The 57,671-nt window shown below is 48.5% G+C and carries 47 protein-coding genes and 5 tRNA genes (1 of these 52 running past the window's edge); 32 read left to right on the top strand and 20 right to left on the bottom strand.

Translation table 11 applies throughout. The annotated features are described in order from the left end of the window. The 3 genes in view from vexB to vexR are tightly spaced (at most 18 nt apart) and all read right to left on the bottom strand, a layout consistent with a single transcriptional unit that may run on beyond the window. On the bottom strand, positions 1 to 2,234 hold the 5' portion of the coding sequence (gene vexB, locus CEQ48_RS18465; protein ID WP_089072213.1) for a multidrug efflux RND transporter permease subunit VexB. Its footprint begins 877 nt before the window's first position; 2,234 of the gene's 3,111 nt are visible here — the first part of the coding sequence; it begins with the start codon at positions 2,232 to 2,234; its stop codon lies beyond the left edge, outside the window. 11 nt (positions 2,235 to 2,245) lie between these two features. Then, positions 2,246 to 3,352 (bottom strand): multidrug efflux RND transporter periplasmic adaptor subunit VexA, encoded by a 1,107-nt coding sequence (gene vexA, locus CEQ48_RS18460; RefSeq protein ID WP_089072212.1) that lies wholly within the window; start codon positions 3,350 to 3,352, stop codon positions 2,246 to 2,248. An 18-nt stretch (positions 3,353 to 3,370) separates the two neighbouring features. Next, positions 3,371 to 3,952: a TetR family transcriptional regulator VexR gene (gene vexR / locus CEQ48_RS18455; RefSeq protein ID WP_181712750.1), complete on the bottom strand. Its 582-nt coding sequence runs from the start codon at positions 3,950 to 3,952 to the stop codon at positions 3,371 to 3,373. Between the two features lie 160 nt (positions 3,953 to 4,112). On the opposite strand from vexR, the gene rep reads away from it, so the two are divergent. Beyond that, positions 4,113 to 6,128, top strand: a complete 2,016-nt coding sequence (gene rep / locus CEQ48_RS18450; RefSeq protein ID WP_000773967.1) for a DNA helicase Rep — start codon at positions 4,113 to 4,115, stop codon at positions 6,126 to 6,128. Positions 6,129 to 6,195: 67 nt separating this feature from the next. On the opposite strand, the gene CEQ48_RS18445 is transcribed toward rep, so the two are convergent. Together CEQ48_RS18445 and CEQ48_RS18440 are read right to left on the bottom strand one after the other, a co-directional pair. Next, positions 6,196 to 6,900: a DUF1566 domain-containing protein gene (locus tag CEQ48_RS18445; protein WP_089072210.1), complete on the bottom strand. Its 705-nt coding sequence runs from the start codon at positions 6,898 to 6,900 to the stop codon at positions 6,196 to 6,198. Positions 6,901 to 6,912: 12 nt separating this feature from the next. After that, on the bottom strand, positions 6,913 to 10,518 hold the full coding sequence (locus CEQ48_RS18440; protein ID WP_089072209.1) for an Lcl domain-containing protein: 3,606 nt from the start codon (positions 10,516 to 10,518) through the stop codon (positions 6,913 to 6,915). A gap of 208 nt (positions 10,519 to 10,726) precedes the next feature. Here CEQ48_RS18440 and CEQ48_RS18435 point away from each other — a divergent pair, with 208 nt between their 5' ends. From CEQ48_RS18435 to CEQ48_RS18370, 14 genes are read left to right on the top strand one after another with little or no spacing between them, the layout of a single operon-like run. After that, a complete protein-coding gene (locus CEQ48_RS18435; protein ID WP_089072395.1) occupies positions 10,727 to 10,927 on the top strand; it encodes a Flp family type IVb pilin in 201 nt (66 codons plus the stop codon). Positions 10,928 to 10,937: 10 nt separating this feature from the next. Next, positions 10,938 to 11,357 carry an A24 family peptidase gene (locus tag CEQ48_RS18430; RefSeq protein ID WP_232477870.1) on the top strand — a complete coding sequence of 140 codons (420 nt, stop codon included), beginning with the start codon at positions 10,938 to 10,940 and terminating at the stop codon, positions 11,355 to 11,357. A 12-nt stretch (positions 11,358 to 11,369) separates the two neighbouring features. Further along, positions 11,370 to 12,254 carry a Flp pilus assembly protein CpaB gene (gene cpaB / locus CEQ48_RS18425; protein ID WP_089072208.1) on the top strand — a complete coding sequence of 295 codons (885 nt, stop codon included), beginning with the start codon at positions 11,370 to 11,372 and terminating at the stop codon, positions 12,252 to 12,254. 2 nt (positions 12,255 to 12,256) lie between these two features. Further along, positions 12,257 to 13,669: a type II and III secretion system protein family protein gene (locus tag CEQ48_RS18420; RefSeq protein WP_089072207.1), complete on the top strand. Its 1,413-nt coding sequence runs from the start codon at positions 12,257 to 12,259 to the stop codon at positions 13,667 to 13,669. Positions 13,670 to 13,677: 8 nt separating this feature from the next. Beyond that, a complete protein-coding gene (locus CEQ48_RS18415; RefSeq protein ID WP_089072206.1) occupies positions 13,678 to 14,232 on the top strand; it encodes a pilus assembly protein FlpD in 555 nt (184 codons plus the stop codon). Then, entirely contained in the window at positions 14,233 to 15,372 is a 1,140-nt protein-coding gene (locus CEQ48_RS18410) for a CpaE/TadZ family protein (protein ID WP_089072205.1), read from the top strand. After that, positions 15,365 to 16,663 (top strand): TadA family conjugal transfer-associated ATPase, encoded by a 1,299-nt coding sequence (locus CEQ48_RS18405; RefSeq protein WP_089072204.1) that lies wholly within the window; start codon positions 15,365 to 15,367, stop codon positions 16,661 to 16,663. The genes CEQ48_RS18410 and CEQ48_RS18405 overlap by 8 nt, the downstream gene beginning before the upstream one ends. Next, complete coding sequence (locus CEQ48_RS18400) at positions 16,663 to 17,562, top strand: type II secretion system F family protein (protein ID WP_089072203.1); 900 nt, start codon at positions 16,663 to 16,665, stop codon at positions 17,560 to 17,562. Before CEQ48_RS18405 ends, CEQ48_RS18400 begins: the two co-directional genes overlap by 1 nt. A 3-nt stretch (positions 17,563 to 17,565) precedes the next feature. Next, the gene (locus tag CEQ48_RS18395) at positions 17,566 to 18,483 is read left to right on the top strand and encodes a type II secretion system F family protein (RefSeq protein ID WP_089072202.1); all 918 of its coding nucleotides are present in this window, start codon (positions 17,566 to 17,568) and stop codon (positions 18,481 to 18,483) included. Then, entirely contained in the window at positions 18,480 to 19,262 is a 783-nt protein-coding gene (locus CEQ48_RS18390; RefSeq protein WP_089072201.1) for a tetratricopeptide repeat protein, read from the top strand. Before CEQ48_RS18395 ends, CEQ48_RS18390 begins: the two co-directional genes overlap by 4 nt. Then, positions 19,259 to 19,732 (top strand): TadE/TadG family type IV pilus assembly protein, encoded by a 474-nt coding sequence (locus CEQ48_RS18385; protein ID WP_089072200.1) that lies wholly within the window; start codon positions 19,259 to 19,261, stop codon positions 19,730 to 19,732. The genes CEQ48_RS18390 and CEQ48_RS18385 overlap by 4 nt, the downstream gene beginning before the upstream one ends. Before the next feature lies 1 nt (position 19,733). Beyond that, complete coding sequence (locus tag CEQ48_RS18380) at positions 19,734 to 20,243, top strand: TadE/TadG family type IV pilus assembly protein (RefSeq protein WP_089072199.1); 510 nt, start codon at positions 19,734 to 19,736, stop codon at positions 20,241 to 20,243. 1 nt (position 20,244) lies between these two features. Next, on the top strand, positions 20,245 to 21,648 hold the full coding sequence (locus CEQ48_RS18375) for a vWA domain-containing protein (RefSeq protein ID WP_089072198.1): 1,404 nt from the start codon (positions 20,245 to 20,247) through the stop codon (positions 21,646 to 21,648). A 51-nt stretch (positions 21,649 to 21,699) separates the two neighbouring features. Next, positions 21,700 to 22,089, top strand: coding sequence for a YbaN family protein (locus tag CEQ48_RS18370; RefSeq protein ID WP_089072197.1), 390 nt, complete (start codon positions 21,700 to 21,702; stop codon positions 22,087 to 22,089). Positions 22,090 to 22,153: 64 nt separating this feature from the next. On the opposite strand, the gene CEQ48_RS18365 is transcribed toward CEQ48_RS18370, so the two are convergent. Beyond that, on the bottom strand, positions 22,154 to 22,561 hold the full coding sequence (locus CEQ48_RS18365) for a c-type cytochrome (protein ID WP_000367639.1): 408 nt from the start codon (positions 22,559 to 22,561) through the stop codon (positions 22,154 to 22,156). Between the two features lie 289 nt (positions 22,562 to 22,850). Between CEQ48_RS18365 and CEQ48_RS18360 the strand changes: the two genes are divergently transcribed. From CEQ48_RS18360 to CEQ48_RS18310, 10 genes are all read left to right on the top strand, one after another. Continuing rightward, a tRNA-Arg gene (locus CEQ48_RS18360) sits at positions 22,851 to 22,927 on the top strand. Positions 22,928 to 22,962: 35 nt separating this feature from the next. Further along, a tRNA-His gene (locus tag CEQ48_RS18355) sits at positions 22,963 to 23,038 on the top strand. Between the two features lie 61 nt (positions 23,039 to 23,099). Beyond that, positions 23,100 to 23,176, top strand: a tRNA-Pro gene (locus CEQ48_RS18350). 70 nt (positions 23,177 to 23,246) lie between these two features. After that, a tRNA-His gene (locus CEQ48_RS18345) sits at positions 23,247 to 23,322 on the top strand. A gap of 61 nt (positions 23,323 to 23,383) precedes the next feature. Further along, a tRNA-Pro gene (locus tag CEQ48_RS18340) sits at positions 23,384 to 23,460 on the top strand. Positions 23,461 to 24,229: 769 nt separating this feature from the next. Next, entirely contained in the window at positions 24,230 to 25,945 is a 1,716-nt protein-coding gene (locus CEQ48_RS18330) for a dipeptide ABC transporter ATP-binding protein (protein ID WP_089072195.1), read from the top strand. Positions 25,946 to 26,038: 93 nt separating this feature from the next. Next, entirely contained in the window at positions 26,039 to 27,595 is a 1,557-nt protein-coding gene (locus tag CEQ48_RS18325; RefSeq protein ID WP_089072194.1) for an ABC transporter substrate-binding protein, read from the top strand. Positions 27,596 to 27,749: 154 nt separating this feature from the next. Beyond that, a complete protein-coding gene (locus tag CEQ48_RS18320) occupies positions 27,750 to 28,727 on the top strand; it encodes an ABC transporter permease (protein ID WP_089072193.1) in 978 nt (325 codons plus the stop codon). A 2-nt stretch (positions 28,728 to 28,729) separates the two neighbouring features. Next, positions 28,730 to 29,668, top strand: coding sequence for an ABC transporter permease (locus tag CEQ48_RS18315; RefSeq protein WP_001277181.1), 939 nt, complete (start codon positions 28,730 to 28,732; stop codon positions 29,666 to 29,668). A gap of 174 nt (positions 29,669 to 29,842) precedes the next feature. After that, positions 29,843 to 30,790 (top strand): dynein light intermediate chain family protein, encoded by a 948-nt coding sequence (locus CEQ48_RS18310; protein WP_089072192.1) that lies wholly within the window; start codon positions 29,843 to 29,845, stop codon positions 30,788 to 30,790. 94 nt (positions 30,791 to 30,884) lie between these two features. Here CEQ48_RS18310 and gorA read toward each other — a convergent pair whose 3' ends face one another. Next, positions 30,885 to 32,240, bottom strand: a complete 1,356-nt coding sequence (gene gorA, locus CEQ48_RS18305; RefSeq protein ID WP_089072191.1) for a glutathione-disulfide reductase — start codon at positions 32,238 to 32,240, stop codon at positions 30,885 to 30,887. A 104-nt stretch (positions 32,241 to 32,344) separates the two neighbouring features. Then, positions 32,345 to 33,184 carry a 23S rRNA (adenine(2030)-N(6))-methyltransferase RlmJ gene (locus tag CEQ48_RS18300; protein WP_089072190.1) on the bottom strand — a complete coding sequence of 280 codons (840 nt, stop codon included), beginning with the start codon at positions 33,182 to 33,184 and terminating at the stop codon, positions 32,345 to 32,347. 278 nt (positions 33,185 to 33,462) lie between these two features. On the opposite strand from CEQ48_RS18300, the gene prlC reads away from it, so the two are divergent. Together prlC and uvrD are read left to right on the top strand one after the other, a co-directional pair. Then, complete coding sequence (gene prlC / locus CEQ48_RS18295) at positions 33,463 to 35,505, top strand: oligopeptidase A (RefSeq protein ID WP_089072189.1); 2,043 nt, start codon at positions 33,463 to 33,465, stop codon at positions 35,503 to 35,505. Positions 35,506 to 35,642: 137 nt separating this feature from the next. Then, the gene (uvrD, locus tag CEQ48_RS18290) at positions 35,643 to 37,814 is read left to right on the top strand and encodes a DNA helicase II (protein WP_089072188.1); all 2,172 of its coding nucleotides are present in this window, start codon (positions 35,643 to 35,645) and stop codon (positions 37,812 to 37,814) included. A gap of 704 nt (positions 37,815 to 38,518) precedes the next feature. Here uvrD and CEQ48_RS18285 read toward each other — a convergent pair. From CEQ48_RS18285 to rarD, 4 genes are all read right to left on the bottom strand, one after another. After that, positions 38,519 to 39,178 carry a LysE family translocator gene (locus CEQ48_RS18285; RefSeq protein WP_055030277.1) on the bottom strand — a complete coding sequence of 220 codons (660 nt, stop codon included), beginning with the start codon at positions 39,176 to 39,178 and terminating at the stop codon, positions 38,519 to 38,521. A gap of 74 nt (positions 39,179 to 39,252) precedes the next feature. Next, positions 39,253 to 40,056, bottom strand: a complete 804-nt coding sequence (locus CEQ48_RS18280; protein WP_198301205.1) for an AraC family transcriptional regulator — start codon at positions 40,054 to 40,056, stop codon at positions 39,253 to 39,255. Between the two features lie 156 nt (positions 40,057 to 40,212). Further along, on the bottom strand, positions 40,213 to 41,967 hold the full coding sequence (gene ggt, locus CEQ48_RS18275) for a gamma-glutamyltransferase (protein WP_198301204.1): 1,755 nt from the start codon (positions 41,965 to 41,967) through the stop codon (positions 40,213 to 40,215). A gap of 174 nt (positions 41,968 to 42,141) precedes the next feature. Then, positions 42,142 to 43,044, bottom strand: a complete 903-nt coding sequence (gene rarD, locus CEQ48_RS18270; protein WP_089072185.1) for an EamA family transporter RarD — start codon at positions 43,042 to 43,044, stop codon at positions 42,142 to 42,144. A 166-nt stretch (positions 43,045 to 43,210) separates the two neighbouring features. On the opposite strand from rarD, the gene recQ reads away from it, so the two are divergent. Both recQ and CEQ48_RS18260 read left to right on the top strand, forming a co-directional pair. Then, complete coding sequence (gene recQ, locus CEQ48_RS18265) at positions 43,211 to 45,046, top strand: ATP-dependent DNA helicase RecQ (RefSeq protein ID WP_089072394.1); 1,836 nt, start codon at positions 43,211 to 43,213, stop codon at positions 45,044 to 45,046. Continuing rightward, positions 45,039 to 45,350 (top strand): DUF3630 family protein, encoded by a 312-nt coding sequence (locus tag CEQ48_RS18260; RefSeq protein ID WP_089072184.1) that lies wholly within the window; start codon positions 45,039 to 45,041, stop codon positions 45,348 to 45,350. The genes recQ and CEQ48_RS18260 overlap by 8 nt, the downstream gene beginning before the upstream one ends. A gap of 141 nt (positions 45,351 to 45,491) precedes the next feature. On the opposite strand, the gene CEQ48_RS18255 is transcribed toward CEQ48_RS18260, so the two are convergent. After that, positions 45,492 to 46,340: a MurR/RpiR family transcriptional regulator gene (locus tag CEQ48_RS18255; protein ID WP_089072183.1), complete on the bottom strand. Its 849-nt coding sequence runs from the start codon at positions 46,338 to 46,340 to the stop codon at positions 45,492 to 45,494. A 230-nt stretch (positions 46,341 to 46,570) separates the two neighbouring features. On the opposite strand from CEQ48_RS18255, the gene murQ reads away from it, so the two are divergent. After that, positions 46,571 to 47,467: an N-acetylmuramic acid 6-phosphate etherase gene (gene murQ / locus CEQ48_RS18245; RefSeq protein ID WP_181710918.1), complete on the top strand. Its 897-nt coding sequence runs from the start codon at positions 46,571 to 46,573 to the stop codon at positions 47,465 to 47,467. A gap of 36 nt (positions 47,468 to 47,503) precedes the next feature. Then, positions 47,504 to 48,949: a PTS N-acetylmuramic acid transporter subunit IIBC gene (gene murP / locus CEQ48_RS18240; protein WP_089072180.1), complete on the top strand. Its 1,446-nt coding sequence runs from the start codon at positions 47,504 to 47,506 to the stop codon at positions 48,947 to 48,949. An 88-nt stretch (positions 48,950 to 49,037) separates the two neighbouring features. Here murP and CEQ48_RS18235 read toward each other — a convergent pair whose 3' ends face one another. From CEQ48_RS18235 to CEQ48_RS18205, 7 genes are all read right to left on the bottom strand, one after another. Continuing rightward, positions 49,038 to 49,526 carry a TIGR00645 family protein gene (locus CEQ48_RS18235; protein ID WP_069730420.1) on the bottom strand — a complete coding sequence of 163 codons (489 nt, stop codon included), beginning with the start codon at positions 49,524 to 49,526 and terminating at the stop codon, positions 49,038 to 49,040. A 540-nt stretch (positions 49,527 to 50,066) separates the two neighbouring features. After that, entirely contained in the window at positions 50,067 to 51,380 is a 1,314-nt protein-coding gene (locus tag CEQ48_RS18230; protein WP_089072179.1) for an ATP-binding protein, read from the bottom strand. A gap of 486 nt (positions 51,381 to 51,866) precedes the next feature. Continuing rightward, the gene (locus tag CEQ48_RS18225) at positions 51,867 to 52,442 is read right to left on the bottom strand and encodes a hypothetical protein (protein ID WP_089072178.1); all 576 of its coding nucleotides are present in this window, start codon (positions 52,440 to 52,442) and stop codon (positions 51,867 to 51,869) included. After that, positions 52,439 to 53,749 (bottom strand): restriction endonuclease subunit S domain-containing protein, encoded by a 1,311-nt coding sequence (locus tag CEQ48_RS18220; protein WP_157724705.1) that lies wholly within the window; start codon positions 53,747 to 53,749, stop codon positions 52,439 to 52,441. Before CEQ48_RS18220 ends, CEQ48_RS18225 begins: the two co-directional genes overlap by 4 nt. Before the next feature lie 122 nt (positions 53,750 to 53,871). Beyond that, positions 53,872 to 56,226, bottom strand: coding sequence for a type I restriction-modification system subunit M (locus CEQ48_RS18215; RefSeq protein WP_089072176.1), 2,355 nt, complete (start codon positions 56,224 to 56,226; stop codon positions 53,872 to 53,874). Next, positions 56,223 to 56,435 carry a helix-turn-helix domain-containing protein gene (locus CEQ48_RS18210; protein WP_089072175.1) on the bottom strand — a complete coding sequence of 71 codons (213 nt, stop codon included), beginning with the start codon at positions 56,433 to 56,435 and terminating at the stop codon, positions 56,223 to 56,225. The genes CEQ48_RS18215 and CEQ48_RS18210 overlap by 4 nt, the downstream gene beginning before the upstream one ends. Positions 56,436 to 56,507: 72 nt before the next feature. Further along, positions 56,508 to 57,047, bottom strand: a complete 540-nt coding sequence (locus CEQ48_RS18205) for a DEAD/DEAH box helicase (RefSeq protein WP_232477866.1) — start codon at positions 57,045 to 57,047, stop codon at positions 56,508 to 56,510. A gap of 57 nt (positions 57,048 to 57,104) precedes the next feature. On the opposite strand from CEQ48_RS18205, the gene CEQ48_RS20630 reads away from it, so the two are divergent. After that, entirely contained in the window at positions 57,105 to 57,227 is a 123-nt protein-coding gene (locus tag CEQ48_RS20630) for a hypothetical protein (protein WP_443289428.1), read from the top strand. Positions 57,228 to 57,671 lie beyond the last annotated feature (444 nt).

Raw genomic sequence — 57,671 nt, 5'->3', positions numbered from 1 at the left:
ACTTCGTAAGAGCGGCCGTTGAGGTCGATACGGTTGACATAACCATCGGCCATCATGGTGCTGAGCGTGATACCAATATCTTGCATGGTCACACCGTAGGCACCGGCTTTATCTTTATCGATATTGATCTTCATCGTTGCAGAATCGAAGTTGAGATCCAGATCCGAATAGACGAACATCGGATTGGTTTTGACTTCGGTCAGTACATCGGTGGCGATCGTAAACAGGCTTTCAAAGCTGTTTGGCGTGGTGATCACAAACTGGATTGGTAGACCTGAACCAGCACCAGGGAGTTCTGGCATTTGGAAGGCGGTTACCGCCATACCAGGGATCTCTTGTACCAAAGTGCCCACACGGTTAGTCACTTCCGCTTGGCTTGCTTCACGCTGACTCCATGGCACCATTGACGCAATACCAAACGCCTGATTTGAGCTAGGTACACCGGTAAACACCTGAGCGAACTGAACTTCTGGTTGATCTGATAGAATTTTATTCACATCATCCATCGTATTCGCCAGATAATCGAGGTTAGCATTCGATGGACCAGTACCCATCAACATGACGACCCCTTTATCTTCCGATGGTGCAAGCTCACTGGGAATGAACTTAAACAGCATCGGTAAACTTGCAAATACGATAAACGCAAAGGCAATAACCACAGGGCGATGAGCCATCACCGCGGTCAGCATGCGTTCATAGCGTGCCGTCATACGATCCAGTAAATGGTGCACTTTCAGTTCAAATTTGTTCGGCACTTCATTGGCTTTGAGCATCTTTGAACACATCATCGGTGACAGAGTCAATGCAACAATACCGGATACAAAAACGGAACCTGCCAGTGTGAGTGCAAACTCTTTAAACAGTGAGCCTGTAATACCACCCATCAAGGCAATCGGCGCATAGACTGCACCCAAAGTCAGAGTCATCGCAATAACAGGGATGGCAATCTCACGTGTACCAATGATCGCTGCGCGGAAAGGGGATTCCCCTTCTTTGATATGGCGGTCAACGTTCTCTAGAACCACGATCGCATCGTCAACCACAAGACCGATCGCCAGAACCATCGCCAGTAGTGTCATTAGGTTCCAAGAGAAGCCCATCATCTGCATCACCATCGCGACACCAATCAGTGAAAGCGGGATAGTGACAATTGGGATGAGTACGGCACGCAGTGAACCCAAGAACAGAGTGATGACCACGAGAACGATTAACGCCGCTTCGATGATGGTTTTGATAACCTCGTGAATAGATTCATTGATCGCAACCGTTGAGTCATACAACACGTTCATTTCAATGTTGCTTGGCATGTTTTTCTGCAGCTCAGGCAGCATCTCAAGCACATCTTTGGCTATGTTGATTGGGTTGGCACTTGGCGCCGCGTTGATGGCAGCAACCACAGCTTCACGGCCATTGGCGCTAGCACGATAGGTATCATGGCTCTTCGCCAAGGTGACTTTCGCGATATCACCAAGGCGAGTTACGTTTCCTTTCTCGGCTTTTACGACCAGATTTTCCAACTCTTCCACGGTGGAGACTTGGGTATCGGCACTGCCGTTGTAGAGAACGAATTCACCAATCGCTTGACCAGTAGCCGACTGATAGTTGTTGGCATTAAGAATGCTCATCACATCAGCCGCGGAGAGGTTAAGTGCCGCCATTTTGGCCGGATCGAGCCATACACGGAGCGCGTATTTCAAACCGCCGTACAGATCGATGCTCGAAACACCATTGACTGCGTAAAGCTGTGGATTGACCACGCGCTCTAGGTAATCGGTGATTTGGCTTGATGCCAATTCATTACTGGTGAAACCAATATACAGAACCGCAGTGGTTGAACCTGTCGACATGGTGACGGTGGGATCTTCCGCTTCTTTAGGCAATTGCGATCGAACCGAGTTGGTCTTAGCCAGAACGTCAGATAATGCGGCGTTCGGATCCGTGTTCAGCTTCATGGTCACTGTGATGGTCGAGCGACCCAACACGGACTGTGAAGTCATATAATCAATGTTATCTGCTTGTGCTACCGCTTGTTCCAAGGGTTGAGTGATAAAGCCTTGGATCAAATCGGCACTGGCACCGTAATAGCCGGTGCTCACCGTAATTACGGTGTTGGTCATTTCAGGGTATTCACGCACCTGCATTTTGAAAATGGCTTGTAGACCAAGCAACACAATCAAAAAGCTGATCGATACCGCTAAAACTGGACGTTTTATAAAAACATCAGTAAAGCGCATGATGCCTCCGCTTACAGCATTGGGGTTTCTGCTGGTGGTGTAGTTGCATCGCTTTCAACAATACGAACCTTAGCACCGTTACTCAGACGTACTTGACCTGTAGTGACGACCACATCGCCCGGTTTTACGCCTTCCAGAATGTGAGCAATAGATTCAGAGCGCTCACCGACTTTTACCACATGTTGCTGGACGCGCTTCTCACCATTTTCTTCGCTCACAATGTAAACATTGTCACCGTAGAGGGTATAAGTAATCGCGGTTTGTGGCAGAGTGACTTGATTTTCCAGCTTAGGCAGAATGATGTTGGCACGCGCGAACATGCCGCTACGCAGTTTGCCATCACTATTTGGAATATCCGCTTGCACTTGGATCAGGCCGCTTTGTACGCTCACTGCAGGTTCAATCGCAGAGATGGAGCCTTTGAATGAGGTCTGTGGATAAGCATCGACAAAAATATCGACTTCTTGGTCCAGTGAAATCCGCGAAATATCTCTTTGTGGCACAGTAAAACGCAGACGCATTACGCTGGTATCTTCCAAGCGCACAATGTCTGTACCCGGCTGCAAATATTGACCTAAGAACACATTACGAATACCGATCACACCAGCAAAAGGTGCTTTGATTTCACGGCGAGCAATGGTGGCTTTTAGGCTTTCAATATCAGCGGAGAGCGCATAGTAGCTCGCTTCTGCTTCATCATAAGACTCTTTAGAGATAGAACCTTTAGCGAACAGACCCTTGTAGCGTTCATATTTGGCTTTCGCTGCAGGCAGGCGCGCTTCAGTGCTTTTTAAATTGGCTCGTTCTACCGCTGAATCCAGTAGCACTAGAGGTTGGTCTTTTGCTACTTGCGTGCCCGATTCAAACGTAATTTGGTCAATCACCCCTGCCGTTTCGGTCGTTAGCGTCACACCTTGATTCGGTTCAATAAAACCGATCGCTTCAATCACGGGTACCCAATCAACCGGATTGGCGGTCACCACTGTGACCGGAAATTCTGGTTCTGGGCGACTGGCGAGATACTCGGCAATTTTTTGTTGTTTGAAAAGATTGAAACCTATCACGCTGCCAAACAGCAGGATCGCGATAAGCAACATAAAAAATGTCCACTTTTTCATTCTGGTGCGAACTCCAAATTAGTGTTGAGTAATTGCATCCCAACTGGCTTGAATCATTGTATCGAGAGTTGAATCATCCAGTTGATAAAAACCTAAAGCGTATTGACGAGCAAGAGTGACGGTTGTTTCAAAACTCAACGCAGAAAGAAGATGGTTATCGAGAGGTTTGAAAATTCCCTGCTGCTTTCCTTGATCGAACAACAGTTCGACTTTGGCAAACATTTTTTGCTCTAGTTCCCTTACATTGCAACAAGTTGTTGTTGGTAATGACTCATACTGCACTCGATTGCTGATAATGTCACGACAAGAGCCAGCCAACGTCCAAATATTCAGCCACATAGTACGGAAACGTTCTTGCAAAGACATGTCATCTCTCAGATTAGCTTGTACGGCTTCGGCGATTTTTTGACTAACGTGCAAACGCACTTCAATCAAGAGATGATCTTTATCGTGGAAGTAACGATAAATCGTTCCAGTCGCTATATTCGCTGCTTTTGCTACTTTATGCATCGAGAGTCCTTGGAAACCCTGTTCTGCAATCAGTTTTTCAGCCGCGATAAGGATTTGGAGCTGTTTATCGCCGTACACTATTTCAGACATCACATTTCTCTGCAAATGAACGGTTGTTCATTATAGCGGCTAATACCCCCTATTTTGCAATACACTTGTGCAGTAAATTTTTGTAAAGGCAGTTTCTTTGTTGGTAATCCTCGGTGAGCGGATTATTATTGGCGGCTAAATAAAGAGGATTGAGAGCGCTATGAAGCTGAACCCAAGACAAGATGAAGCGGTCAAGTACGTCTCCGGACCCTGTCTGGTATTGGCGGGGGCGGGTTCGGGCAAAACACGCGTCATCACCAATAAAATTGCCTATTTGGTTCAGCAATGTGGCTATAAAGCACGCAATATTGCTGCGGTTACGTTTACTAATAAAGCGGCGCGTGAGATGAAAGAGCGCGTAGCTCAAACACTCGGTAAAGGTGAGTCGCGCGGCTTAATGGTGTCGACCTTCCATACTCTTGGCTTAAACATCATTCGCCGTGAGTTTAAAGCTTTGGGCCTTAAAGCGGGTTTTTCACTGTTTGACGACCAAGATCAGCTCGCGCTACTTAAAGAACTGACCGAAAAGCAGCTCGACGGCGATAAAGATCTGCTGCGCTTGCTACTGAGCACCATTTCCAACTGGAAAAATGACATGCTGACTCCGCCGCAAGCCAAGGCAATGGCGAAAGGGGAACAGCAGCAGCTTTTTGCACACTGCTTTGAGCTTTACCAAAAACAGATGCAGTCTTACAACGCACTCGATTTCGATGATTTGATCTTACTGCCAGTGTTACTGCTACGCAGTAATGAAGAAGTACGTCAACGCTGGCAAAATCGGATTCGCTATCTGCTGGTGGACGAATATCAAGATACCAACACCAGCCAATATGAGTTGGTCAAACTCTTAGTGGGTGAGCGTGGGCGCTTGACTGTGGTTGGGGATGATGACCAATCCATTTATTCATGGCGCGGTGCAAAACCACAAAACTTGGTGTTACTTGGGGAAGATTTTCCGAGTTTAAAGCTGATTAAGCTCGAACAAAACTACCGCTCGACCAGTCGCATTTTGCGCGCGGCGAACATCTTAATTGCCAATAACCCTCACGTTTACCAAAAAGCGCTCTTTTCTGAGTTAGCGGAAGGGGAAAAGCTCAAGGTCATTCTGGCCAATAATGAAGACCATGAAGCAGAACGAGTGACCGCAGAAATTATCGCCCATAAGTTTCTGAATCGAACTGAGTACCGGGATTACGCGATTCTCTATCGCGGCAATCATCAGTCGCGACTGATTGAAAAATCGCTGACTCAAAACCGTGTGCCGTACAAACTTTCCGGCGGCACTTCGTTTTTTGCGCGCGCAGAGATCAAAGACATCATGGCTTACCTACGAGTGCTGGTGAACCCTGATGATGACAACGCATTTTTACGCATTGTGAATACGCCGAAGCGCGAAATCGGCCCAGCAACGCTCGAAAAGTTAGGCAGTTACGCCAATATGCGTGGTAAAAGCCTATTTACCGCCAGTTTTGAGCTCGGTTTAGAGCAGCATTTGAGCGGGCGAGGGCTTGATAACTTACGCCGCTTCACTGAGTGGTTGGTGGCGATTGCCGATAATGCTGAGCGTGGTAACACGGTGGAAGCGGTGCGCGCATTAGTGCGTGATATTCGTTACGAAGATTGGCTGTATGAGACTTCCGCCAGTCCGAAAGCGGCCGAAATGCGCATGAAAAACGTCTCCGATCTCTATTCATGGATCGTGGCCGATTTGGAAGGCGATAATCCCGATCAGCAAGAGAAAACTCTAAAAGAGGTGGTACAGCGTTTAACTCTGCGCGACATGATGGAGCGTGGCGAAGAGAACGATGACAGTGATGCGGTACAACTGATGACACTGCACGCTTCAAAAGGTTTAGAGTTTCCGTACGTGTATTTGATTGGCGCTGAAGAGGGTATTTTGCCGCATCAAACCAGCATTGATGAAGAGAATGTCGAGGAAGAGCGGCGCTTAATGTATGTCGGCATCACTCGCGCGCAGCGTGAACTGACCTTTATGGTGTGTAAAGAGCGCCGCCAGTTTGGAGAGCTGATTAAACCCACCCAAAGCCGTTTTCTTGATGAGCTACCGCAAGAGGATATTGAGTGGGAAGTGAAGAAAAAGCCCGTTACTCAGGAAGAGCGAATGGCCAAAGGCCAAGCGCATATCGCTAATTTAAGAGCGATGTTTAAAAAATAATTGTCCTGAATTGCTTAGGTTTCCCCCTAACCGTTGGGTTAGGGGGAAAAGCCTTTGTGCGTCGAGTTTAAGGTTCTGTGGGAATGGTTCTCACCAGACGTAACATGCCCGGATTTTTGTTACTATTCATTTTTATTGGCGAGCTAAGCTCTTTAAAAGGAACGGTATAGTAGTAATAGTCATACCCTTGCAGTACCGAGTCTGTAGTCAAATTCATCGTTTGGTAAGCACTGCCACGCTCAAGCTCAGCAGACAGAGCATTTATTTCGGCATCGGGTAGTTTCCAATCAACTTTGATGTTAGCCAATTGGCTGATCTCTTCCTCAGTAAGCCCAAAAGAGAAATGAAAGGCCGGATAGGTATTTGGATAACAGCGGTCGTTGTAAATACTCAATAACTCTTGGGTATTAGGTAAACGCCAACTGGCACCCTCTGAACCGAGTTTTTGCTTCTCGCTAAAGAGTGCATCAAGCACTTTTGCACGAATGTTGGGTTTATATTGTTCAACCGGCGTGACATCATAAGGCACGACTGGCTGACCATCACAGTTGATCTGATCGGCATTTAATGTTTGCCCGACCAAGCAATAGCTCCACTGTAATCCGGTAGCTTCATCATTCACCACCTTGTAGTCCCCCATATCCGTATTGAGGATGGCATGACTAAAACGCTGGTTGGGATTTAAATCCGTATTGGGTAAGCACACTTGTGGTTGTTGAGCGAGACAAGTGGGAGCGATGAGCAAAGCCATTAGTGTTAATGAGTAATTCATGGTGATTCCCCCTTATTGTTGCTCGGTTTTAAAGCCATCACTGACTAACATCAAGAGATGGGGTTCATGGATATCGCGTTGTTGGAGTTCACCCCAAATCGGGATGAATACACCATTTTTCTTTTGATCTAGGCTTTGGTTCGTGCTCCAAAAGCCATGAGTATAGCCTTGTCTTATTATGTTCCAGACCGTGCCAAGGGTTGAAGTTGTAGGTAGGCGTGTTAGCGGGAAATAACGGGTATCCATATACATGTGATGATTTTTGCCAAAGTCTAGCAAGGTGTAGAGTTCGTGCATGGTTGGGACTCGCCAGTTATTCAGTCCACACAATTTGGCTTGGTTGACCCATTTCACTTGGTTGGCCACATTGCATTGCGCGGGATCGGAAGAGGAGATGTTCAGTTCTGGCAAGACGCAAGAAGCGGTAAACTCACCAGCGGTTTCGGGAACGGCCATGGCGTACATGTTGTCATCATCATGAATCGAGTAGGGTTGATTCTCTTTACGTGCGCGTTTGGTTTCCCAAACTAAACCACTTTGAGCATCCAACACGCATTGGAATGATTGCTGCTTATAGGTTAAATCTTGCCTTCTGAGAGGTAAGCCTTTGGCGTCAAGTTTGATATAGCGAGCGCCGAGGAAGCCATCACTGTTACTGTTTTTAGCTTTACCGCTGAGAGGATCGCACGAAGGATCGCTATCTCGCCCACGAGTGCTATCATCCCCGACTATGCCCTGAGTGACCCGCGAGTCGGCGAGGAAAGTGCGATGAGGTCGATATTCTAAGGTTTCACTCACTTCTCCGACATCACTCTGAATACGAATATAGTAAGTACCCTTAGCCTCAAGAGCTGGCAAGGTAGCGTAAAGTTTTTGGGTGGTGATTTTATTTGCTGCACTGTTGATGTCACTGAATGGGGTGGTTTGCCAACCTATGATGTAATTAGTGGCCCCAATCTGCCTATCCCAACGCACGGTCATCCAATCGCCTTGAGAATCTTTTCCTTTACCAGCAATACCAATCCCAAACAGCTGATTTTCATTGTATTTAACCTGACAGATTGGGTCGAGTGAACTGACAGGGTAAACCGTCACCCAACTGCCTGGGCGTACATTTTTGAAGTAGTAGCTGTCTACCGTGGAGGTGCTGAGTAATGAAGTGATTTCTTGAATAATATGAGAAATATTCACATCTAGCTTACTGAGCAAAATTGCCCCAATCGATACTTTGGCGTTTAGGTTGTTTTGTATTGCCTCTAGGCTTGGCAAAAGGTTATTGGTTGATAGTCTCCCATGCTGACCGTAGATGTTCATACCCGCTAAAGCGAGTAAATCTTCGTAGAACGTGGCACGTTCAACCAAATTGATCTTATTGCCCAGTAGAGTGCCTTTGGCTTGCAGGGCGACGACAGCGGCTAATAGTTCAACTTGTTTGCGTGGCATATCACGATACATCGCAACCAACTGTTCATGTCGCCAAGGGTGCAAATAGTTGTTTGTGCCATATTTGCTCAGTGACATTTTCATTAACAGCACACTCTGCGCCGTACTGACATAGCCTACATTTAAGCGTTCTAATTCACTGATCTCAAGAATGTCATTCCCATTGCCGACTTTTTTATCCAACTGAGCCAGTTCGCAGAAAGATCCAAGTACTGATCGCAGCTCTGTCCCCGTTTTTTCATCCACAATATGTACGGTCAACTGATCTTGCATCTCATCAGCCGTGTATTCGTACTTGTATTGCCCTTCATAAGGTCTGCCGGGCCTGCAGAGTGTGAAGTGGTTATCAATGTCGCGCAGGGCGATTTTCACCACAAACCCATTTTGCCCTTTTAAGTCTAATGTGGTTTTTCTTTCGCCATCATTGGCCAATAGAGGTACCGGATTGTGGCGTTCCGGATAACGGCCATTATCATAATGCTCGCCTGGTTTTGGGGTCGGTCGGCTACCCAAAATAATCTGGAGAGAGGCGGATTGTAGCTCTGGCGGGAAACGGCCACTGAAACGCAGGTATTTTTCTGGTGCCAAACCGAGTATGGATGGCTTTAAAGGGTGTTTATGGTTGGCCATGACCAACTCATTCACTTTGTGTAAAAAGCGATATTCTTGCTGTAAGTCGGCATTAAAATCGTGCTCAAGCTCAGTATAGACCTTTACTGGTGTTGCCTCGGTGACAATGCTGTCTCGGTAGTGTCGCCATAATGCGCGTGAGGGATTAGCACTTAATTTTTGGAGTACATTTATCCCGATGCTGTGTAGGTTTTTGTCTGCCGTTGGCCACAAAATAGGGGAAAGTACGAAACGATAAAACCCCGTTTTTTTCTGCTGAATGTCTAATTGCGAGGTTTTATAAACATCACGCATGGTACTGGCATTGACCACTAAGCTTACATTTTTACCCGATGGGACATCATAGAGCCCCAGTTGATTTAAATGGGCGGCATTAAGCGGGACATTGTAAGTACCTTCAAAGTGAGTTGCCTCGCCATCACCTGGGTTGAGGGCTTTAATTTGATCGGTAACTTGTCTGCTTTCCCAATAGTCCAAGGTTAATTCAATCGGTGGTTGAACAGCCAGTAGATTGTACAAGGCTGACAATTCCAGAACCAATTGTTGGTTATAGACCAGCTCACCTTTAATTAGTGCGCTTTGTTGTACTGTTAAGCGAAACTGTTTGCCAGTCGCTTCTCGGTTGCTGTCGCCTTCATACAAAGTTTTCATTTGTGCGGTGTTAAGCCGAATAACCTGTTGTTCAATCGCGGTTTCCGCTTTACCGCCTAAGGCGGCCCATTGTTCAGTGGTTAGCGGCATCGTGTACTCGCCATGGAATTTATTTTTCGGTCCTAACTTCAGTCCATCAACGTGATCTTTAAACTTTTGCAGTTGTTCCTCAGTAGGGATCACTAAGGTGTTGAGGCTATTTTCCAATAGATAGTTACGTATGGCTTGGTGCTTCTCGTCGTAAGGCTTTTCGGCGTGATGCTTAAGCTGATTGGCGAGTAGATAACTGGCCACGGTTTGGTAAGCCATAGTGACTGAATCGAAAGAAAGCTTGGCGACTTCCTTCTCATTGAGCACGCCATCTTTGTTGCCATCCCATTTTTGTAAGTTAGCTAAGCTATCCAGCTCAGTTTTAAAGTAAGAGTTGGCTTTGTTATTGATTTCTGGGTTTGTGTTGGTGCGTGCTGATGCATCCAATTTATTCCCCTCAATGAGCACACTTTTATCCAGTGGCCATTGAGATAGCTCGAAGGTGTATTCGAATACGCCATTTTCTACGGTGCTTTGCCAGCGGTCACACACATTACCCGAGCAAATTTTAAACAGATAAGTATCGTTCTTTTGGCTGCCAACCACAGGCCCAGACAAAGTAAAGCTGCTCGGTCCAGTAGCGATAGGTGGAGTGAGGGGATCGGGTGTGGTTGGGGAGCCTCCCGCCGTGCCACCAGAGCCTGTAGTACCACCAGATGCAGTACCACTGCCTGTTGCGGGTGGCAAAGAAGGTGCGGTTGTATCTGCTGCTGGAGGCGAATTGCTCTCCTTCCCTGGTTGATCACTACATGCGATGAGCGGTAAAGCTACCGCCATGGAGATTAATATTCTGTTAAACAACATGAAGCATCCTTGATGTTCAAATTAAAAGCTTAAATTTTCATAAACAAAGAACTAAATCCTGATAATTCTCTATATTTCGATCTATGTGTCTGGTTTGTTTCTAATTGGTAGAAGTTATTACCTAATTGATATTGATTTTCACTTTGTAATTGATAATAATTATCAAACTTATCAAAATCAAATGGTTTAGTAGTTGGGGATTTTTATCGTGAATAGTTTTGTTCGGTTTGTTAAGGCTTACTTACGTGATGAGCAGGGTGCAACAGCGATTGAGTATGGCATTTTGGCCGCAGGTTTAGCCGCAGGAATTTTGGCAATATTTGGTTCTGATGGTTTATTTATCAATGCCTTAAAAGAGAAGTTTCAATCTATTATCGATGGGATGAACATGGGTGGTAGTGGCGAATAGTAATTATTTTTTGTTGCAAATTATCACCGTGCTATTGCTCAGTTGGATGGCGTTGAGTGACTTGCAACAGCGTAAAGTGCCCAATATTGCGGTCATTCTATTCGCAGTGGTTGTTGGAGCCGTCACCCCGTTTGGTCAGGGAAATTTGCTGATTTGTGGGGTCGTGTTAAGTCTTGGAATGTTGGCTTTTCATTTTCGGTTATTAGGTGCGGGCGACAGCAAGTTGCTTGCGGTATGTGCTTATGGTGCAGGTGACCAATGGGCATCATTGATTTTCATAACCGCTCTATTTGGTGGTGTGTTAAGTGTGATGTGTTGGATTCATAACTGGACCGTGCAAACAGGTTTCTCTAGCAAACGCCCAGTCAAGACTGTGCCTTATGCTGTGGCAATTTGTGGTGCTGCTTTCGCCACCCTTCATTATATGTAGTCTAAATTAAACATGAAAAAGTTAGTTTTAGTGTTATTAGGCGGTGGATTATTGATCGCCATCTTGGGTATTGCTTGGATGCAGAACTCGCGCCCTTCAACTTCACCTTTAGTCTCCAAACCAACAGCACCTCCCTCTGTGTCAGAGAAAGCTGCCACTCCGCGTGCGCTTGCGGCTAAGTATCCTGTTCAAGCGGGGGCTTTGTTGCGTGCGCAAGATTTTCATTGGGTAGAGTTGGGATCTGAACATGATGCATCCCTCAATGATCTCTTCCTAGAAAATTTCAGTCAGTTGGATGCGTTAGAAGGCAGTTTAATTACACGCCATCAACACGAAGCACAGTTGCTGAATGTTAACGACATTATCCGCCCAGAGCAGAGCCATTACGTCTCCGCAATGTTAGCCCCCGGAAAACGCGCTGTGACCCTTGAGTTGACGCAAGCAGGTGTGAGCCATGGCTTACTGCGTCCGGGTAACTGGGTTGATGTCGTGCTAACCAACGAAAGTTATGCGGAATCAGGCAGCACTCCTAAATATGCCGCAACCACCGTTCTTGAAGGGGTTCGCTTACTGGCGATTGGAGCAGTGGTCACTGAATTTATCGCGAAACAACCCGTAGAAAATGTCGGAAACCCAAACAGTTATGAACCTGTCCGAGTCACTTTCGAGGTTTCTCCTTCTGACGCTAAACATCTCTTATTGGCTCAGCGTTTAGGGGTGCTTTCGCTCATCTTACGTAGCCAATTTGAGGCTGATTTGGCAGAGATGGAAGAGGGGGCAGTACTGTGGGATGAGCAAGTGTCTGAAAGCTTTAATCCAGGAAGTATCCCCCGAAACACTGTGCGTATTTTCGATGGTGAAACCGAGCGCGATAGACAACCTAAAGCAGCGAATTAATTATGAAACTATTCAACAAATTCTCAGTATTGATGGTGTGCTTGCTACCTTGGTATGCCTTTGCTGCATCGCCATTGGTTTTGCATGTGAACCAAAATCAGATCATCACTGTCGATGGTGATATTCAAGATGTGTTTGTGAGTGATCCTAAGGTAGTAGTGGTGCATGCGCCATCCTCACGTCATGTGATGGTGTCTGGTAAAGATATTGGCAGCACTGATCTCTTGATAATGGGTGAAAATGCGCAAACCTTGGCTCATTACAAATTGAACGTGGATGCCGATCTCTCTGAATTGGAGCGAGCCGTGCAGCACGCGTTCCCAGAGGCAAAGATTCGTTTTGCCTACAGTAAAGGGGCGATTGTGGTCATGGGGGAAGTGGCCAATCCTCTCCAAGCTCATGAAGTATTGAGTATGGCTTCTGGTTTTGCTCGTGGTTTACAAAAGCCTGAACAGCAGACGTTAGATATGCCTGCGAATACAGCGAGCAGCGGAGGGCGGGATTCTGGAGCAGCGAAACCGGGTGGTGGTATCGGTGACTACAAATTTGTCGTGAACCAACTGAAGACTCAAGGTAGTGCGCAGGTAAATATTTCGATACGCATTGTCGAGATGGAACGCGCCACCAGTGAACAGCTTGGTTTACGTTGGAGTTCTATCGGTAACATGCGTTGGGGGACTTGGGACACGTTACAAACCGCATTAGGTGCCACTCCGGGTAATAAATTCCCGACCAATACCTTACCTTCCGGCAACGGTCAGCATGGTTTGAACGTCATTATTGATGCCTTGGTTGAAAATAGTCTGGTCAACGTATTAGCGGAGCCGAATTTAACGGCTAAGTCCGGCGAAGCGGCGACCTTTATGTCGGGGGGCGAATTCCCATTTCCAGTGGATAATGGTGATGATGGGGTAAGTATCGAATTTAAAAAATTTGGTATTGCGCTTGAAGTCACCCCAACCGTATTGAGCAATCGCCAGATCAGCCTCACGGTTGCACCGGAAGTCTCCACATTGAGTCGTGAAAATAGTGTGTCGATCGGTGGGGTTGAAGTGCCGGGTATCGAGACTCGCCGCGCCACAACGACGATTGAGCTTGCCGACGGGCAGAGTTTTGCTTTGGCGGGTTTAGTGCGTACCTATCAAGATCATAAAGTGGAAGCCTTACCCTTTTTGGGCGAGATCCCTATCTTAGCGCCTTTCTTTAGTACCAATAGCTTTAAAAATTCAGAGAGTGAATTGGTGATTATTGCCACCGCTCGCTTAGTGGAGCCGAGCAGTGACCCTGCAGAATTAACCACACCGCTTGACCGTTATCGTCCAGCCAGCCGTTTTGAGCGTTTGTTCCTGCACAAAATGGGAGAAACGCACGATGAAAGCACGCGTCTTTTTGGTCATTACGGCTACAACTACTAAGGATGAGTATGAAATTCTCTCAAAAGATTCTGCTTGGCTTGGCAGCAATCGGGATGAGCGGCTGCCAAACAGCCGATCAGCCGCATAGCACTTATCAACAAAGCTTGAGTTTTGAAACACACACCCAGCATTTGCAGAGCGACCTCAATCAATGGCTTGCTCCACTGAAAAAACGTGAAGAGCAGGGAACATTGCAACTGATTTTGCGTGGTGGACAGCTTAATCAACAACAGATCAAGGCACTGGAGCACCAACTGTTTGTGGATTTACTGCTGCCCGTCGAACTCGATTATCAGTCGGGCAATTCTGAGCATATCCGTGGTGATATGAAAGTGGTGTTGACCCCAGAAACGTGCCGGTTTAGTCCTCAAACTCAGTCTGTTTCAACCCAGCGTTGCCAACTGATGCGTAACCACTATTTTAGTACCGTGCAGCCCCAAACTTGGTTGCAAGGGGAGCAATATCAAGAAGAAAGCAGTGCACTGGCTACTGGTGCGGTGCAGCGCTTGTTTGATAATCAGCTCAAATCTGCAGAGAAACAGCCAGTGACTGGAGAGCAATAAATGATGACCGACAGTGGATTCAAGGTAGTCGCTTTTGTGCTTGATGAACACAGCCAGCAGGTTTTTAACCAGTTGAGTCGTGAATTGAACGGTCAAGATTGGCTCGTGAAAAAGGGTGATATTCGAGCCGCTACCCAATGGTGCCTTAAGCAAGGTGCGCCGGATGTATTAGTGGTGGATGGAGGCGATTGCCTCCATTTAGAATCGGCTTTAAACGGGTTGGTACAAAGTTGCTCTCCGCAAACAAAGTTGATTGTTCTTGGCCAAAAACAGGATGTGAGTTTGTATCGCCGCTTACTGTTTGCTGGCATTAACGATTATCACAGCACACCGTTGGATGCGAATGCCCTGCGTGTGAGCTTGCTCCATCTACAAGGCCATAAGGTCACCAAATCACTACGCCAAGGGCGGATTGTTTGTGTATTGGGGAGTGTCGGTGGTTGCGGGGTCAGTACTATCGCGGCCAATTTAGGCTACTGCCTAGCCGAGAGGCAGAAGCAACAAGTGGCGTTGGTGGATTTGGATCTGTTCCATAGCCAACACCCCATTTTGCTTGGTGCAGATTATGAACCTCATCTTGACAATATTCTGCATGACGCTAGACGAATTGATGCCACCTTGCTGGCGCACAGTAGCCACCAATTTAGCGAACGGTTACATCTTTTCTATAGCCAAGATAGCCAACTCTCACTGACGGAAATCAAGCAGCCAGCAGAAGCCATTCGAGTGTTGGCGGAGCACTATGGCACAGTGATTGTCGATGTACCTGACCTACATCACCCCGCTATGTTGGAAGTGCTGAATCATGCCGATAGTTGCATTTACGTTACCGACTACAGCCTAAGTAGCCTGCGCTATTTGGCCAAATTGAGAGTGCGCCAATCTGGGCATCATCAACGTACCCTATTGCTGGGCAATCAATGTCGCCATAGCAAAGGCCGTGTGCCTAAGCTTGAAATCAGCAAAGCCGCGGGATTAGACATTGGCTTTGAATTACCGTTTGATGCGAAAGCTTTTGAAAAAGCTGAGCGAACCGCCCAGCCTCTGCTCACTCAGCGTTCGAGATTGAGTAAAAAGCTTGAGCAGATCAGCCAATGGTTATCTTCAGCGCCGATCGAAAAGGGTTTAACGGATGTATAAGCCAGTCCCGCCTTTAAACAAAACGCGTAGCGCTGAGTTATTGGCCATGTCAGAGCAGGCCAAAAGCGCCTTTTATGAGTTGGTTGAGCCTTCTGTCGCGGCGACATTATCTCGTGAAGCGTTATTGCCACGGGTGCGAGAAGCGCTGGCGGTGATCGCTGGGCGCAAAATGTTGCCCTACAACAGCCAAGAGTTGGCCATGCTTAGCCAACAGATGGTAGACGAAATGGTCGGTATCGGACCGATCCAATCTCTGCTGGATGACCCAGAAGTCTCGGACATTTTGGTTAATGGCCCCGACACCGTATACATAGAGCGACGTGGCAAACTGGAAAAAACCGCAATACGCTTCCACGATGCGAAGCACGTGCTGAACGTCGCACAGCGGATTGTTAACGCGATAGGGCGACGGATTGATGAATCTAACCCTATGGTCGATGCACGTCTGGCAGATGGTAGCCGGGTAAACGTGATTGCTCCGCCGCTGGCCTTACATGGCACTTGTATTTCGATTCGTAAATTTCCAGCCAGTAAATTATGGCTCGATCATCTGGTGAACAATGGCAGTTTAACTCAGCCAATGGCCGATTTTCTGGCATTGGCCACCTACAGCCGCGCCAATATCCTGATCTCCGGAGGTACTGGCTCAGGTAAAACGACCCTGCTTAACGCCTTAAGCCGCCATATTAGTGAAGATGAACGCATTATCACGATTGAAGATGCTGCTGAACTCTCACTCATGCAGCCACATTGGGTACCGCTTGAAACTCGTAATGCCAGTACCGAAGGCAATGGCGAAGTAACCGTGCGTGATTTGGTTAAAAACGCGCTACGGATGCGGCCTGATCGAATTGTACTCGGTGAGGTTCGTGGTGCAGAGGCTTTTGATATGTTGCAGGCAATGAACACGGGGCACGATGGATCCCTGTGTACCCTACACGCCAATAACCCACAAGATGCCATCATGCGTTTAACTAACATGTTGCAAATGGGGGGAGAACGCTTATCCGATCATATTATTCGCAGCCAAATTGTTAGCGCGATTGATCTCGTGGTGCAACTGGAGCGGATGCGCGATGGTCAGCGCCGAATCACCGCCATCAGTGAGGTGATAGGATTTCAGGGAGAGCAGATTGAACTGAAACCTATTTTCCGATTTGAGCTAGCAGGAGCGCAAGATCAGAAAATTCAAGGTCATTATCGATCCTTCTCAGTTTCGCCAGCGTTGCTCGAAAAAGCGGCACACTTCGCCGTGGCAGAGAAGATGATTGCCAGTGTGGAGAACGCCTAATGGTATGGTTTGTTCTGATCATGCTCAGCTGGTTAATACTTTGTGGCCTAGTTTGGATAGTGCTAGAGCGCCAATCGGCTTGGCAGCGCCAATGCCAACGCTATTCACCCGTCTCATTGGCTGAAGATCAAGCGGATTCCCCTGCATTTTGGCAGCAATGGTCTTGGTATCAGCATATGCAAACGTTCATTAGCCCTCGTCAATTGCGTCAATGGGGTTTACTGTCGTTGGCCGCATTAGTGATTGTGCCGAGCGTGCTCTGCTTCAACGGCATGGATTTTTATATCGCTATTCCACTGACCCTTCTCACCTTAGTTTTGGTGGTGTGGTTTGCTTATCAACAGTTGCAACAAAAGCGCATGGAGCGCTTTCGTGATGAACTGCCGGATATCATTGATGGCCTGATCCGAGCATTACGCGTGGGTGCGCCTATGTTGGCCGTGTTTCAAGATATAGCGAACCAGCATCAAGGAGTCACCTCTCGCTTATTTCACCAAATTGTGGATGAGCTGCGAGTAGGGCGCACTATGGCGGATGTGATGAAGCTCGCCGCACAACGTATGCCGATTGCGGAATTTCGCTTCCTGACCATAGTTCTGAGTTTGCAACAAGAGACTGGGGGACGTTTAGCCAATGTACTGGAACGCCTTGGTAATACGTTGCGCTCACGAGCAGAGCTGAATGCTAGCATCCAAACCATCACTTCTGAATCTCGCAACTCTGCCAAGGTATTGGCTGCATTACCCGTACTCGTGATGTTAGTGCTGTTTAGTACGGGGCGCGAACATTTCAACTTCTTAATGGCCACCACAGGTGGGCAGATAGTAATGATCTACATCACTATCAGTATTCTGTTTGGTCTATTCCTTATTCGTCGTATGACGCATTTGAAAGGGTAGTCGATGATGTTACTTAACTTTGAATCTTGGCTTTTGATTTCAATCGTGTCTGTTGCGGGGCTTTTGCTGGTGGGTATGCTGCTCTGGCGTGATCAACAAATGCAAACGCAGTGGCTGGCACAGAGCCAGCGTTACCGTCAATTGCATCTGACGGACACAATGACAGAAAACACCACACGTCATTGGTTGGCGGTGCTGGGCGGATACTATCCCACCTCCGACACCGAAAAGAAGCGTTTGATTCAGATGCTTGAACAAGCTGGCATCTATAGCAAAGACGCATTGGATAAAGTGCGTGGGGCTAAGTTATTGCTCGGATTGCTCACGGCTATGCTGGCATTGGGCTGGCAGTGGTCAAAAGGCGAACTGTTAACGGCGATGACCTTAACGATGGCTCTCGTCGGGTATGTTTTAGGCTCTAATCTGCCCGAATACGGTTTACGTCGTCAATCTAAACAAGCCAAACAGCGCCAACAACAAATCGTCGCAGATGCGATGGATTTAATGGTGATCAGCATTGAAGCTGGGCTGTCGTTGGATCGCGCTCTCGAACGTGTTGGGCACTATTTATTGGATGTCGAGCCCATGCTCGCCAAACAATTCTTAAGAACTCACGCCGAAATCCAAGTGTTGGGTGATACGGCTTTGTGCATGAAAAAGCTGGCTTGGCGTACGGGTTTGCAAGAATTGGAACGCTGCGCTGCAACCTTAGCCATGGCGCAACGGTATGGTTCACCGCTGGCAGAAACCATGCGCAATATCAGCCAAGATGCACGTCAAATGCGCAAAATGGCGTTGCAAGAGCAAGCAGGAAAGTTGCCTGGTCGCATCACCTTGATTCAGATGGCTTTTATCATGTTGCCCCTATTGGTGCTGATCATTGCTCCCACCTTAAATGTGTTACTGGAGAGCTTACGATGAGCCAAAAATTCACCGCCATACTGCCTAAGCCATTATGGATGCTACTTTGCGCGAGCCTGCTTGTAGGCTGTTCCGGCACTGCCAATAAAGCAGCACAGCACACCGAGAGCAACGCCCGAGCATTGGCTGAAGCCTCATTTAATTACGGCCAGTATGCTCAAGCAGAAAACCAATATTTGAAGTTATTGGAATCCGCACCAAACAATCTTAACTACCAGTTGATGTTGGGGCGGAGCCAATATCACCAAGATAAAAAAGAGAGTGCGATGGCGAAGTTACGCCATGTTACTTTGGCCGAGGATCCGATTGCGGCTGAAGCCGCTGTCTATTTGGGTCGTTATTTATTGGCGGCGGGTAGAACGGCTGAATCGGTGGCGGTTTATCAACTTGGTTTACCCAAAGCGCAGCAAAACTCAGTAAAAGCGCAGCTACACAATGGTTTAGGCGTCGCGTTGCTGGAAACGAATTTGGAAAAAGCACGGCAAGAGCTGCAACAAGCCATCACACTCGCGCCAGATAGCCCCTATTTTCGCTCCAACCTCGCCTTGAGTTATCTGCATGATGGGCAGATCAAAACCGCCAGAGAAGTGTTTACGCCACTGCTGGCTTATCGCGAACTGCCTACACAAGTCGAACTGAACTTTGCTTTATTGCTGCTTGCCGAAAATCAGCAAGATCAAGCTCGCGCTTTGCTCTCTCGTCATATGCCTGCATCAGAGGTTGAGCGTGATCTCGCCACACTACGTGCTCGATTAAATGCGATTCAGGTGGCGCAATGAAACACCATCGCAAGGGGCAATCGGGTGTGGCCAGCATAGAAACCGCACTGATGTTACCTGTAGTACTGGCTGTCATGATGATGTTCTTCGACGTTTCACGCCTACACCTGCAGTATGCCTTGCTTGATCACAGCATGCGTCATTCTCTACGTACGCTGCTCGCGGAAGATTGGCGGGTTAAACCCCTCAATCGAGGGGTGATATTGCGCATGGTGGAAGCGCGAGGTTTTGGCTTTTTAGATGGTGTAGAGATAGAAGTCCGTGAATACCCATCACTCGAAGCCTTGATGCAAGTCCGGTTAGACGAGGAAGCGAAATTAGAAGAATTGGTGCGCCCAGCTGATCCGGTATTTCGCATTTCCGCTAAATTAACCACCCGGTTGGCATATAGCCCGCTGGCTTGGTTTCAACCTGAGCCACTGCGCTATCAAAGCACGCTAGTTTTATCTAAAGAGTTGCTGTTCAAATAACATGAGAAGTTATCGTTTAGTTACCGCCAGATCATCTCGCCATCAACAGCGTGGCTCGGTCAGTATCGAAGTGGCACTGATTGTGCCTATGCTGTTAGCCATGATTATTGCCAGTTCGGAGATTTTGACGATTTTTCGAGTCGAGCAGCGTTTGGTCAACCTAAATTACAACGTTTTAGAAATGGTTGGCAATCAACGTACGCTAACCCGAGACAACAACATTGCTCAACTGCCTTATTTTCGTGATTTCGCTGAACAACAGCTGACCCAGCTTGTACAAGGTCATGTCGGGTTGTCGATTGGCTTGCATAATGCGGCCACTCAAGAAACACAGATCCTATTGCGAGACAACCGCTGCCCACTCACGCAGAGTTGGCCGAAGCTTGAAGTCGGGAGTGTTGCCCAAGTCTCACTCTGTTTCGAGCCGAATAGCCAAGTGGCAGACAACGCCATTTGGAAGCTTTGGCCTAAGAAGCGTTTTAGCTCATCCATGTTCCGGGAGACCAACTAAAATGCCAGCACTACCTATAAAAGTGACCGCTCGCGTTCAACGCGGGGTAATTTCGGTAACCGCAGCATTAATGTTACTCGGCATGCTGACATTCTTTAGCTTCGTGCTATTAGTGATTGTACTGAGTACGACGGATAGCCGTTTGTCCATGTTGGCCGATGCCGTGTTGTACTCAACCACCAACAGTTACAACGCGAAAGCTGATGCACAGCAAATGTCTGAAGCGAATACTCCGCAACCCAACCTCGGATTGTCGGGTCTGCAAGTTGATGCCAGTAATAATGAAAATGCGGCGCAAGTACAAGTGTCAGGCAGGGTGGATCGCGGAAGCCTCGCGCTAACCGATACGTTAGGCACCAGCGATGTACTTGTTACCCATCAAGCTCAGTCTAAGATCCACCAAACCACACTAGAAATTGTCGTGATGCTCGATGTGTCAAATTCGATGAAAGGCGAACCGATGACACAATCAATCAAAGGGTTACGAGACTTTGCTGACATCTTGTATGCCGAGGAAAGGCGCGATTTTAGCAAAGTAATCAGCATAGTTCCTGCCACGGGATTTGTGAATATTGGTCATCGTCCAGAGTTCTTTTCGGCTAGTGCATTTGCGATTCCTCGTGACTGGCGATTGTTGGCCAAAGAGCGCGGATGGAAAGATCTTCTTCACCCTGAAGTGCCGGGACGTTGGCGTAAGGCCATGTGTACTGTATTGCCGGAAGTACAAGATGAGCTAACCAGTGTTAGTGCATTAACCCCGAGCTGGATCCGCCGCCTTGAGTTACCACCACCGGATCAGAACTTACGTTTGCATATGGAGTGGATGTCCAAGCCCGCGATAGAACATTATGAAAATGACATGCCATTGTTCGCTTACTACTATTCAGGTAACCCAAAAGGAAAGTATTCAGCTCATAAACACGAACAACGTGGGTTGTTTGATGCACCGGATTGTGGTGTCAGTCATATTCAACCGCTATTAAACAGCCATAGAACATTTTTGAAAGCGTTGGATACCCTTTATCCAGAAATGAATACTAACAATGCGGAAGGGGTAATGTGGGCTTGGCGCTTACTGTCACCACGTTGGAGAGGGTATTGGGATAAAGGTAAATCCGAACTACCACGCGATTATCAACACCCCAATAATAGGAAAGTTATGCTGCTGTTTACTGATGGTAACCACTTAGTTGATGTGGCGAAACGTGACCGCAAGCAAGTGGCATTGTGCCGAGAAATGAAAAAACAAGGGATTGAGATTATCTCAATTGATTTTAATAACCGCTCACAAGTCATGAAGTCATGCGCGAGCGCGGGTCAATACTATATAGCCGATAACCGTACGATTCGCACAGTGCTAAAGCAAGTGGCTACCACACTAAGCAAAATCGAGTTGACCCAATAAAAAAGAATCTGATTGTTGAAGTCTTGTTTGAGACGAAGAGATAACCACAAAATGACACCCCAGAAAATAAAGAAGTTTCTGCTATTTTGTATCGGAGCCAGCGCTACGGCGCTGGGCATTGTTGGGGTTTTTGTGCCGTTGTTGCCCACTGTGCCCTTTGCATTGCTCGCATTTTACTGTTTTGGTGCTAGTTCACCTCGATTTCAGGCATGGCTCGTCAATAACCGCTACATCGGCCCTACACTGCGCAGTATACGAGATAAACAAGGGCTAACCGTGAGTGAAAAGTGGCGAATATTACTTTTAGTTTGGTGCTCAATCTTACTGACCGTGCTGCTGTTATTAGAAGGTCGTAATATCACGCAAGGTATTTTGATTGCGATTGCCGCGTTAGAAACGGTGATTATTGTTCGTTATAAAACGCGTCTGGAATCTTGTTAACAGGGAAAAGCGCGACAAAAAAATAAAGCCACAAAAATGTGGCTTTATTTTTTAAGTATCCGAATTACAAACCGGCAATCATATGCTCAATCGCAGCAACGATTTCATCGTCCGAACAATCCATACAAGTACCTTTGGCTGGCATAGCATTGAAGCCATTAATCGCGTGGTTTTTCAGCACATCTTTACCTTGTGCGATGCGTGGTCCCCAATCGGCCGCATTGCCTGTTTTCGGTGCACCAGAAATCCCCGCTGAGTGACAGGCAGTACAAAAAGTACCGTAAACCGTTGCGCCATCACGAGGACCTGTAGGAGCGGCTTGTACTGGTTCGCTACCCGCCAGATACACATCACCTACTGGCTTAATGCGTTCAGCAATTGCATTTTTATCGGCTTCAGTTAGAGCAAACGCTGCAGTAGAAAATGTTAGAGCAGCGAACAGTACGCTTAAGAGTGATCGAGACATATCCATTAACTCACTTTACATTCCGAAGGTAAGTGCTGCTTACCTATTATTTTTAGAGTGTTTCAATTTAACGGGCGGTAATTGCTGTTAAATCAATGTAAATTTTGGGTGATTATATCCTGAGAAGTTGTTGCAATAAACAACAAGTTGCGATCTTCCGGCGGTGAGTCACATCCTTTATAAGGGAATAGTAGCAAGCATCTGATGAAAAAGGCGTCAAACAGTAAAAAAAGTAAAAAAAGTACTAGACGCCCTAATGTGATATACGTATTATTCCACTCCGCCGATAGGGCATGCGCCCGTAGCTCAGCTGGATAGAGCGTTGGCCTCCGGAGCCAAAGGTCGAAGGTTCAAATCCTTTCGGGCGCGCCATTTCGCCCGGGGAATATCGGTAAAGAATTTCAGTGGTGGCTATAGCTCAGTTGGTAGAGCCCCGGATTGTGATTCCGGTTGTCGTGGGTTCGAGCCCCATTAGCCACCCCATTTATTTCGGTGATATTCAGTTATCTCCAGTCTTAAGAGAGCATCTTAAGCAAAACTAAGTCGGTGAATAGCGCAGTTTGGTAGCGCATCTGGTTTGGGACCAGAGGGTCGGGGGTTCGAATCCCTCTTCACCGACCACTTATTGAAAGACTAGGCAGAAGCGTGGTCTGAAATAACGGCAGACAAGCGGTTATTACAACTTTCAGTGGTGGCTATAGCTCAGTTGGTAGAGCCCCGGATTGTGATTCCGGTTGTCGTGGGTTCGAGCCCCATTAGCCACCCCATCTATTTCGGTGATATTCAGTTATCTCCAGTCTTAAGAGAGTATCTTAAGCAAAACTAAGTCGGTGAATAGCGCAGTTTGGTAGCGCATCTGGTTTGGGACCAGAGGGTCGGGGGTTCGAATCCCTCTTCACCGACCACTCTTCAAAGCCTCAGCATTTGCTGAGGCTTTTTGCATTTCATCTCTTTGTCAATTTTAGCTCGACGTTTCCTATCGCGAACAAGTTGAGCTGGTCGACATTGGTGCTTTCCTGCAGATTCCCGTTTTCTTATTAGATTAGAGCTCTTCCTAGGTTTCGTATTCACTTATTTTTCTCTATTAAATTGCGATCTTGCCGACAATTCATCGATATTTCCTCACTAAGGCATGTGTTCGCGACTATGTTTACTGAAGTTCTCAATATGACTAATGAGCCATTTCAGTGATTTACACTGGTTAAATTGAGATTTATTTGGTTTTGCAACTGGATATGCGGCTTCTATACAGAGGTTTACTTTGTTGTTTTTAGTCGACATGCCTTTTTGTTTATTAATTGTTAATTTTTCGATTTTTTGGATAGGGGGATATTATGCGCTGGTTATTTTATCTCCTGTTATGAATTGGATGGTTAACAGTAATAAATACCAAGCTCGCCATGATTTCTTCGATGTTTAAGAATTGGTAAGACCAATAAAATATGTGATTTTTTTGCATATCGAGTGATTTGTGGAAATTGTTTCTGCGTCATGGCAATTTTTTATCCTCTCTTTGTTGCTTTTGTGTGAAAGATTTGCCAAATTGAGAACCTTATAAATTGTCAGAATATTGTTCTGATTGGAATGGATGCAAAATGTACATCAGTCTTGCCTTGTTCGCTGATGTGCTTCAGACAGGGCAGAATGCTGCCACAGCAGTAGAGGTCTGATGTAATGTCACTTTTAGAAGTCAAAAATCTTAGAATTGAATACCCTTCTCGTCACGGTGTACACGCGGCGGTGAAATCACTCACTTTAGATATCCAACGTGGTGAAATTGTTGGTGTGGTTGGGGAATCGGGAGCCGGAAAATCGACCGTAGGTAATGCGGTGATTGATCTGCTCAGCCCTCCGGGAACCATTGCGGGTGGTGAGGTGTATTTAAACGGCGAGAAAATCTCTGGCCTTTCTCCACAAGCGATGCGTGAAGTACGTGGTAGTAAAATTGGCTTTATTTTCCAAGATCCCATGACCTCACTCAACCCGCTGTTTACCGTCGAACATCAGTTAACCGAAACCATTCATGCCAACATGCAGGTGAGTACTCAGGAAGCGCATCAACGCGCTCTGTCACTGATGAAACAAGTGGGTATCCCGCAGCCCGAAAATCGTCTTAAACAGTATCCGCACCAATTCTCTGGTGGCATGCGTCAAAGGGTGGTGATTGCGATCGCGTTGGCGGGTGAGCCGGATTTGATTATTGCCGATGAACCCACCACCGCGCTGGATGTGTCGATTCAAGACCAAATTCTCAGCCTTATCCGTGAGTTATGTAAAAAGAATAATGTGGGTTGCATGTTGGTGACTCACGATATGGGCGTGGTTTCTAACGTTACTGATCGCGTAGCGGTGATGTACCGTGGTGATTTAGTGGAGTTCGGTCCGACTGCCAAAGTGCTTGGCACACCTGAGCACCCTTACACGCGTAGTTTGATTTCAGCGGTACCGCGTTCTGATCGCAAACTCGACCGTTTCCCTCTGGTGAGCTATATCGAAGAAGCGAAAGAACTCAAGCCGTTGGATGTGAAAAGCCATTGGTTGGGGCAGAGCCAAGATCACCGCAAATACACAGGGCCGCTGTTAAAAGTCGAAAACGTCAATCTACGTTTTGTGACTAAAGATTCGCTGTTTGAAAGCCGCCGTGAGTATGTGCAAGCGTCGAATAACGTCAGTTTTGAAGTGCATGAAGGGGAAACTTTTGGTTTGGTGGGTGAATCCGGTTCCGGTAAATCGACCATTGCGCGCGTGATTGCCGGTTTGTATCAACCTAATGATGGTCGAGTGACCTTTGAAGGTATCGATTTAACCGCGCTGAAATCGGAGCACGAACGCCGCCCACTGCGTCGTCAAATGCAGATGGTATTCCAAAACCCGTACACCTCGATGAACCCGCGGATGAAGATTTTTGACATCATCGCCGAGCCGATCCGCTTTCATAAATTGACACGTAATGAGAGCGAAACCCGACAAATCGTTAATGATCTGCTCGAGCACGTTGGTTTAGGGACGATGGCGGGGTTGAAATATCCTCATGAATTTTCAGGTGGCCAGCGTCAACGTATCTCGATTGCGCGCGCGCTCGCGACGCGTCCACGTCTGCTGATTTGTGATGAACCTACCTCGGCACTGGATGTGTCGGTGCAGGCGCAAATCCTTAATTTGCTTAAAGATCTGCAAGATGAGCTCAATCTTACCATGCTGTTTATCAGCCATGATTTGCCTGTGATCCGCCAGATGTGCGATCGCGTCGGGGTCATGCAGATGGGGACGCTACTGGAAGTGGCACCCACTGAGCAGCTGTTTACCGATCCGCAGCACGAATACAGTAAGAAGTTGATTTCCTTAATGCCTGAGTTTACAGGCTTACGCGAAAGTACTACGGCAGCATAGCCGTTAACCATGGACCAACTATTTGGTTGGCGATTGTCACAAAAGCAAATACAACAAACTAGGGATCTGGATTCCCGCATAAGGAGTTATGCAATGAAAACCATGAAAAACAAACTGGCGTTGGCTTTGATAGCGGCTGGCTTGAGTTTTGGTGCGATGGCAGCGGATATTACCGTGGCTTACGACGCTGACCCGGTCTCAATGGACCCACATGAGCAGCTGTCAGGCGGTACTCTGCAACTGTCGCACATGGTCTTTGATCCACTGATTCGCTTTACACAAAAAATGGAATTTGAACCTCGTCTGGCCGAATCTTGGCAGCGTGTGGATAACGAAACCATGCGTTTCACTTTGCGCAAAGGCGTGAAGTTCCACTCTGGCAATGATTTTACCGCGGATGACGTGGTATGGACGTTCAATCGTTTGAAAGAATCGGCGGATTTTAAAGGGATTTTTGAACCTCTGGTCTCTTTGACTAAGGTGGATGATTACACTATCGAAATCAAAACGGCTGGCACTTATCCGCTGATTGAAAACGTGGCGACCTACATCTTCCCGATGGACAGCAAGTTCTACACCGGCACCACGGCGGATGGTAAAAACAAAGCAGAAATCGTTAAACACGGTAACTCTTACGCTTCGGAACACATTTCTGGCACTGGCCCATTCACCGTGACGGCTCGTGAGCAAGGCGTGAAACTGGAGTTCCAACGCAACCCAAATTACTGGGATAAAGCGTCGAAAGGCAATGTGGACAAACTGACGCTGGCAGTGATTAAAGAAGATGCAACTCGCGTTGCGGCACTGCTGTCTGGCGGTGTGGATATGATTGCACCGGTTTCACCGAATGATTACCAACGCATCAAAGATGCGAAAGGCGTAGATCTCTTCACTATGCCGGGCACTCGTGTGATTACCTTCCAAATGAACCAAAACAGCAACCCAGCGTTGAAAGATGTGCGCGTGCGTCAAGCGATTGTCTACGCCATCAACAACGAAGGGATTGTGGATAAGGTCATGAAAGGGGCGGCCACCACGGCTGCGCAGCAAAGCCCAGTCGGTTATGCCGGTTACAACGAGAACCTAAAACCACGCTTTGATCTCAACAAAGCGAAAGAACTGATGAAAGAAGCAGGTTATGAGAAAGGCTTCAACCTGACCATGATCGCGCCAAACAACCGTTACGTGAACGATGAGAAGATCGCGCAAGCAGCATCGGCAATGCTGTCGAAAATCGGTATTAAAGTTGACCTAAAAACCATGCCAAAAGCGCAATACTGGCCTGAGTTTGATAAGTGTGCGGCAGATATGCTGTTGATTGGTTGGCACCCAGATACCGAAGACTCAGCAAACTTCACTGAGTTCCTGACCATGACCCGTGATTCAAATACGGGTAAAGGCCAGTACAACTGTGGTTACTACTCTAATGCGGAAGTGGATAAGTTAGTCAATGCCGCGAACGAGGAAACCGATCTAGAAAAACGCAGCACCATGCTGAAGAAAGTGGAAGAGATCCTGTATAACGAAGCGGCGTTTGTGCCTCTTCACTTCCAAGATCCGTCATGGGCCGCGAAAAATACTCTGGATATCGCACCGATCATCAACGGTATGGACTTCCCATACTTTGGCGATCTGGTGGTGAAAGAGTAATCTCGGACCACTCTGCTCTGTAGGCGTTGGTCTACAGAGCTTCTCTTCGGGTACAGGGTTTTGTTTCAGTCGGGCCCCGTACCCTTTTTCAGACTGAAAGGTTTTGGCGCTTCATCGCGCCCACAGATTCACATGGAAAGTTAAGGGGCAAGGAATGTTTTCGTTTCTGGTCAAGCGCCTGTATCAGGCACTGATAGTGATGTTTGTGATCAGTTTGGTAGCGTTTGCCATTCAGGACAACCTGGGTGATCCGCTGCGCGAGCTTGTGGGTCAGTCCGTTTCTGAAGCAGAGCGTCAAGCACTGCGTGACGAATTAGGCCTCAATGATCCCTTCATTATTAAATATTCTCGTTTTGTGACTGCGGCGGTGCAGGGGGATTTTGGGACTTCCTATTTCTTTAAGCGTCCGGCGCTGGAAGTGATCTTCGATAAGCTGGTGGCGACACTGGAGTTGGTGTTTGGTGCTACGTTGATCATCATAGTGTTTTCAATCCCGCTTGGGGTCTATTCGGCGATTCATCCGAAAAGCTTGTTTACCAAGATAGTGATGGCGGGCAGCAGCATCGGCATTTCGATCCCGGTCTTTTTAACCGCGATCATGCTGATGTATGTCTTCTCGATTGAGTTAGGTTGGTTGCCGTCCTATGGTCGTGGCGAAACCGTTAACCTACTGGGCTGGGAGTCCGGCTTCTTTACCCTCGATGGCTTGCGCCATTTGGTATTGCCTTCTATCGCACTGGCTTCCATTATGTTGCCGCTGTTCATCCGCCTCGTGCGCTCGGAAATGCTCGAAGTACTGAGCTCGGAATACATCAAGTTTGCGCAAGCCAAAGGTTTGCCACTCAACAAAATCTATTACCAACATGCGCTGAAAAACACCATGTTGCCAGTATTGACCGTGGGTGGGGTGCAGATTGGTACTATGGTGGCCTATACCATTTTGACCGAAACCGTATTCCAGTGGCCGGGAACGGGCTTCTTGTTTTTAGAGGCGATTAACCGTGTGGATACGCCACTTATCACGGCCTACGTCATCTTTGTTGGGTTGATCTTTGTCGTGACCAACACGATTGTCGACCTCTTGTATGGCCTGATTAACCCGACCGTCAACCTCACTGGCAAAGGAGCTTAACCATGAGTGCAGTATCGATCGCTCCTTCACGTTGGGAGCGCTTTAAGCAGTCCGATTTTCTCTATTATTTCCTGCGCGACAAAGTGGCGATGAGCAGCTTTGCGGTGTTTGTGCTGTTTGTCATCGTGGCAATCAGCGCGCCCTTGATTGCGCCCACCAACCCGTACGATCTCTCGTCGATTGACATTATGGACGCAGAACTTCCACCCTCATGGATGGAAGGGGGCAATGAACACTTTTTGCTGGGCACCGATGAGCAGGGGCGTGACATTTTCTCGACCATTCTGTACGGCTCACGCTTATCACTGACCATCGGCTTTTTGGCGGTGGGCCTACAACTGACACTCGGCATTGTGATTGGTTTGTCGGCAGGCTATTTCGGTGGCCGAATTGATAGCTTTTTAATGCGTTTTGCCGATATTCAGCTCTCATTCTCCACCATGATGGTGGCGATCATTGTGTCGGCGATCTTTAAAGCCAGCTTTGGCGGCGAGTTCTTCAGCCAATATGCGGTGGTGATGTTGGTGGTGATCATCGGCGTGGCGGAATGGCCGCAATACGCGCGTACGGTGCGTGCTTCGGTGCTGGCGGAGAAGAAAAAAGAGTATGTGGAAGCGGCTCGCGTGATGGGCTTTAAAGCGCCACGCATCATGTTCCGCCATATTCTGCCCAACTGTTTATCACCGATCCTGGTGATTTCAACGGTACAAGTGGCAAACGCGATCATGTCAGAGGCGGCACTCTCCTTCCTTGGCTTAGGTTTACCGGTCGATCAGCCGTCACTGGGCTCTCTGATCAGTATCGGTTTTACCTACATTTTCTCGGGTGCATGGTGGATAACCGCCTTTCCCGGCATTGTATTGGTATTGCTGGTATTAGTGATTAACTTGCTTGGCGATTGGTTGCGTGATGTGTTTAACCCGAAAATTTACAAAGGGTAAGTAAATCCGATTGATTTGCTTCACAAACTCTCCATAAACTAAGAGCCGTATTTGAATGCGGCTCTTTTTTTGCATTTATTTTTGCTATACCGGATCCCAATAAGTGTTCGAGGCGAGATAACTTGCCTGATTCGAACCCTGATTTCAGTCACAGAGTATTAAGGAGACAAGCGGATGCCGAAATGGATTCTATGCTGCAACCTGAGTGTGGCTTTGCTGTTACTCGCGCCCATTGCTTCAGCCGAGAGTGACTATTTGTGTGATGCACAGCAGGCAGCGGTTAATCAATTGCCAGTGCTGGATGCTGCTTGCCCAATTGGCGATGGCCTGTGGGGCAAAAAGCCCAAACGGGGAGATTCTCTGTTTTGGATCCAGTGTGGCATGTTAAGCAAACCGATGCCGCTCGCCACAGTAAAAACGATTTATGAACATATCTCGACCGATATTTGGGTCAAGCCTGAGCCCAAAGGCGCGCGCTGTTTGATTGGCCCTTATAGCGATTTTGCTCTCGCCAGCAAGGAGCTGAAAAAGGTCAAAAAACTGGCGACCTTTGAGCAAGCATTCATCCGCCAAGTGGTGAAAACTTCTGCGCAGCAGCCAGTGATGAAAGCCAAACCCGTAACCGCTGCGATGGCTCCGGCTGCCAACACAGCGGTATCAGAAGCTTCAGCACCTAAGCCCGCGAGTAAACCGAAAAGCGAAGAAAAATCCGCTCCCACTGTGGTACCCGCCGCCGCGCCAACCAAACCCGTAGCAAAACTCAACAGCACACCTAAACCTTCGGGAAACAGTGGTTTTGTATTGCGCCAGCAAGTGAAAGTAGGCAGCCAAACCTTTGCTGTGCCGTACAGCGACAACCCGAAAGTGCAGTTTTACATGGAGCATGATCAGGCGTGGAATCGCCTCGACTATGATGCCGCGCAGATTGTATGTAGAGATCTGGGGATGCGTCTCGCTACTGAACAAGAGTGGTCAGCGTTATTAAAATCGAAACAGATGCAGCAACATCAGTGGCCAGTACAGTTACCGTATTGGGGAGAAGGGCGCAAAGGGATGTTCACCACCGGCAAAGTCAATGTGTTAAAAGGCTCATCACTACTCAATGTGGTGTGTGTGAAGTAAAGCTTTTCGGCATGATTCTCTAAAAAAGAAAAATCGATAAAAAGAAAGCGGCGATGGCCGCTTTCTTTTTGAGCAGAACTGAATCTCGATGCCGCTACCTCATAGTTACGAACTCTTCCGAGCCCGTAGGGTGAATTGCGACCACAGAATCGAAATCGGCTTTGGTTGCGCCCATTTTCATCGCGACACCAAAACCTTGGATCATCTCATCAACCGCAAAACCGATGCCGTGTAGACCAACCACGGTTTCTTCAGGGCCAGCACAAACCAGCTTCATTTTGCATGGTTGACGGTGAGAGGTGACGGCGGTGTACATAGCGGTGAAGCTGGATTTGTACACTTTCACATTCTCTGCGCCGTATTGAGCAATCGCTTGTGGCTCAGTGAGGCCAATAGTGCCGATCGGTGGGTGGCTAAACACCACGGTTGGCACCAACTGGTAATCCATCTTGGCGTTCAGTTTGTTGTTAAACAGGCGCTCAGAGAGTTGGCGACCTGCTTTTACGGCCACCGGAGTCAGCTCAATGCCGCCTTCCATGATATCGCCGACACAGTAAATGCCTGCAACGTTAGTGTTTTGGAACTCATCGACCTTGATGTAGCCTTGCTCATTGGTCGCAACGCCCGTTGCCGCTAGGTTGATGGCATCGGTGGCAGGGTGGCGACCGATCGCCCAAATCAGAGTATCCACGTTGTACGTCTGACCATTTTCCAGATGCAGCGTCAGGCTACCATCGGCTTCTTTCACCACTTGTTTTGGCACGCTATGGGTGTGCAGTTGTGGTCCTTCCGTATTCATCACTTCCACTAAGGTTTCGATGATCATGGGGTCGAAGCTACGCAGTGGAGACTCTTTGCGGCAGAACAGGTGGGTTTCTGTACCTAGCGCATTCAGCACGCCCGCGATTTCTACTGCGATGTAACCAGCACCGATCACCGCCACGCGTTTTGGCTGCTCGCTCAGCTCAAAAAAGCCGTTCGAGTCAATGCCGTATTCTGCGCCTAGAATATTTGGAATGCTTGGGCGGCCACCTACGGCAATCAGAATGTGGTCAGCCGTGTAAAGTTCGCCGTTCACTTCGACGGTTTTCGCATCAACAAATTTCGCAAAACCTTTGATCACGTGAACTTTATTGTTGCCCAGAACACGATCGTAAGATTGATGGATGCGGCCAATGTAAGCTTGGCGGCTTTCCACCAGTTTTGCCCAGTTGAAGTTCTTCACATCGACATCGAAGCCGTAATCTTCTGCATAAAGGTGCATCGCTTCTGCGATTTGCGCGCCGTGCCACATCACCTTTTTCGGTACGCAGCCAACGTTGACACAAGTACCGCCTAAATCTTTGGCTTCGATGAGTGCTACTTTCGCGCCATACATCGCCGCGCGGTTGGCTGAAGCGATACCGCCGCTGCCGCCACCAATACACAGGTAGTCAAAATGTGTTGCCATTACTTTCTCCAATTATGTCTGGCGAAGATGTTCTTCGCTCTTTCTTGTATTCCTTATATCAGGGCGAGGGCGTCACAATCCACCCGCCTTGATGAAAAATCTGATTATTCAGGCACAACCCATTCAACTTTGTAATGTCCCGTCGCAGGGGCAATCGCCTGTTTGAGGAAAGGCAGAATGGTCTGCATCTGGCTTTCCAGTGTCCACGGCGGGTTGACTACAATCATGCCGGAAGCGGTCATGCCGCGCTCATTGGTATCTGGCGCGACACCGAGTTCAATTTGTAAGATTTTACGAATCTCTAAGCCTTGCAAGCCTTCTACCATGTCATCGATATCGCAGCGATTGACCACCGGATACCAAATCGCATAAATACCTGTTGCCCAGCGTTTGTAGCTCTGGGCGATCGCTTGCACCACGTCGCGATACTCTTTGGCGAGCTCGTAAGGCGGGTCAATCAGCACTAAACCGCGGCGTTCTTGCGGCGGCAAACTGGCTTTCAGGCGCGCGAAGCCATCTTCTTTATAAATAGAGACTTGGCGATCACGGTGAAACTCTTGTTCCAACAATGGGTAATCGCTTGGATGCAGCTCAGTCAGTACCATGCGATCCTGCTCACGCAGATGGGCGCGGGCGACTCGAGGTGAACCCGGGTAGTAACGCAGCGTTTCCCCTTGATTGAGCTGGCGAATCGCATCCAGATAGCTATCGAGCTCCGCCGGAATGTTGTCTTGTTGCCAAACGCGGGCAATGCCTTGCTTGTATTCGCCGGTTTTTTCTGACCATTCATGGGTTAAATCGTAACGACCCACACCAGAGTGAGTATCATGGTAGACAAAAGGTTTCTCTTTTTGTTGCAGAGAATTGAGGATTAGGCTCTGTACGATGTGCTTGAGCACATCCGCATGATTGCCTGCGTGGAAACTGTGTCGGTAACTTAACAAAATAGACTCTCAAACCCGCTTGAGGGCGCTGTACTGACCGCTGATTGACTTGCGTCCAGTAATAGAAACAAAAATATTGGCTCGATTATATACCGATTTTACGTGCAGCGCGCAGCGTAACGGCGTGGTTTTTTAGGCGGCTTAAGGCGCGAGTGAGTCGTATTTTGCAACGCTTTTCCTTGGGTCAGCTATTGAAAAATCGTTCTGCTACCTATATTTACTTATACAACTCACAGGTCAATATTCGGCCTGTCTCTATGCTGAAAAGGAATCTTTTTATGTCAAACCCACTTCTTACCTTTACGGATCTGCCGCCGTTTTCTGCGATTAAACCGGAGCACGTAAAGCCAGCGGTTGAGCAGGCGATAGCGGATTGTCGCCACACCATAGATCAGGTTCTGGCCGATAACCCACAGCCGAGTTGGGAAACCGTGATTGCGCCGATTGAAGAGGTCGATGATCGCTTAAGTCGTATCTGGTCACCGGTCAGCCATATGAATTCGGTGGTGAACAGTGATGAGCTGCGTGAAGCCTACGAAAGCTGCTTACCGCTGTTGTCCGAGTACAGCACTTGGGTTGGCCAGCATAAGGGGCTGTTTGAAGCCTACAAAACCATTAAAGAGAGCGCGGAGTTTGCCAAGCTCGATCGCGCGCAGCAAAAAACCATCAGCGACAGCCTGCGTGATTTTGAATTGTCAGGCATCGGCTTGCCACTGCAAGAGCAAAAGCGCTATGGCGAAATCAGTAAGCGTATGTCTGAGCTGGGCTCTAAGTTCTCCAACAACGTGCTGGATGCCACCATGGGTTGGACCAAGCAGATCACCGATGTAAACCTGCTCGCGGGCATGCCGGAATCGGCACTGGCGGCGGCACAAGCCGCAGCCGAAGCCAAAGGTTTAGAGGGGTATCTGCTGACCTTGGATATTCCGTCTTATCTACCAGTGATGACTTACTGTGATAACCAAGCACTGCGCAAAGAAGTGTATGAAGCGTATGTCACGCGCGCTTCGGATCGCGGCCCGAATGCGGGTAAATGGGATAACAGCGAAATCATTGCTGAGCAGCTCAAACTGCGCCATGAAATTGCGCGTATGCTCGGCTTTAGCACTTACAGCGAAAAATCGCTGGCGACCAAAATGGCGCAAACCACTGATCAAGTGCTTGGTTTCTTAAATGATCTCGCCAGCAAAGCCAAACCACAAGGTGAGCGTGAAGTGGAAGAGCTGCGCCAATTTGCCGAAAGTGAGTTTGGCGTCAAGCAGCTTGAGCTGTGGGATATTGCTTACTACAGCGAAAAGCAAAAGCAGCATCTGTTTGAAATCTCTGATGAAGAGCTGCGCCCTTACTTCCCAGAACAAAAAGTGGTGAATGGCCTGTTTGAAGTGCTGAGCCGATTGTTTGGCATGCAAGTCAAAGAGCGCCAAGGGGTAGATGTATGGCACGAATCGGTGCGCTTTTTTGATATTTTTGATGCGCAAGGGACGCTGCGTGGCAGCTTCTATCTCGACCTGTATGCGCGTGAACACAAACGCGGTGGCGCGTGGATGGATGAGTGTCGTGTACGTCGCACTACCGACAGTGGCGCACTGCAAACACCAGTGGCTTACCTGACGTGTAACTTCAACCGCCCAGTCGGCGATAAGCCTGCGCTGTTTACCCACGACGAAGTGACCACCCTGTTCCACGAATTTGGTCACGGCATTCACCATATGCTGACTCAAGTGGAAGTGGGCGCGGTATCCGGCATCAATGGTGTGCCTTGGGATGCAGTCGAGCTGCCAAGCCAGTTCTTGGAAAACTGGTGCTGGCAAGAAGAGGCGCTGGCGTTCATTTCTGGTCATTACCAAACGGGTGAGCCACTGCCGAAAGCCATGCTCGATAAAATGCTGGCAGCGAAAAACTTCCAATCGGCGATGTTTATTCTGCGTCAGTTGGAGTTCGGATTGTTCGACTTCACGCTGCACACTACTTACGACCCAGAAGTGGGGCCAAAAGTGCTGGAAACCTTGGCGGAAGTGAAAAAGAAAGTGGCGGTGCTGCCGGGCTTGGAGTGGAACCGCTTCTCGCACAGCTTTAGCCATATTTTTGCGGGTGGCTACAGCGCCGGTTACTACAGCTACTTGTGGGCAGAAGTGCTTTCGGCGGATGCGTTCTCACGCTTTGAAGAAGAAGGTATTTTCAACCGTGAGACTGGCCAAAGCTTCCTCAACAACATCCTTGAGATGGGTGGCAGCGAAGAGCCGATGGAGCTGTTTAAGCGCTTCCGTGGCCGCGAACCACAAATTGATGCTTTGCTGCGTCATGCCGGAATCGCCGCGTAATCGATAGTACTTTCAGCCCACCTCGTGTGGGCTGAAATTTTTCCGGCCACCGCTGCGCCCATTCAAGACGTTTGGGTATCTGCGACACTTGGGGTTATAATCGCCGCCATTATGTATAAATAACCAGTGGCGAAGTCATGATCGATCCCTCTCTATTGCTCGACGGTCTCAACGATAAACAACGCGAAGCGGTGGCAGCGCCACTGGAAAACTTACTGATTTTGGCCGGTGCAGGCAGTGGTAAAACCCGCGTACTGGTGCACCGGATTGCGTGGCTGATGTCGGTGGAAGAAGCCTCACCGTTTTCGGTGATGGCGGTGACCTTTACCAACAAAGCTGCAGCCGAAATGCGTGGTCGAATTGAAGAGCTGATGCATGGCACCGCCTCTGGTATGTGGTGTGGGACTTTCCACGGTATTTGCCATCGTATTCTGCGCGCCCATTATCTCGACGCTAAGCTGCTGGAAGATTTTCAGATCATCGACAGTGACGATCAGCAGCGTCTGCTCAAACGCCTCATCAAAGCGCACAATCTGGATGATAAACAGTGGCCGGCACGCCAAGTCGCGTGGTGGATCAACAATCAAAAAGATGAAGGGTTGCGCCCGGCGCACATCAACGCCTTTGATCCGGTTACTCAAACTTATCTCAAGCTGTACACCGCTTACCAAGAAGCGTGCGATCGCGCGGGCTTGGTCGATTTCGCCGAAATTTTGCTGCGCGCCCTAGAGCTTCTGCGTGGTAATCAGCACATTCGCGAGCATTATCAGGCGCGCTTTAAGCATATTTTGGTCGATGAATTCCAAGACACCAACGCGATTCAGTACGCGTGGCTACGCATGATGGCGGGTGCACAGTCGAACGTAATGATTGTCGGTGACGATGACCAGTCGATATACGGCTGGCGTGGCGCACGAGTGGAAAACATCGAAAAATTTACCCGCGAATTCCCGAGCGTGAATACCATTCGACTGGAGCAAAATTACCGCTCCACCAAAACCATTTTGGAAGCCTCGAATACACTGATTGCGAATAACAGTGAGCGAATGGGCAAACAGTTGTGGACTGACGGTTTGGTTGGCGAACCTATTTCGGTGTACTCGGCGTATAACGAGCTCGATGAAGCGCGCTTTGTGGTCAGTAAGATCAAAGGCTGGCAGGAGCAGGGCGGGACACTCACCGATTGTGCGATCTTGTACCGTAACAACGCCCAGTCACGGGTACTGGAAGAGGCGTTATTGCAAGCGAGTTTGGCGTACCGCATTTATGGCGGGATGCGCTTTTTCGAGCGTCAAGAGATTAAAGATGCGCTGAGTTACTTGCGTCTGATTAATAACCGCAATGACGATACCGCGTTTGAGCGGGTGATTAATACCCCACCGCGCGGTTTGGGTGATAAAACCCTAGAGACCATTCGCTTTGCCGCGCGAGATCGCGGCTGCACCTTGTGGGATGCCAGTGTCGGTCTGCTCAATGACCAAGTCTTAACTGGGCGTGCAGCTAGCGCGCTGAGCCGCTTTGTTGAACTGATCAACGCCTTGGAAGAGGAAGGCATCGACATGCCGCTGCATGTGCTGACTGACCACGCGGTAAAAACCTCTGGTCTGCTGGAGATGTATCAGCAGGAAAAAGGCGAAAAATCCAAAGCGAGGATTGAAAACTTGGAAGAGCTGGTGACGGCGACGCGCCAGTTTGAAAAGCCAGAAGAAGCGCAGGATATGACCATGCTGACCGCATTTTTGACCCATGCGGCACTGGAAGCCGGTGAAGGTCAAGCCGATGAGCATGATGATGCGGTACAGCTGATGACCTTGCACAGTGCTAAAGGGTTGGAATTCCCTCAAGTGTTTATGGTGGGTGTGGAAGAGGGCATGTTCCCGAGCCAAATGTCTGCTGAAGAAGCCGGGCGCCTCGAAGAAGAGCGCCGCCTGTGTTATGTCGGCATGACGCGTGCGATGCAAAAGCTCTACATCACCTACGCGGAGATGCGTCGTTTGTATGGGCAAGACAAGTATCACAAACCCTCACGTTTTATTCGTGAACTGCCGGAAGGCTGCTTAGACGAAGTGCGCATGAAAGCACAAGTCAGCCGCCCAACCAGTACGGGACGCTTTAGCCAAACGGTAGTTAAAGAGAGTTTTAACGAAACGGGGTTTAGTTTGGGTTCACGAGTGCGTCACCCGAAATTTGGTGAAGGCACCATCATTAACTTTGAAGGCAGTGGTCCGCAAAGCCGAGTGCAAGTGGCGTTTAATGGCGAAGGCATTAAGTGGTTAGTCACGGCTTATGCAAGATTGGAGAAGGTGTAAGCGGCTTTTATAGCGGGGATTGATTGCCTCTTTGCAAGAGGCAATCTCTTGGCTGTTTCTCTTATTCGCTATGTAAAAACGACCATAAAAGAAAACCCCGGGGGCAAGCCCACCGGGGTTAGAGTCTTACTCGCAGCAATCCAGCTACTCAAAGTGCTCCCTGCATCAAATCCTTGATAGTATGCCGAAATCCGTCAGCTCAATCCTTGCATCGCCTTCCTAGCGGTGTCCTATGTCATCCATTACACTCACAATCCTCGTGAGTTCACATCACTTGTTCCCTGAGCGGTGTCCCTGCCATCATCCTGATGTTCAGTCCGTGCCTCGTCCAGAGGTGTCCATTTCCCATCCTTGTCGTTACCATCCTAGTAACGATTGCGTCCGTTCAATGTCCTGTTTCGCTTTCCTTGCCGAGCATTCATCCTGAATGTCCGACTCTTCATCCTGAAGATCACCAATCCGTGGTGTTTTCCTGTTCCGTGTCAGTATCCTTCCGACGAGATTCATCTTACTCAGATGGAGTTTCTGAACAAGCAAATGAAATGGATTTCTGGAGTAGGTAAAGCGTTGGTTTTTTATTATTTCATTAAAAAAAACAAATGATTAGATTTATTTTGTCCATTTTTCTGGTGGAATAAATCGAATTTATCCTACCGCTTTGTAAGAGATCTCTTACAAAGCGATGAGCTAAAGTAGGATTACTCCTAACCGAGTGCTTGCATGATTGCTCGGCTGGCTTGCCATAAAATGACGCCTCCCGCCAAAATAAACACCAACGCGCATAAGCTGTCGATGGAACGAGTAATACGCTGCATGCGTTGCTGCATTGCCGAAGTGGTGAGCAACCAAGCTAAACAGGAAAACCACGTTAAGGATAAGCCAACCAAAATCACTGCCGCACTCACTTTGCCAGACACGGACATACTGGCTGGGATCAGGCTGGATAATAAGCTGACAAAAAACACCAAGGCTTTCGGGTTGAGTAAGTTGGTCATGATGCCTTTGGTAAAGGCTTGGCGGTGGCTGTTCAGCAGTGCCACCGAGCTATTGGTCACTGGGGTGCTGCTTTTTCGCGCCAAAACGGACTGCAAAGCTCCCACCCCGAGATAGAGCAGATAGCTGCCTCCTGCTAATTGCAGCAGGTTAAACAGGAGTGGCTGTTGTTTGACTAAGTAGCTGATGCCGGTGAGGCTCAAAATCAAATGCACTAAAATGCCGCACGACAAACCTAACGCGATCATCACGCCGGTTTTACGCCCGTGCTGTGTGGCGTTTTGCACCACTAAGGCGACATCCGGCCCTGGGCTTAATAAGGCAATAAAATGCACACCGGCTAAGGTGGCTAAAATGGACATTTCGTTCATGCTTTCTCCTTACAGTATTCACCCAGTATGCCGCGCGGCGAGAGCGAGGAGCTTGTAAATTTTTGGCAGCGTGGCTAAGAAAAGCGAGTGATCAAAGAAGGCGAAAGGCCATAAGTGGCTTTGAAGGCTTTACTGAAATGGGCCTGATCATAAAAACCGACTTGATAAGCCACTTCGGTGCCTTGTGTTCCTGTTTTTAACAGCTTCATGGCTTGCTCTAGGCGTAACCGCCGTAACCAAGCGTAAGGAGTGAGTCCCGTTTGGGCTTTAAAATGGCGCTGAAATTGAGTTGGCGAGAGTTGGCATAGCTGCGCTAACTGTTCGAGCCGGATCGGTTGGTCAAGCTGGCTGAGTACCCACTCTTTGAGCAGGGCGAGATTGTGCTGGCCAAGCGGTTTGACGGCGGGCTGTTTTAGGTAGCTATAGCGTTCCAGTAGCGGAGCCAATCCTTGATAGGGTAAGCAATCTTTGGCGAGCTGGCTGAGCTGGTCTTGCCGCAGCAAATGATGGAGTTGCTGGAGCGAGCGAAACAGCGTGGTATCTTCCACGATCAGTTGCTCAAAGCCAATCACCTGCTCAATGTTGCTGGCTTCGAGCGTCTGCTGTAACCATTCAGGCTCAATTGCAAACACTTGCACTTGATAGCCCGCATCGTTGTGCGCTTGGCCATCATGCAGTTCATCGGGTGACATCAAGACCATGCCACCTTGTCCTACTTGGTGCCATGCTCCTTGATGATAAAAGCGTTGCACACCTTGGGTGATAAGGCCGATATGGATATCCAGATGGTAGTGACGCTCAAACGCAAACTGGCGATAGTCTGCTTCAATCAGACTAATCGCGGGGTAAGCGGTTGGGCGATAATTCACTGTATCCATAGAGACCAAAAAGTAGGCTAAATTGCCAAAATCTTAAGCGGTGAGTCAGAGCTTGTCTTGTAAAAAATGATCAGCACCTCTGCGCGTGGGTGGGAAAAATGAGGTGCGAGTAAAAAGTGATGGACAGACTCTGCCCATCACGCTTTGAGTTAACGCTTACTCGCCGATAGCAACGCCTTCACGGCGTGGGTCAGCAGCCCCTTCAAGACCTTGCGCGGTAATACGAATGGCGTGCAGACCTGAGTTGAGCTCTTTGATCCCTACTTTCGCTCCCAAGCTTTCCAGCGCGGGCTTGAACTGCTCGGCGGAGGTGCCTTGTTCTAGCTCGATTTCGCCAAAACGATTCAGCACATGCGGTTGATTGATCGCGGCTTGAATGTCCATATCCCACTGAATGTGCGCAATCAGTGCTTGCGCCACATAGCCAATAATTCGGCTGCCACCGGGTGAGCCAATCGCCAAATAGGGTTGGTTATCCTGCAAGACAATGGTCGGTGCCATTGAAGAGCGTGGGCGTTTGCCCGGCTCTAGGCGATTGGCAATCGGGCGGCCTTCACTTTGCGTGGCAAACGAAAAATCGGTCAGTTCGTTGTTGAGTAAAAAGCCGCGCACCAACAAGCGTGAACCGAACGCGTTTTCGATCGAGGTGGTGAAGGAAACCACGTTGCCTTCACGGTCAACAATATTAAAGTGGCTGGTGGAGGGCAGTTCTATCGACTGATCGGGGCTGCGTAGCTGCGCATGATGCCAAGGCGGATTGCCTGCTGGCGCACTGGTCAGCGCTTTGCCGGGTTGGATGAGTTTAGCGCGCTCGGCCAGATAGGTTTTATCCAATAAGCCTTGGGTCGGAACGGGCACATAATCTTGATCGGCCATGTACAAGCCGCGATCGGCAAACGCCAGCTGTGAGGCATCCCCCAGCACTTGCCATGATTTCACATCCTGCGCGCCCCAACCTTTGAGATCGTATTGTTCGGTGAGGGCGAGAATTTGTCCCACTGTCAGGCCACCTGAACTTGGCAGCCCCATGCCGCAGACTTGATAGCTTTGATAAGCCGCGCACACGGGCGCACGCTGTTTGACTTGGTACGTATCAAAATCTTGTTGAGCGAGCACACCGGGATTGCCCGGCGCATTTTGCACCGTGGCGATGATGTCTTTGGCGATGTCACCTTGATAGAAGGCGGAAGCGCCTTGCTGTGCGATGGCTTTGAGTGTGGCGGCGTAGTCCGGGTTTTTCAGTAAAGTGCCAGCTGTGAGGGGTTCACCTTGTGCATCAAAGAAATAGGCTTTGGTGGCAGGAAAACGGCCTAAACGCTCTTTATCTTCTGCAATGAGTGCCGCGAGGCGAGGACTTACCTCAAAGCCTTGCTCGGCGAGTTTGGCGACAGGTTCAATCAAGCGCGCCCATTCCAGCTTGCCGTATTGACGATGGGTTTCCCACAGCAGTTTGACCGTACCGGGAGTACCAACCGAGCGACCGCCGACCACGGCATCGTAAAATTTCATTGGCTGACCTGTACTATCTAAAAACAGTTCAGGTGTGGCGTTGAGTGGCGCGGTTTCGCGGCCATCGAACGTAGTGAGCGCTTTTTTCTTGGCATCCCAGTAGACCAAAAACGATCCACCGCCAATGCCGGATGATTGCGGCTCAACCAAGCCCAGCATCAGTTGCGTAGCCACCATCGCATCTATCGCATTACCGCCTTGGCGTAAAATCGAAGCCCCCGCTTCGCTCGCCAGTGGGTTAGCTGCGGTCACCATCCAGTTTTTGGCTTTGACTAACGGTTTGTGCTCAAAGCCAGTGGCTTGTTCTGGCGCAACCGCATCGGTGGCTTGATTCGGGGTGGCTTGTGCAGCTATCGCAAACATCAGCGCAGAAAGCGCCAAGGGGGTATGAGTCCAATTCATGCCCATCTCCATTTTCGTTGTTATGAAGATGTCATGTTAACGGTGGGTTAAAGAGTTGTTCTAGCAGGTTGTTGGCTAAATCGCCGATTCATGCAGCAATGTCTCAGGATTGAACGAGTTAGAGGAGATGGAATTGAGAGGTAAGCAAGGGATTACTTACCTCGGTGGCGCGAACTAACGTGCACGCCGTGCGGCATGTCCTGCTTTTAAACCATCAAAACTGAAGATGAGGAGTGCGCCCCAAATAAAAGCAAAGGTAATGGCTTTATCGCTGGTGAAAGCCTCGTCATACACCAGGACTGCCAGTAAAAACATCAAACTTGGGCCAATGTATTGGAAAAAGCCTAAGGTAGACAGTTTGAGGTGTGCTGCGGCGCCGGTAAAGCACAGCAGAGGCAAGGTAGTGACGACTCCTGCGGAGATCAGCAGTAGGTTAAGTTGCCAACCATTGAGTAGCAGATTACTGGTGGTACTGTCAGCAAACCAAAACAGATAAATCGCCGCAGCCGGCAGCATAAATAGGGTTTCTAGAAATAGCCCTGTTTGCGCGTCGACTTGGATCTTTTTACGCAGCAGACCATAAAAGCCAAAGCTGGTGGCAAGGGCAATCGCCACAATTGGCACTGAGCCAAACACCACCAGCTGAATACCCACCCCAATGGCGGCAAGCGCGACCGCAAACCACTGCAATTTACGCAGGCGCTCCCCTAAAAACAGCATGCCGAGCAGCACGTTGAGTAGCGGATTAATGTAGTAGCCCAAACTGGCATCCAGCATATGGTTAGCGTTGATAGACCAGATAAAAATCAACCAGTTACCCCCTACGAGCAAGGCGGTGAGCAACAGCAGCCAAAATTTGCGCGGAGTTTGCACTACTCCCACCACGTTGCGCCAACGGCGACCAAGGTGAATGAGTACGGCAAGTAATACAAATGACCACAGAACACGGTGACTGAGGATTTCTGGTGCGGATACGGTGCCAAGTGCTTTGAAGTAAATCGGTGCCACACCCCACATGGTGTAAGCGCTGATGGCGAGCAGAATACCTTTTTTAGCGTTGTGTTGGTCAGGCGTCATGGATGATTTCTCTGGCTATCGTTATGACCGCGTCGGCCGCGGAGGGATCGGAGTATAACCTGAGAATCACAACCTGTACGTATTTTGCGGTTTTATTCACCGAGTAACCCCTCTACAATAGCCAGCTTGTTGGCGACCAATGACTCTCACTTTGCACTCTATCGATATGACCGCGACTTTAATGGCTGAATCTTCCGCTCTCCCTGCCACTCCTGAACGTGTATTGCACGAGGTGTTTGGTTATCAGCAATTTCGCGTTGGTCAGCAAGAGGTGATTGAGGCGGCGCTGGCTGGGCGTGATAGCTTGGTCATTATGCCGACGGGCGGTGGTAAATCACTCTGTTACCAGATCCCAGCGCTGGTGCGCGAAGGGGTCACCTTAGTGATTTCTCCCCTGATTTCGCTGATGAAAGATCAGGTTGACCAGCTTAAAGCCAATGGTGTGGCGGCAGAGTGCGTGAATTCTACCTTGGCGCGCGAGGAGCTGATCGCGATTTACAACCGCATGCACGCAGGGCAGCTCAAGCTGTTGTATGTGTCGCCAGAGCGGGTATTGACCGCCGAGTTTATCGAACGGCTCAGCCATCTGCCGTTAGCCATGATTGCGGTTGATGAAGCGCACTGTATTTCGCAATGGGGACACGATTTTCGCCCTGAATACGCCTCACTAGGTCAGCTTAAGCAGCGTTTCCCGAATGTGCCGGTGATGGCGCTGACGGCGACTGCGGATGACGCGACCCGTCACGACATTATGCAGCGTTTGCAGCTCAATGAGCCGCATCAGTATCTGGGCAGCTTTGATCGCCCGAACATTCGCTACATGCTGGTGGAAAAACACAAGCCGGTTTCGCAAGTGATCCGTTATCTGGAAACGCAGCGCGGGCAGTGCGGCATCATCTATTGTGGTAGCCGTAAAAAAGTGGAAATGCTCACTGAAAAGCTGTGCGGCAACCACATTCGCGCCGCCAGTTACCATGCCGGGATGGACGCCGATGAACGCGCTTGGGTGCAAGAGGCGTTTCAGCGTGATGACCTGCAAATTGTGGTGGCGACCGTGGCGTTTGGCATGGGGATTAATAAACCCAACGTGCGCTTTGTGGTGCATTTTGATATTCCACGCAACATTGAATCTTACTATCAGGAAACGGGCCGCGCAGGGCGTGATGGCCTGCCTGCTGAAGCCATGATGCTGTACGACCCCGCCGACATGAACTGGCTGCGCCGCATGCTCGATGAAAAGCCCGATGGCGCGCAAAAACAGGTTGAAAGCCACAAACTCACCGCCATGGGCGCGTTTGCTGAAGCGCAAACTTGTCGCCGCCAAGTGTTGCTCAATTATTTTGGCGAATATCGCGATAAGCCATGTGGTAACTGCGATATCTGCCTCGACCCGCCCAAGCGTTTTGATGCCACGGAAGAGGCGCGCAAAGCGCTGTCGTGTGTCTATCGCGTCAATCAAAACTTCGGGATTGGCTATGTGGTGGAAGTGCTGCGCGGCATGCAGAACATCCGTATTCGCGAGCATGGCCACGACAAAATCACCACCTACGGCATTGGCCGCGATCACAGCCACGATTACTGGGTGAGTATTTTCCGCCAACTGATCCACAAAGGCATGCTCTACCAAAACATCACGCGCAACTCGACATTGCAACTGACCGAAGAAGCGCGCCCGCTGCTGCGCGGTGAAATGAATATTGAGCTGGCGGTACCGCGTTTAGATACCGCGGCGCGCGCGGCGAAATCCGACAAATTGTCGGGCAAAAACTACGACAAAAAGCTGTTTGCCAAACTGCGTAAGCTGCGTAAATCGATCGCCGATGATGAAGGCTTACCACCGTATGTGGTGTTCAGTGACGCCACCTTGATTGACATGGCGGAGATCATGCCGACCTCTTATGGCGAAATGTTGGCGGTGAATGGGGTTGGGCAGCGCAAGCTGGAAAAATACGCCGACCCGTTTTTGGATCTGATTCAGGAGCATTTGACCTATCATGGCTGAGTTTGGTTTAGGTGACTATCTTGCCGCGGAAGGGCGCTTGATTGTGCGCGCCGAAAACTTCGATTTTGAGGCTTTTGCTGAAACCGCTTTGCGTTTGGTGAACTTGCTTTCCGCTCGGGTGCTAGAAAAGCAGTGCGATGCGGATCTTCACACTTGGCTGATCGATTTCGAAGGTTGCCATTTGCTGCTGCGCGGCGAGCATTACAGCCAATCATTGTGGCTAGAAACCCTAACCGCAGGTCAGGGCGATGAGGAGCTGGCGTTTATTGCCAAGCTCTTAACGCCGACCTGCAACTCCAAGTAGTTTATCCCCTTCCTACTTGAAGCTGCAGCGGTGTTGGCTACGTTCGTTTACCCCAATCACATAGTCTGTCTATGCTCATGGGGGATTCACTCACTTGCCGCCGACCTGCAACTCCAAGTCGTTTGGGTATAGGTATGGCATTCAACGCATCTGGCGAATGTCCGAAGAGATGTCATCGATCAACTGCCGCGCGGACGTCTCACGCAGCTGAGTGAGCGTGAGGAAAATCAGGTCAGTCAGCACGTTTTGCGCGGTACGCGAAGCAATCGCGGAGCTGCGGTGCTGTGTTTCATCGGCAATCGTATCCAGGGCCAGATGGGCTAGTTCACGTAAGCGATTTTTGTTCGGCGTGGTCAGAGCAATCACTTTCGCGCCTTGCTGTTTGGCCGCTTCTACAGCAATCAGTATTTCGCGCTTTTCTCCTGAAAATGAAATCGCAATCAGCGCATCTTGACTATTTAAGGTGCGAGCGGTTGCGATCTGCACGTGGCTATCTTGCTCTGTGAGCGCGGTAATGCCGAGCTTGAGCAGCTTAAAAGCGAGATCTTTGGCGACCAGTGCTGAGCCACCAATCCCGATGATCTGTACTCGCACGGCTTGCTGAATCCAGCTGATCGCCTCACTAAACTCATCCAAACGCAGGGCATTGGTCGTGTGCAACATGGCATCGGTTTTGGTTTGCACCAGTTTTTGGGCAATTACGGCGACGGGGTCATCGGCCAAGATGTTGCTGTGTAAAGGCTGGTTGACCATGACTTGTTTGCGTCCCAGCTCTTCGGTGAGGGCGAGTTTAAATTCGCTGTAGCCTTTAAAACCAAGCCGTTGGGTAAATTTGACTATGCTCGATTGGCTGACATTGGCCCACGCGGCCAAATCTTGGCTGGTCATTGCTGCCGCCTGCGCCGCATTGGCGAGAACCCAATCACCAATCTGGCGGCCACTCTCGGAAAGTTGGGTGCGACGGCTGACGATGCGTTGTAGTACGGACATTTTTTACACTCCTTGTGAATAAATTATTCCATTATGGGAATAATGCCTGCCACGCTTCACTCTTTCTCAATCAATGGCTTCATGGTTGAACGTTTATTTTTCTCGATACTTTTCACGATTATTCCAAAAAACGCCTGCTTAAAGAATAACCTTAATTGTGATTCTTATCACCAAAATGGAATATTTTATTCCATAGAATCGCCTCAATTCGAAATTTGCCGAGAAGCCTTATGAAAATTGATTTAACCCGCTTAGTGACCGAAAGCCGTAATCCAGCCAGTGAGCAGATTGATACCTTATCCACATTGGACATGCTGCAAGTGATTAACCAACAAGACCAGTTGGTTGCCTTGGCTGTCGCGCAAACCTTGCCGCAAGTGGCGCAAGCGGTGGAGGCGATCGCGACCGCTTTTTCTCAAGGCGGACGCTTGATTTATATGGGTGCAGGCACCTCTGGCCGCTTAGGGATTCTGGATGCAAGCGAATGTCCACCAACTTATGGCAGTCAACCTGAACAAGTGATTGGTCTGATTGCGGGTGGACATACTGCGATTTTAAAAGCGGTTGAAAATGCCGAAGACAACCGCGAGCTAGGCCAAAGCGATCTCAAAGCCCTGAAGCTGAGTGAAAAGGATGTGCTGGTTGGCATCGCCGCCAGTGGTCGCACCCCCTACGTGATTGCGGGTATGAAGTACGCGCGCTCGGTCGGAGCCACCGTGGTTTCACTGGCGTGCAACCCGGGCTGCCCGATGGAGGCGTGCGCCGATATTGTGATTACCCCCGTAGTGGGTGCGGAAGTGGTCACTGGCTCATCACGCATGAAAGCGGGCACTGCGCAGAAACTGGTGCTCAATATGCTGACCACGGGCGCGATGATCAAAAGTGGCAAAGTGTTTGGCAACTTGATGGTGGATGTGGAAGCGACCAACGCCAAACTCATCCAACGGCAAACCAATATTGTGGTGGAAGCTACAGGCGTAAGTGCTGAGCAAGCCGAAGCCGCATTGGCCGCGTGTGGTCGCCACTGCAAGACCGCAATTTTGATGATTTTGGGTGGCTTTAGCGCAGAGCAAGCGACACAAAAACTGGCGCAGCACCAAGGCTTTATCCGCGCTGCACTTAACTAAAAATAAAACAGGAAGAAACAATACAAGGAGCCGAGTATGGCCAAAATAACCCAAACCATGATGGTGCAAGTGCTGTCGCTGGTGGGCGGCAGTGGTAACGTCGCCAAGTGCGGAAACTGTATGACCCGCCTGCGTTTAACGCTGAGTAATCCTGCGCTTGCCGATCACGCGGCGCTGAAAAAAGTCGCTGGGGTGATGGGCGTGGTTGAGAGTGATGCTCAACTACAGATCATCCTCGGTCCCGGTAAAGCGCAAACGGCCGCGGATATGATGAATGCCTTGATTGAATCGGGCGACAACGTGGAGCCTGCAGTGAGCGAGGCGGATCTCTCCACCATTGCCGCGCAGCAGAAAAAGCAGATGAAGAGCAAGCAAACCAGCGCGGTACAACGCTTTTTGAGCAAGTTTGCCACCATTTTTACCCCGCTGATCCCCGGATTTATTGCCGCAGGATTGCTGCTGGGTATCGCAACTCTACTTGAGCAAATCTATGTGGTTGGTCAAACCCCGAGCGAGTTTATGCTCGATCTGGTGGCTTACCTCAAAGTGTTTGGTAAAGGGCTGTTTGCGTTTCTCAGCATCTTGATTGGATATAACGCGCAGCAGGCATTTGGCGGCTCTGGCGTGAACGGGGCGATTCTGGCTTCGCTGTTTGTACTCGGTTATGACCCAGAAGCGACCAAAGGTATTTACTCAGGGATGAGTGAGTTCTTCGGCTTTACGATTGACCCACGCGGCAACATCATCGGGGTATTACTGGCGGCAATTTTAGGCGCGCAAGTGGAACGGAAAGTGCGTGAATACATGCCGGATGATTTGGATATGATCCTGACTTCGGTGGTGACTCTGCTGATCATGGGGGCGGTGACTTTCCTTGTCATTATGCCGATCGGTGGAGAGCTGTTTAAAGGTATGTCATGGCTGTTCTTAAACCTTAACGATAACCCGTTAGGTGCAGCGATTCTGGCTGGGTTGTTTTTGATTGCGGTGGTGTTTGGCATTCACCAAGGGTTTGTGCCGGTTTATTTCGCGCTGATGGAAGCGCAAGGCTTTAATTCATTGTTCCCAATTCTTGCCATGGCAGGCGCTGGGCAAGTGGGTGCATCACTGGCACTGTATGCCAGAGCGAAAAAAGAGACCACTATTCGCACCCAAATTAAAGGGGCGATCATCCCGGGCATTCTCGGTATCGGTGAGCCACTGATTTATGGCGTGACGCTACCGCGGGTGAAACCTTTTGTTACCGCGTGTATTGGCGGTGCGGCGGGCGGTTTCTTTATCGGTCTCATCTCTTATTTGGGTTTGCCAGTTGGCCTAAATACGGTATTTGGTCCATCCGGTGTGGTAGCGATCCCGCTGATGACTTCAGCCGAAGGTATTTTTGCGGGTATGGCAGTGTTTGTCGGTGGCTTGCTTATCTCCTATGCCGTCGGTTTTGTCACTACTTATTTCTTTGGCTGTAAAGACATTGATCTAAGCTGAGTCGTTTCCCTGTAGGTTATCCCCTCATCAAATTGGGGATCGCAAAAGCGCCCAACTTAGGGCGCTTTCTTTTTAGAGGCTCAAGACGTTACTTTTTAGTGATTTTATCCAGGTAGCCCATCGCAAAAGCCGATACCACAAAAGTAATGTGCAGCAGCAAGTACCATTTGATTTTGTCACTTTCGATGTTTTCCGTGTTCATAAACACTTTGAGCAGATGAATCGAAGAGATGGCCACAATCGAAGCCGACACTTTGTTTTTCAGCGAGCTGGTATCAAGCTTGCCCAGCCAACCGAGTTTATCTTCGCTCTCATCGACATCGAGTTTAGACACGAAGTTCTCATATCCAGAAAACATCACCATCACGATAAGGCCGCCCACCAGCGACACATCAATCAAAGAGAGCGCGACGAGGATCAGATCCACCTCTTTGATGGTAAAAATGTTTGGCAGCAGGTGGAAAATTTCTTGGAAGAATTTAATGCCCAGCGCGAGCAGCAGCAGGCTTAAGCCAAGATAAATCGGCGCCATAATCCAACGTGCAGAGTAAAGAAGCTTTTCTATGAGTCGTTCCATGGGTTTCCAATTACTAAAAGATAATGTCATTAAAGAAAAGCCCCGAATCAACGAGGCTTGAAGGGTTATTCGATGTTTTCGAACAGCTCATTGAGTAGCGCCTAGACCCTAAAAATCAACGAATTATAGGAAATAAACCGATCAAAAATGTCTGTTTTCCCACCAAGCTGCCCACTATTTGCGAATAGCTTTTACAAAATCTGAATGGTGCTCGAAGCTATGACTACGGAAAAACAGTGCCGGTTTATGCTGCTGTTAGGGTCCAAAACATAGCAGTTTTGAAGGGCTTTATCGAGCACGATTTCCGTCAACATAGCTTTGCCATTTTTTTACTGGTCCTACGCGATAGTAATGAGTCAGCAGAAAACTCACCTAGTCGGAAATGGACATTATGGTGTCCATTTTAATAGAAATAAGCTCAATATGGATACTATGGTATCCAAGAGGGATAAGACTGAGTGTCGAATGGTAGGCATCAGGTCTACAAATTGTTACCCCTAAGGTAACTTTGTGTAGACCTCGGGGCTAAGCAACGCGCCTTTACCATCTCTGAGGTAAATACTGGGTGAAATACAAAGGCATCACGATATTGGTTTGTTCTAACGCTGAAGAGCCTTGTGTACCCGTTAACTTAAAGGTTTTACTTGGAGTACATTTTTCAACGTAGGATGCCAACGATTTTGCTCTTGTACGTTTACCACTTTTGACTTCAACAGGGACGATATCGCCTTCATCGGTTGCCAAAATAAATTCGATTTCGGCGCGGGCATCATTCCATGAATAGCTTGGGTCAACGCCAACAGCGGTAAGCTCTTGTTGCACAAAGTTTTCAGCCACATAACCTTTGTATTCATAGTTTTGTTGCTTAATCTCTTTATAACTGCTGCCTAGCATATGATTGAGCAGGCCCACATCAAACAGAAACAGTTTCACCATATTTTCTTTTTTATAGGCCGCTAACGGAGATTTCGGCAACCCTTCAACAGGGTAGTTTGGCAAAGCTAAGCGGCAGCAGTTAAGCCAATGGATCGCGGTTTCAAAATCGCTATAACGAGATTTACGCTCATGCACATGCTTAAATTTAAAGCGTTTAACCGACTCATCGCTGACAAGTGATAGCTGGGCTGGAATGCTATTAAATACCGATTCAATCAGTGTGGCATCGACCTTGCCCGCGTACTTACCAAAATCGCGGCGATAACCTTCAACTAAATCAGCATGAATTTTTGTGACTTTTTCAACACGCTCTAGAATGCTTGAATCTTTAAACTGATACCAAGCAGAAACGGCTTCCGGCATACCACCGGTAAAAAAGTAGTCTGTTAGTTTATCCATCAATTTAGTGTGTACTGCCGGTGTGCTTGCTTGACTATCAAACGCTTTGATCAGCGCTTGCTCGTTGGATGCGTAAATAAATTCTTGGAAGGTCAGTGGTCGTAAATTGTATTGTTCTACCTTGCCCACAGGGAAGGTGTTGAGCAAACCAATGTTAGAACCGCTAGCTGCGACAAAATAGGACGGTGCTTTTTCGGCAAAATACTTCAGCGAAGTTACGGCTCGTTCACATTCGCCAATTTCATCTAATATCAGCAAGTCGGTTTCTGGATTGAACGCTTGGTTGGTTAACAACTCAATGTTCATGACTAGCTCGTCAGGTGACAGAGAGCCATCGAACGCTTCTTTGTAGGCAGGGTTTTCAAGGAAGTCGATACGAAGGGTGTTGGCAAAGGTGTTCCCAAACAACTCTTGCAGCAGATAGGTTTTACCAGTTTGTCTTGCGCCATCGATCAATAATGGCTTGCGCACCGGTTGATTTTTCCATGCTATTAGGGCGTTGAGTAAGTTGCGCTGCATTGTCATTTCCCGCCAATTAAGACTGTTAACTGCCTGTAGTATAGCTCAGTCTACACTTTTACGCGCAGAAAAGTGCGGAATTTTACATTTTTATGCGCATAAAAGTGTTGTGGCGTTCTAATTGAGCAAGACTTTCCCTTTTTGAGAAAGCTTTTGTCACTTATCCATTGGGCTTTTGGGGCAGTTTGGGCAAAGCCTTAATTCACGCCATTTAGCCACACACTAACCCTGCCCGCATGGCATTTATTATTTTGGGCACTATCTACAAACTGGGGCAAGTAGCTACCTATACCCTCAGAAAGCTGCACGATCTGGGCATTTATCTGCCTACTGCGTCCGTTTAGTACTGTCAAACTCCTAACTGAACTTAACAGAGCAGTGAGGCTTATGTTGAAACAATAGAAACAATGAACCCAACTACACAAACATCCGCAACATCAACGCACACAGCTCGTCAGCAGCGGATTTGAGTGTTGCCGCTCGCCCTCAAATACGCATCAACAGGTGCAATAGAAAGTAAACCTGCTTCACGACTTCGTGATTAACTTCACTCGGCTCCAGTTGGCCATGCACAAGTTGGCAGCGTACTTGGTAGATGATTTCCAAGAGCCCATTAAATAATGCTGATCGATCATCGGTGAGCTTAAGAGCATTGTTAATGGTAATGCCGGGGGCGCGCTTTTTAACAACGAGGCTACCGTAGTTTTTCGGGTGTGGCGTCAGTAGGCAGTTGGTGAGAGTGATACCTGTTGCAGTGTTGTTTTCATCCCATAGCAGTTGGGTGCTGTTTAGTGCAAACGACAAGGCTTCAATCACATTGATAAGCTCAGCATGTTCTTTGGTACCTTCCGAGCTTAATAACCGATCAAAGCGGGAATAGATTTTATTGCGGGTGCTGTGGTCATCGCGCAGCTTATTGAGAAAGTCCCGGTCCTTACGGGTGGTAATTTCTGAATAGTGCGAGCGATACCAAGCATTGGTGGAAAGCCACAGTACAACCAATTGCGGGAAGTAATCCACTTCGGCCTTTTCACGCCACTCCTTGTAGAAGTCTCCGCTCATATCACCCCCTGCAAATAAGCCAAAGCGGCGGCTTCGCTGTCTTCGATGGCAATTTCTACGGCGCGTTTGGCAGCATCGAGTAAACTGCTTGCTCTTTGCCGGTTTGCGGCAGCTTCTTGTACGGATTGCTGAATGGCGAGTTGCATTTTTGTATCAATTGTCGGAATGGGAAGCGAAAGTAGGTCAGCTTCAGAAATTGCCGGATACATGGTCGCGCTGGTATGCAAATCCATCAGTTCACAAAAGAGCGGCAGGCGAAGATAGGTTAGCAACACTTCGCTACTGATTTTCTGGGGATTCAACACCACAAAACCCGAAGAACAGACGTTGCCGTCCTGCTCTTTCGCAATTAGGGCCGAGAGCCTGCGAATGGGACGTACCGTTGAGGTGATGATGTCGCCAGCGCGCACAAATTGTGTTGCCCGGCTGGGGGCTTCTTTTTGCGGAAGTGTTTCGGCAACGGCTGTTCCATCGCTTCCCAATCCTCCAATTTCGATATAGTTAAAGTTCCCTGAATCACCGGACTTAAATCGCTCATGCCGTGCCGGGGCAACGTCGCCTATCGTTAGGCCGTCCTGACCTAATCGTTCCATCAGTTCTCTGACGCGAGGTGCGAAAAACTGAGAGTCCAAACGGCCATATGTAAAAGCAACACTGCTGGAGCGCACGTAGCATAGAGGGGTGGCCGGCGTCCAGTTATTCAAGCCTAGGCTTTTTAGTAGCATCAATTCTGCTTGCAAGATATGCTGCTTTGATTGCTCCATTTTTTTTGAGGTCAACTCAATAAAGTCTTTTATTTGATTGCAAAACTCATTAGAAAATGAAGGTATTGTAATGCTCTGGACTTCAGGAAGATTTAAATTGTATTGCCCTGTTGGCCTTGCAAGACGACGAACTTGGGTTTTTCCATATTTACATGCAAGAAAGCAAAAGATTATTTCAGGTGGCATTAACAAATTAGTTGCCCTGATCAATGCCATTGCCTGTGTAATGTTTGCCTCTGGAAAATCTGATGGAACCAATGAAACTCTTCCAATTACATCGGTCGTTGCACCGACAATATTTATCAGTACATCCTTTGGTTTAAGACTGGTTTTCTCCATTCTACTGGCGATTTCAGGAGTTATCCGATAAAAACTTTCAGCATCATTTGTGTTTAGCGGTCGATTCTGTATGTCTACAGTTTTAAGTAAAATAACCCCTTCACTGAGCTCATCATCTCTGTCTGATGGTGTTGTTCCGCTTCTAACGATAGCGATACCTCCAATTGAGTTTGAAAACCTTGGAAGCTTTAGAAACTCTTTCATGAAATACAGACTATCAATCCGCATGTTTGGATTTGATATTTGATTCAGTACTTCTGATAACTTTAGAACTGATATTTCCAGCCCCTCCAATAAGCGCTGATAACGCGCTTTATCAAAGGGGCTTAGCGAAAAAAACTGAGGCCCTCTTTTTTTGCAAACTCACAAAAGGCTTCGGCAATACCATCACCGGTTAAACCATCGTGGTTAAACAAATCGTGTTTAACAATCAAATGGCCATGGTTATCCAGCTTGGGCGCATCGAGGTTGATTGCCACTTTTTCCAGCTCGTCTTTGCTGGTTTTACGCAAGCTATCTATTTCATCTAGGCGAGCCTGCTGTTTGGTGGTGATTTTTTGGTTGTGCTCCAATTCGCGTAGCTTTTGTTCTTCGATATCAATTTTGCGCCACTTGGCTTGCAGCTTTTCAATTTCGGCCACTTGCTTTTCGCTCATGCAGTGGCGTTCGGCGCGGTAGATTTTATCGCCAGAGTTGTCTTTTGATGGCTCCTGCATGGTGGCAAAGAAAATGGGATAGTCATCGACCTTTGGGCACAATGGGCCAGCGGCAGGGTCATCGTTCCACTTTTGAATAAACAGCACGCTGGTTTTGGTGCCGGTGTGGGGTTTGAACACATTGCCATGCAAACCCACCACGGCGAGAATGCGGCCGTGTTCGGCGAGGTATTCGCGCAGGGCTTTGTCGGAGGCGTTGTTAAAACGACCTTGTGGCAATACCACCGCCATACGCCCACCGGGTTTTAAGAATTGCAGATTGCGTTCAATAAACAGAATATCGCGGCCAACTTTATTTTGGTTTTTTACCTTTACCTTGCGGTAAGTGCCATCGCCCAGTTGGTAGATGACTTCATGGCTGGCATGCAGCGCTTCTGGGAAGCTGGGGTTGCGCTGGGTAGCATCAACAATGTTCGGGTTATCCTCATCGACCTTGTTGATTTTATCGAAGCTGACCGAGCGCGCTAAGTCGTAGCGAGCAAGAATGCGAGTTTCTTTGATTTCCCCTGCAAATGGTGGGTTGGCCATCAGTACATCGAATTGGAAATCACGGTTTTCGTTTTTGGCGGCGCGTAACTTTCGCAAGCGCTTCCAGCCATCACCGTAAATATCTTGCCAATCGCGGTCGCCGGGGTTGTTGTTATCACCGGTTTTTTCAAACCAGCGCTCATAATCCAGTGTGTTTAAATGCAGTACGTTGGTTTGCCCATCGCCCGCAATCAGGTTAAGGGTGCGGCCTACACGCACCGCTTTTTCGTCAAAGTCGATGCCGAATACTTTATCGACTACGTATTTGGCGTAACGGCCGGTTTTCTTTTGGGTGGTGAATAGATGGTCAGTTGGATCCCCCAAATCGCGGCGAATTTGTTCCCATACATGGAAAATGCCATGCACTGGGAAACCACAGCTGCCGGACGCGGTATCAATCAGCGTTTCGTGCTCTTTCGGGTTCATCATTTTTACGCACATATCGATGACATAACGCGGTGTAAAAAATTGCCCTTTATCACCCTTGCTGGATTTATTAATCAGGTATTCGAAAGCCTCGTCTACTACCTCCAGATTGGAGTTAAACAGTTTGACCATTTCCAGAGAGGAGACACACACCGCCAAGTGGCTTGGTGTAAGTTCAATTTTTGCATTCTCGGGGAATACGCCTTCCCAGGTGTCTTGCGCTTTTTCAAACAAGTTCTGAATTTTGGCTTTGAGTTCGCTTTCGGTATCGCCGTAGTTTTTAAAGACCAAATGGCGTTTTTTGTCTTGCCCGCTTTCCATTTCATCGAAGAGCTTGGTGAAAATAAGTTTAAACAACTCTTCAAAAACATCGACACCGGCATTGGCCAGTACTTCATCCTCCATTTCGAGGATCAAGTCTTTTAGGGATTTGCGCTCGTTGACGAGTTTATCGAGCTTAACCAGATCGTCGATGGTCCAGCGCTCAGACAAGATATCGGAGAGTTTTTCGTGGGCGGATGGAATCGCTGGAATATCTTTGAAATAGTTAGGGTCTTTTCGGTGGTAGTAGGAAATTTGCTGGCCGTTGGTCCATACGCCAATCGGGGCGCCGGTGGCATTGCAGTAGCTTTTAAGCTGCTCTTTGCCGTCTTTAAGCTTGGGTTTTTTCAGCTCTACCAAGATGTAGGGTGTGGTGGTTTTGTCTTTATCGAAGATGCAGATATCTGCACGCTTCTTTTCGCGCCCAAAGGTTACCGAATACTCCACTTCCATACGGCTAACGGGGTAGCCCAAGTCATCACGCAACACCAACAGGTAAAGCTGGCGAACGGCCTCCTCTGGCGTTAGTTTGATGGGCTTACCACGAACAATACAGTTAACGTAGGGAACAGACTTTTTGCCGGTCTGTTTCAAGGTAATCGCTGATTCGAGCTGTTCTATATGTTCTTGCTTGAACTGATCCAGCTTATAGGCGCTGTTTTTCAGCAATTCTGTAAAAAGAGTCGTCATTCTTGGTTTCCTGTTGAATCGTTCAAGTGTCCTTCATCCGCTCCACCGGCTCGCACCCATTCATCCACCTCGGATAGCTGAAACTTCCACAGCCGGCCGATTTTATGCGCGGGCAGGCCTTTGCGCTCGCGCCAGCGGTAGACGGTATCTTTGGCGACGCCTAAGTGCGCAGCAACGTCGAGGGCGGTGACCCAGGGTTCGGTGGTCATGGCTTTGGCACCTGATAAAAGACTAGAGTCGTTTAAAATCGTGATAAGTCTACCTTAATAGTATTGGCTCAGCTAAGCAAAATTGGTGACGTACCCGATTGCCTTGTAGCTTTTCTCGCGTTTTTTAAACATGCGTTGCAGCATTGGGAGGGTGCAGTCCACATAGTCGTGAATGGTTACTTGTGTTTTTCCTTCCGCTTCACGATGAATACGATCAGCATATTGGGCCAATGTACTTTTCCATGCGATTGGCATCGCCAAAAACAACGTATCCTGTCTTGGCAGGTCAAATCCTTCGCCTACATATTTTCCTGTTGCGACGATGACTTGAACCGATTGCAGATGATTGTCAGCTTGCTCTCTGCGCTCTGTAAGAACTAATGGATGTCTGCCATTTTGAACACACTGAAAGGCGTCTGAGATGATTTTTGACGTGCGCTGTTCATTATCGACGAGCCAGCGGTAGGCATTGCTTACTTTTGGGCGCTCATCTGTTGTTATTAGTTCTGCTGTTGGTACATCGTTGTCTGAAGAAGGCGGCTTTTTGTTCTGGGGAGAATGTCTGTACTGGCCGCTCGTTGTGAGCGCTACGCAAAGTTCGCTTTTGCGCACGCCTAATACCAAAAACAGGCATCAAGTGAGGTAGTTATTGCGGCCAAAACTGTTCAAATGGGTATGAAACACGCTAAAGGCGTAGTGAATTTCCTCTTTGCTGAGCATCCTATCTTTACTGGACTTCATGCTACCGGCATCGTCTACGGTAAAGGCTGTGGCTGGGTTGCTCAGCGTTAAATCGAGCTTAATCGCATGTCGATTCCTAAGAAATCGTTAAAGTTTACTCACCATTCTGCCCACTACTAAACAGGTAGTTGGTAACGGACATCTGCAAACCGATTTGGACGGGGAAAATAAAAAAGCCCTGTATTTACAAACAAATAACAGGGCTTTTAAGACATTCTTGGACGGGTAACTTTCTACCCACGAACCTATTCGATGTTTTGGATCTGTTCGTTGAGTGTTTATTTTTTATTTTTTAAAAACAGTAATTTATGTTTTTTGTTTTGTGTGTTTCAGGATCTTACTACCCAATATACTACCCAGTTGGTTTAAATCATCGCGTTTTTACATTAACAATAGTTTTACTTTTGATGATTGAGTCTTCCAGTGCTAATCTAGGTAATATCACATTTTTTACGTACTGTCTTGAGATTCAGCCCCCAGCCTTTGTCTACTACT

Origin of the sequence: Vibrio tarriae, from assembly GCF_002216685.1 — a bacterium.
GTDB classification, from domain to species: Bacteria; Pseudomonadota; Gammaproteobacteria; order Enterobacterales; family Vibrionaceae; genus Vibrio; species Vibrio tarriae.
This window is presented reverse-complemented; position numbering and strand designations above follow the sequence as displayed.

What these genes read in the sequence shown, in the direction of transcription:
- vexA (WP_089072212.1), bottom strand. Translation starts at nt 3,352, where the DNA reads ATGAAAAAGTGGACATTTTTTATGTTGCTTATCGCGATCCTGCTGTTT.
- vexR (WP_181712750.1), bottom strand. Translation starts at nt 3,952, where the DNA reads ATGTCTGAAATAGTGTACGGCGATAAACAGCTCCAAATCCTTATCGCG.
- rep (WP_000773967.1), top strand. Translation starts at nt 4,113, where the DNA reads ATGAAGCTGAACCCAAGACAAGATGAAGCGGTCAAGTACGTCTCCGGA.
- CEQ48_RS18445 (WP_089072210.1), bottom strand. Translation starts at nt 6,900, where the DNA reads ATGAATTACTCATTAACACTAATGGCTTTGCTCATCGCTCCCACTTGT.
- CEQ48_RS18440 (WP_089072209.1), bottom strand. Translation starts at nt 10,518, where the DNA reads ATGTTGTTTAACAGAATATTAATCTCCATGGCGGTAGCTTTACCGCTC.
- cpaB (WP_089072208.1), top strand. Translation starts at nt 11,370, where the DNA reads ATGAAAAAGTTAGTTTTAGTGTTATTAGGCGGTGGATTATTGATCGCC.
- CEQ48_RS18420 (WP_089072207.1), top strand. Translation starts at nt 12,257, where the DNA reads ATGAAACTATTCAACAAATTCTCAGTATTGATGGTGTGCTTGCTACCT.
- CEQ48_RS18415 (WP_089072206.1), top strand. Translation starts at nt 13,678, where the DNA reads ATGAAATTCTCTCAAAAGATTCTGCTTGGCTTGGCAGCAATCGGGATG.
- CEQ48_RS18410 (WP_089072205.1), top strand. Translation starts at nt 14,233, where the DNA reads ATGATGACCGACAGTGGATTCAAGGTAGTCGCTTTTGTGCTTGATGAA.
- CEQ48_RS18405 (WP_089072204.1), top strand. Translation starts at nt 15,365, where the DNA reads ATGTATAAGCCAGTCCCGCCTTTAAACAAAACGCGTAGCGCTGAGTTA.
- CEQ48_RS18400 (WP_089072203.1), top strand. Translation starts at nt 16,663, where the DNA reads ATGGTATGGTTTGTTCTGATCATGCTCAGCTGGTTAATACTTTGTGGC.
- CEQ48_RS18395 (WP_089072202.1), top strand. Translation starts at nt 17,566, where the DNA reads ATGATGTTACTTAACTTTGAATCTTGGCTTTTGATTTCAATCGTGTCT.
- CEQ48_RS18390 (WP_089072201.1), top strand. Translation starts at nt 18,480, where the DNA reads ATGAGCCAAAAATTCACCGCCATACTGCCTAAGCCATTATGGATGCTA.
- CEQ48_RS18385 (WP_089072200.1), top strand. Translation starts at nt 19,259, where the DNA reads ATGAAACACCATCGCAAGGGGCAATCGGGTGTGGCCAGCATAGAAACC.
- CEQ48_RS18380 (WP_089072199.1), top strand. Translation starts at nt 19,734, where the DNA reads ATGAGAAGTTATCGTTTAGTTACCGCCAGATCATCTCGCCATCAACAG.
- CEQ48_RS18375 (WP_089072198.1), top strand. Translation starts at nt 20,245, where the DNA reads ATGCCAGCACTACCTATAAAAGTGACCGCTCGCGTTCAACGCGGGGTA.
- CEQ48_RS18370 (WP_089072197.1), top strand. Translation starts at nt 21,700, where the DNA reads ATGACACCCCAGAAAATAAAGAAGTTTCTGCTATTTTGTATCGGAGCC.
- CEQ48_RS18365 (WP_000367639.1), bottom strand. Translation starts at nt 22,561, where the DNA reads ATGGATATGTCTCGATCACTCTTAAGCGTACTGTTCGCTGCTCTAACA.
- CEQ48_RS18330 (WP_089072195.1), top strand. Translation starts at nt 24,230, where the DNA reads ATGTCACTTTTAGAAGTCAAAAATCTTAGAATTGAATACCCTTCTCGT.
- CEQ48_RS18325 (WP_089072194.1), top strand. Translation starts at nt 26,039, where the DNA reads ATGAAAACCATGAAAAACAAACTGGCGTTGGCTTTGATAGCGGCTGGC.
- CEQ48_RS18320 (WP_089072193.1), top strand. Translation starts at nt 27,750, where the DNA reads ATGTTTTCGTTTCTGGTCAAGCGCCTGTATCAGGCACTGATAGTGATG.
- CEQ48_RS18315 (WP_001277181.1), top strand. Translation starts at nt 28,730, where the DNA reads ATGAGTGCAGTATCGATCGCTCCTTCACGTTGGGAGCGCTTTAAGCAG.
- CEQ48_RS18310 (WP_089072192.1), top strand. Translation starts at nt 29,843, where the DNA reads ATGCCGAAATGGATTCTATGCTGCAACCTGAGTGTGGCTTTGCTGTTA.
- gorA (WP_089072191.1), bottom strand. Translation starts at nt 32,240, where the DNA reads ATGGCAACACATTTTGACTACCTGTGTATTGGTGGCGGCAGCGGCGGT.
- prlC (WP_089072189.1), top strand. Translation starts at nt 33,463, where the DNA reads ATGTCAAACCCACTTCTTACCTTTACGGATCTGCCGCCGTTTTCTGCG.
- uvrD (WP_089072188.1), top strand. Translation starts at nt 35,643, where the DNA reads ATGATCGATCCCTCTCTATTGCTCGACGGTCTCAACGATAAACAACGC.
- CEQ48_RS18285 (WP_055030277.1), bottom strand. Translation starts at nt 39,178, where the DNA reads ATGAACGAAATGTCCATTTTAGCCACCTTAGCCGGTGTGCATTTTATT.
- CEQ48_RS18280 (WP_198301205.1), bottom strand. Translation starts at nt 40,056, where the DNA reads ATGGATACAGTGAATTATCGCCCAACCGCTTACCCCGCGATTAGTCTG.
- ggt (WP_198301204.1), bottom strand. Translation starts at nt 41,967, where the DNA reads ATGAATTGGACTCATACCCCCTTGGCGCTTTCTGCGCTGATGTTTGCG.
- rarD (WP_089072185.1), bottom strand. Translation starts at nt 43,044, where the DNA reads ATGACGCCTGACCAACACAACGCTAAAAAAGGTATTCTGCTCGCCATC.
- recQ (WP_089072394.1), top strand. Translation starts at nt 43,211, where the DNA reads ATGACCGCGACTTTAATGGCTGAATCTTCCGCTCTCCCTGCCACTCCT.
- CEQ48_RS18260 (WP_089072184.1), top strand. Translation starts at nt 45,039, where the DNA reads ATGGCTGAGTTTGGTTTAGGTGACTATCTTGCCGCGGAAGGGCGCTTG.
- CEQ48_RS18255 (WP_089072183.1), bottom strand. Translation starts at nt 46,340, where the DNA reads ATGTCCGTACTACAACGCATCGTCAGCCGTCGCACCCAACTTTCCGAG.
- murQ (WP_181710918.1), top strand. Translation starts at nt 46,571, where the DNA reads ATGAAAATTGATTTAACCCGCTTAGTGACCGAAAGCCGTAATCCAGCC.
- murP (WP_089072180.1), top strand. Translation starts at nt 47,504, where the DNA reads ATGGCCAAAATAACCCAAACCATGATGGTGCAAGTGCTGTCGCTGGTG.
- CEQ48_RS18235 (WP_069730420.1), bottom strand. Translation starts at nt 49,526, where the DNA reads ATGGAACGACTCATAGAAAAGCTTCTTTACTCTGCACGTTGGATTATG.
- CEQ48_RS18230 (WP_089072179.1), bottom strand. Translation starts at nt 51,380, where the DNA reads ATGCAGCGCAACTTACTCAACGCCCTAATAGCATGGAAAAATCAACCG.
- CEQ48_RS18225 (WP_089072178.1), bottom strand. Translation starts at nt 52,442, where the DNA reads ATGAGCGGAGACTTCTACAAGGAGTGGCGTGAAAAGGCCGAAGTGGAT.
- CEQ48_RS18220 (WP_157724705.1), bottom strand. Translation starts at nt 53,749, where the DNA reads ATGAAAGAGTTTCTAAAGCTTCCAAGGTTTTCAAACTCAATTGGAGGT.
- CEQ48_RS18215 (WP_089072176.1), bottom strand. Translation starts at nt 56,226, where the DNA reads ATGACGACTCTTTTTACAGAATTGCTGAAAAACAGCGCCTATAAGCTG.
- CEQ48_RS18210 (WP_089072175.1), bottom strand. Translation starts at nt 56,435, where the DNA reads ATGACCACCGAACCCTGGGTCACCGCCCTCGACGTTGCTGCGCACTTA.
- CEQ48_RS20630 (WP_443289428.1), top strand. Translation starts at nt 57,105, where the DNA reads ATGGGTATGAAACACGCTAAAGGCGTAGTGAATTTCCTCTTTGCTGAG.